This window comes from Zarconia sp., assembly GCF_057467645.1.
The window spans coordinates 1-52,210 of sequence record NZ_JBRJXU010000082.1 but is presented as its reverse complement, the minus strand read 5'-3'; the positions used below and the strand labels follow the sequence as shown (position 1 = coordinate 52,210).

Annotated in this window: 36 protein-coding genes; 15 read left to right on the top strand and 21 right to left on the bottom strand. The window is 49.8% G+C overall.

Features of this window, described 5'->3' with window-relative positions; genetic code table 11:
- Positions 1 to 499, bottom strand: a 499-nt coding sequence (locus tag AC2215_RS12590) for a hypothetical protein (protein ID WP_486810353.1), incomplete at its 3' end; no start/stop codon positions are given.
- A 266-nt stretch (positions 500 to 765) separates the two neighbouring features.
- Between AC2215_RS12590 and AC2215_RS12585 the strand changes: the two genes are divergently transcribed.
- Positions 766 to 1,260 (top strand): ureidoglycolate lyase, encoded by a 495-nt coding sequence (locus AC2215_RS12585; protein ID WP_486810352.1) that lies wholly within the window; start codon positions 766 to 768, stop codon positions 1,258 to 1,260.
- Positions 1,261 to 1,428: 168 nt separating this feature from the next.
- Here the strand turns inward: AC2215_RS12585 and AC2215_RS12580 are convergent, their stop codons facing one another.
- From AC2215_RS12580 to recO, 4 genes are all read right to left on the bottom strand, one after another.
- A complete protein-coding gene (locus AC2215_RS12580; protein ID WP_486810351.1) occupies positions 1,429 to 2,619 on the bottom strand; it encodes a glycosyltransferase family 4 protein in 1,191 nt (396 codons plus the stop codon).
- Positions 2,620 to 3,221: 602 nt separating this feature from the next.
- Positions 3,222 to 3,704, bottom strand: coding sequence for an SET domain-containing protein-lysine N-methyltransferase (locus AC2215_RS12575; RefSeq protein WP_486810350.1), 483 nt, complete (start codon positions 3,702 to 3,704; stop codon positions 3,222 to 3,224).
- 363 nt (positions 3,705 to 4,067) lie between these two features.
- Positions 4,068 to 5,444: an MFS transporter gene (locus tag AC2215_RS12570; protein WP_486810349.1), complete on the bottom strand. Its 1,377-nt coding sequence runs from the start codon at positions 5,442 to 5,444 to the stop codon at positions 4,068 to 4,070.
- Positions 5,441 to 6,379 (bottom strand): DNA repair protein RecO, encoded by a 939-nt coding sequence (gene recO / locus AC2215_RS12565; protein ID WP_486810348.1) that lies wholly within the window; start codon positions 6,377 to 6,379, stop codon positions 5,441 to 5,443. The genes AC2215_RS12570 and recO overlap by 4 nt, the downstream gene beginning before the upstream one ends.
- Before the next feature lie 1,683 nt (positions 6,380 to 8,062).
- Here recO and AC2215_RS12560 point away from each other — a divergent pair.
- The 3 genes from AC2215_RS12560 to AC2215_RS12550 all read left to right on the top strand — a co-directional run bounded on the left by AC2215_RS12560 (position 8,063) and on the right by AC2215_RS12550 (position 13,978).
- The gene (locus tag AC2215_RS12560; RefSeq protein WP_486810347.1) at positions 8,063 to 11,770 is read left to right on the top strand and encodes a GAF domain-containing protein; all 3,708 of its coding nucleotides are present in this window, start codon (positions 8,063 to 8,065) and stop codon (positions 11,768 to 11,770) included.
- Between the two features lie 209 nt (positions 11,771 to 11,979).
- Positions 11,980 to 12,369, top strand: coding sequence for a response regulator (locus AC2215_RS12555; protein ID WP_486810346.1), 390 nt, complete (start codon positions 11,980 to 11,982; stop codon positions 12,367 to 12,369).
- 130 nt (positions 12,370 to 12,499) lie between these two features.
- A complete protein-coding gene (locus AC2215_RS12550; RefSeq protein ID WP_486810345.1) occupies positions 12,500 to 13,978 on the top strand; it encodes an adenylate/guanylate cyclase domain-containing protein in 1,479 nt (492 codons plus the stop codon).
- 95 nt (positions 13,979 to 14,073) lie between these two features.
- Here AC2215_RS12550 and AC2215_RS12545 read toward each other — a convergent pair whose 3' ends face one another.
- The 5 genes from AC2215_RS12545 to AC2215_RS12525 form a co-directional block, all read right to left on the bottom strand.
- Positions 14,074 to 14,295 carry a hypothetical protein gene (locus tag AC2215_RS12545; protein ID WP_486810344.1) on the bottom strand — a complete coding sequence of 74 codons (222 nt, stop codon included), beginning with the start codon at positions 14,293 to 14,295 and terminating at the stop codon, positions 14,074 to 14,076.
- 972 nt (positions 14,296 to 15,267) lie between these two features.
- Positions 15,268 to 16,233: a protochlorophyllide reductase gene (locus tag AC2215_RS12540; protein ID WP_486810343.1), complete on the bottom strand. Its 966-nt coding sequence runs from the start codon at positions 16,231 to 16,233 to the stop codon at positions 15,268 to 15,270.
- Positions 16,234 to 16,758: 525 nt separating this feature from the next.
- Complete coding sequence (locus AC2215_RS12535) at positions 16,759 to 17,154, bottom strand: response regulator (RefSeq protein WP_486810342.1); 396 nt, start codon at positions 17,152 to 17,154, stop codon at positions 16,759 to 16,761.
- 60 nt (positions 17,155 to 17,214) lie between these two features.
- Positions 17,215 to 18,684 carry a hybrid sensor histidine kinase/response regulator gene (locus AC2215_RS12530; RefSeq protein ID WP_486810341.1) on the bottom strand — a complete coding sequence of 490 codons (1,470 nt, stop codon included), beginning with the start codon at positions 18,682 to 18,684 and terminating at the stop codon, positions 17,215 to 17,217.
- 222 nt (positions 18,685 to 18,906) lie between these two features.
- Positions 18,907 to 21,810, bottom strand: a complete 2,904-nt coding sequence (locus AC2215_RS12525; protein WP_486810340.1) for a response regulator — start codon at positions 21,808 to 21,810, stop codon at positions 18,907 to 18,909.
- Positions 21,811 to 23,034: 1,224 nt separating this feature from the next.
- Between AC2215_RS12525 and AC2215_RS12520 the strand changes: the two genes are divergently transcribed.
- The 4 genes from AC2215_RS12520 (at position 23,035) to AC2215_RS12505 (ending at position 26,017) form a co-directional block, all read left to right on the top strand.
- Positions 23,035 to 24,717, top strand: a complete 1,683-nt coding sequence (locus tag AC2215_RS12520; protein WP_486810339.1) for an iron uptake porin — start codon at positions 23,035 to 23,037, stop codon at positions 24,715 to 24,717.
- A gap of 151 nt (positions 24,718 to 24,868) precedes the next feature.
- Positions 24,869 to 25,156 (top strand): helix-turn-helix domain-containing protein, encoded by a 288-nt coding sequence (locus AC2215_RS12515; RefSeq protein WP_486810338.1) that lies wholly within the window; start codon positions 24,869 to 24,871, stop codon positions 25,154 to 25,156.
- A 2-nt stretch (positions 25,157 to 25,158) separates the two neighbouring features.
- Entirely contained in the window at positions 25,159 to 25,494 is a 336-nt protein-coding gene (locus tag AC2215_RS12510) for a hypothetical protein (protein ID WP_486810337.1), read from the top strand.
- Complete coding sequence (locus AC2215_RS12505) at positions 25,436 to 26,017, top strand: hypothetical protein (protein ID WP_486810336.1); 582 nt, start codon at positions 25,436 to 25,438, stop codon at positions 26,015 to 26,017. Before AC2215_RS12510 ends, AC2215_RS12505 begins: the two co-directional genes overlap by 59 nt.
- Before the next feature lie 27 nt (positions 26,018 to 26,044).
- Here AC2215_RS12505 and AC2215_RS12500 read toward each other — a convergent pair whose 3' ends face one another.
- Entirely contained in the window at positions 26,045 to 26,923 is an 879-nt protein-coding gene (locus AC2215_RS12500) for an AlbA family DNA-binding domain-containing protein (protein WP_486810335.1), read from the bottom strand.
- 194 nt (positions 26,924 to 27,117) lie between these two features.
- Here AC2215_RS12500 and rlmN point away from each other — a divergent pair, with 194 nt between their 5' ends.
- A complete protein-coding gene (gene rlmN, locus AC2215_RS12495) occupies positions 27,118 to 28,203 on the top strand; it encodes a dual-specificity RNA methyltransferase RlmN (RefSeq protein ID WP_486810334.1) in 1,086 nt (361 codons plus the stop codon).
- Between the two features lie 347 nt (positions 28,204 to 28,550).
- Here the strand turns inward: rlmN and AC2215_RS12490 are convergent, their stop codons facing one another.
- On the bottom strand, positions 28,551 to 29,675 hold the full coding sequence (locus AC2215_RS12490) for a THUMP domain-containing class I SAM-dependent RNA methyltransferase (protein ID WP_486810354.1): 1,125 nt from the start codon (positions 29,673 to 29,675) through the stop codon (positions 28,551 to 28,553).
- A gap of 196 nt (positions 29,676 to 29,871) precedes the next feature.
- On the opposite strand from AC2215_RS12490, the gene AC2215_RS12485 reads away from it, so the two are divergent.
- On the top strand, positions 29,872 to 30,291 hold the full coding sequence (locus AC2215_RS12485; protein WP_486810333.1) for a peptidylprolyl isomerase: 420 nt from the start codon (positions 29,872 to 29,874) through the stop codon (positions 30,289 to 30,291).
- Positions 30,292 to 30,479: 188 nt separating this feature from the next.
- Here AC2215_RS12485 and AC2215_RS12480 read toward each other — a convergent pair whose 3' ends face one another.
- The gene (locus AC2215_RS12480; protein WP_486810332.1) at positions 30,480 to 30,977 is read right to left on the bottom strand and encodes an SLOG cluster 4 domain-containing protein; all 498 of its coding nucleotides are present in this window, start codon (positions 30,975 to 30,977) and stop codon (positions 30,480 to 30,482) included.
- Between the two features lie 634 nt (positions 30,978 to 31,611).
- Between AC2215_RS12480 and AC2215_RS12475 the strand changes: the two genes are divergently transcribed.
- The 3 genes from AC2215_RS12475 to AC2215_RS12465 all read left to right on the top strand — a co-directional run bounded on the left by AC2215_RS12475 (position 31,612) and on the right by AC2215_RS12465 (position 34,625).
- Positions 31,612 to 33,141: a family 10 glycosylhydrolase gene (locus AC2215_RS12475; protein WP_486810331.1), complete on the top strand. Its 1,530-nt coding sequence runs from the start codon at positions 31,612 to 31,614 to the stop codon at positions 33,139 to 33,141.
- A gap of 563 nt (positions 33,142 to 33,704) precedes the next feature.
- The gene (locus AC2215_RS12470) at positions 33,705 to 34,172 is read left to right on the top strand and encodes a peptidoglycan-binding domain-containing protein (protein ID WP_486810330.1); all 468 of its coding nucleotides are present in this window, start codon (positions 33,705 to 33,707) and stop codon (positions 34,170 to 34,172) included.
- Positions 34,173 to 34,268: 96 nt separating this feature from the next.
- Entirely contained in the window at positions 34,269 to 34,625 is a 357-nt protein-coding gene (locus AC2215_RS12465) for a hypothetical protein (protein ID WP_486810329.1), read from the top strand.
- A gap of 568 nt (positions 34,626 to 35,193) precedes the next feature.
- Here AC2215_RS12465 and AC2215_RS12460 read toward each other — a convergent pair.
- From AC2215_RS12460 to AC2215_RS12450, 3 genes are all read right to left on the bottom strand, one after another.
- Positions 35,194 to 37,659, bottom strand: a complete 2,466-nt coding sequence (locus AC2215_RS12460; protein ID WP_486810328.1) for a HEAT repeat domain-containing protein — start codon at positions 37,657 to 37,659, stop codon at positions 35,194 to 35,196.
- Positions 37,660 to 37,763: 104 nt separating this feature from the next.
- A complete protein-coding gene (locus AC2215_RS12455; RefSeq protein WP_486810327.1) occupies positions 37,764 to 38,231 on the bottom strand; it encodes a late competence development ComFB family protein in 468 nt (155 codons plus the stop codon).
- A gap of 546 nt (positions 38,232 to 38,777) precedes the next feature.
- Positions 38,778 to 39,854 carry an ABC transporter ATP-binding protein gene (locus AC2215_RS12450; protein ID WP_486810326.1) on the bottom strand — a complete coding sequence of 359 codons (1,077 nt, stop codon included), beginning with the start codon at positions 39,852 to 39,854 and terminating at the stop codon, positions 38,778 to 38,780.
- Between the two features lie 1,702 nt (positions 39,855 to 41,556).
- Between AC2215_RS12450 and AC2215_RS12445 the strand changes: the two genes are divergently transcribed.
- Positions 41,557 to 42,222: a DUF928 domain-containing protein gene (locus AC2215_RS12445; RefSeq protein ID WP_486810325.1), complete on the top strand. Its 666-nt coding sequence runs from the start codon at positions 41,557 to 41,559 to the stop codon at positions 42,220 to 42,222.
- 16 nt (positions 42,223 to 42,238) lie between these two features.
- On the opposite strand, the gene AC2215_RS12440 is transcribed toward AC2215_RS12445, so the two are convergent.
- The 5 genes from AC2215_RS12440 to AC2215_RS12420 all read right to left on the bottom strand — a co-directional run bounded on the left by AC2215_RS12440 (position 42,239) and on the right by AC2215_RS12420 (position 50,979).
- Positions 42,239 to 42,910 carry a DUF4230 domain-containing protein gene (locus AC2215_RS12440; protein ID WP_486810324.1) on the bottom strand — a complete coding sequence of 224 codons (672 nt, stop codon included), beginning with the start codon at positions 42,908 to 42,910 and terminating at the stop codon, positions 42,239 to 42,241.
- A 178-nt stretch (positions 42,911 to 43,088) separates the two neighbouring features.
- Positions 43,089 to 43,808 carry a dethiobiotin synthase gene (bioD, locus tag AC2215_RS12435; RefSeq protein ID WP_486810323.1) on the bottom strand — a complete coding sequence of 240 codons (720 nt, stop codon included), beginning with the start codon at positions 43,806 to 43,808 and terminating at the stop codon, positions 43,089 to 43,091.
- 55 nt (positions 43,809 to 43,863) lie between these two features.
- On the bottom strand, positions 43,864 to 45,723 hold the full coding sequence (locus AC2215_RS12430; protein WP_486810322.1) for a protein kinase domain-containing protein: 1,860 nt from the start codon (positions 45,721 to 45,723) through the stop codon (positions 43,864 to 43,866).
- A gap of 228 nt (positions 45,724 to 45,951) precedes the next feature.
- Positions 45,952 to 48,585, bottom strand: a complete 2,634-nt coding sequence (locus AC2215_RS12425) for a GDSL-type esterase/lipase family protein (protein WP_486810321.1) — start codon at positions 48,583 to 48,585, stop codon at positions 45,952 to 45,954.
- A 1,053-nt stretch (positions 48,586 to 49,638) separates the two neighbouring features.
- Positions 49,639 to 50,979, bottom strand: a complete 1,341-nt coding sequence (locus AC2215_RS12420; protein ID WP_486810320.1) for an adenylosuccinate synthase — start codon at positions 50,977 to 50,979, stop codon at positions 49,639 to 49,641.
- Positions 50,980 to 51,156: 177 nt separating this feature from the next.
- Between AC2215_RS12420 and AC2215_RS12415 the strand changes: the two genes are divergently transcribed.
- Entirely contained in the window at positions 51,157 to 52,182 is a 1,026-nt protein-coding gene (locus tag AC2215_RS12415) for an adenosine deaminase (RefSeq protein WP_486810319.1), read from the top strand.
- Positions 52,183 to 52,210: the final 28 nt, after the last annotated feature.

The following is a 52,210-nucleotide window of genomic DNA, read 5'->3' as shown; positions in this document are numbered from 1 at the left end:
GTTGCGGTGTTGGTTGCGGGGTCGGTTCTGGGGGCGGAGTGGGTTGCGGTGTTAGTTCTGGGGTCGGTTCTGGAATTGGTTGCGGTGTCGGTTCTGGAATTGGTTGCGGTGTCGGTTCTGGGGTCGGTTCTGGGATCGGTTCCGATGTGGGAGGGTTGTTCGATAAATTTCCCGAAGGAAAAACAGAGGAGGGATTTGGAGTAGATGGTGTTGGATTGGGTATGGGAGTGGGAGTCGGTGGCGTGGGTGGTGTGGGTGGTGTGGGAGTGGGTTGTATGGGCGTGACTGCGGGATTCTCTAGAGGTAGTTCCACCAAATCGACTGGGACGAGATCGGGATTTGTGGCAGTCGATTCGATCGCCATTCGAGACGTGACCCCCAAAACGAGCAAATGCACGATCGCCGAACCAGAAAATACACTCAACCACAACCCTGGCGGATCGATATGTTTCCACCGACGAACGAGTTGAGAGGAGAGGGAGTTTAGGGGTGAGGTCATTTGACGGAAATGGACAATTGAAATTGACAATTGACAACGAAGACTGGGATTTTTTCGCCCCATCTCCTTGTCTTCTCGGAAGGAGTGCTTCGCAGCTATGCCAGTATGGCATTTGGATACCTTAAATGAGGTGTGATGTCACTGACGATCGATCGTTCCAATGTATCTTCCCTACAGTTTCCCATCTCCCGATCGCCCGAGCTTTCCAAACCGATCGAGGGCTAAAATAGACTCTAGTATCGAGCGTGTAGGGGCAATTGGAGAGAGTGAGTCAAGCGACAACGGTAAGACAACTCAAAGCAAGTTGGGTGACTCCCGAAAACTTTAGTCCCTACGGTCAAGTGATTTTGCCCTCTGCCGATGGCAAACTCTTCGATGAAACCGATGCTCGATTGCGTCTCGATGAGGGTACGCCGCGTTTTTACATTATGCGTTTGACTCATCGGGGTCGCAAGTTCGATCGCATCACCCGCCACGTTCGCTGTACTCAATGTTTGGGTTCCCTCGAAGGTAAAGAGTGGTCGATCGCCGTTGCACCACCGAGTATGGGAAACCAACCGGATCTCGATCGATTAATCGCATTTCGCATTCCGGGGAATTGTTTTATTAAGTTGGAAATGGGAACCTGGCACGCGGGGCCGTATTTCGATGCAGAGTCGATCGACTTTTACAATTTAGAACTCAGCGATACGAATATTACCGACCATTTTACCTATTGTTTTTCCACGCGCGACGATCTCGCATTTGAGATTAATTATTAACGCGGTGTGCAACTTTAAGTCTAAAACCCTCGATATTTCGTACCGATTGACTGGATTGTTTAAATTCCGAGTCGATCGAGCAACGTAAATTCAATACTTCAGAAACAGTTGCACAAGCCGTTATTAATTGTTAATTATTAATTGTTAATTAAATACACCCCACACCCCTTACTTCTTCACCGTCAGGACTCGACGCTGTTGCAACACCCGATCGTACAAGCGTTCGAGTTGGGTAATATTCTTATCGAGGGTATAGCGTTCCAAGACGCGATCGCGGGCTTTATATCCCAGCAAGTTCGTTAACTCGGGATGGTCGCGAAACAGAGGTAACAGCGTCTGTAGCTGGGAGGTGACATGTTGGGGATCGAGCACCACTCCCGCACCATCGGCGACCACTTCCCCATCCGCCCCCACATCCGTTGCCAAACAGGCTAACCCGCAGGCCATTCCTTCGAGCAGAGACAGAGATAAACCTTCCACGGAGGAGGGCAAAATAAACACATCCGACCCTCGGAGAATATTAATTCGTTGCTGTTCGTCGCCGATAAACCCCAGCCAGAGGATGCCGTATTCTCCGCCATAGGACGCCATCAGAGAAGGAGCGAGCGGACCATCTCCGACCACCAGTAATTTGCTCGATTCGCCCATGCGCGAATGCTTCCAAGCCTTGAGTAGGGCTTCGACGTTTTTCTCGATCGCAATCCGACCTTGATAGACGAAAATACGATCGGCATTCAGTTCTGCTTTCAAACTTGATGCGCCGGGGGCATATTTTAGCGCGTCTACTCCGTTGGGAATCACCGCCACGCGACTTTGGGGAACCCCCAAACGAACGAGTAAATCCCGCTGAATTTGCGAAAAGACGATGGTGCGATCGTAGCGAGCCAGACAGGGGGCATGAACCTGATAGGTGAGGTGCTGGGTTCCCGATGTTAGAGAAAGTCGCCGGCGATCGAACGGGGGATGAAACGTGGCCACCAAAGGAATTCCCAGTTCCTCGCAAATTTCCGGCAGGACGAAATCCAACGGCGAGAGGGTTAAAGAAGCGTGGACGACATCAGGTTTGAGGCGGCGCAGAGATTGAGCGAGGACTTTACTTGATTTGAGGGTGGGAATGGTATAAATAGTGGATTTATAGAGACAGGGGAGGGGAACGTCCTGACAGTGCCAGTTTTCCGACTCCAACGTCGGGCTAGCTCTCCACCGTTGCGGAGGTACAAATGTCTCCGATCGCGATTCTTGAGCGAAATGGAAAAAACTAACCTGGTATCCCCGTTCGAGCAAAGCGTTGGTTACTTCCCGAGAGTAAGTCACGTTGCCACAAAAGGGTGATTTTTTTCCCAGCCAAGCAATGTGCATTCAAATTCAGAATTTTAATTTAAGTTGATTTAATAGCCCGCACCGGAAATATACCAGGTTATCTGCCAACTCGCTAGGGAACTGTTTGGGAACCCGGGGCTGTTTTGTCCGTTCGATCTCGTTCGGAGATCGAGCTGGCGCGATCGAATGGTCGTGGAGGTGGTTCTTGAAGTGTCGATCGCGACTGCAAACAAGAGACAAGCGAAGTTCCCTGTTTTTCCTATTCTTTAGATCGTGTCATCACAATCTCTGTCTAATCTGCAATCGACGGGAATAGAATTTGAGTCGCTCTAATTTCTAACCCGTTTTTTCGATCTCGTATTTCACTCGAGTCGCTAGTCGGTCTTCATAGAGCGTTTCATCATCGTGATTATTAATGGAATTTGTTTCCAGATTGGTACCTATCGCCGTTCGCACCCTTTTGGTTACATATTTTTCATCCTGGGGAACACCGGAACGACCGAACGGGAAATGGAGAATGTAAAATATCTGTTTTGTCAATCGTGTCAATAAACTTGCTTCGTGCTGTAAATAGATGCTAAAAATATCTCTAAAATTTATATATCGTTTCCCAAGGAAAAAATAGCGATCGATCTCTTTGGTTATCGATTAGATCTTCTCAACATTCTTTTTATATTTTGAGACAGTTGATATTGGTTCAAAATATTTAAGGGTAAGTGAGCTGCACCTCGAATATTGTGAAGACAGTTTGGACTTGTACAGCGACAGTTGAATGGTTGGTCCATAGACCATTCTGTTGATGGATAAAAGAATGTTAACTCTTCTCCGATTTCAATCTTTCTGAGAGCGGTTACCATCCAGTTTGCAGTATCAAAAAACACGTTGGGATTACAACTATGATTAATATATTGCAAAAACTCAGGATCGAGCATAATATGCCGGCGATCGCTAATTTGGACCGTTAAATAGTTCGGACGAGTGAGAGTTTCTTTGGCTCCAAACCTACGAATAAGTTGTCCGGGTAGAAACTCGATGGTTGCGTGTAGGGATTTATTTCCAGTTCTCTCGCACTCACGGATTTCCGCAATCGATTCAACTTTTGTTCTTTTTTTAGAGAGTTGCATTTTTTTGAATTGGAGAATCATGAGAAATGGTCATCTGATTGGAGTTTAGACAAACTTAACCACTCGAAGCCTTCGACCTTATCCCGATCGGATTTGAGAGTTTGAAGATCTCTCAGAGGATGGAAACACCAAAATGTTTACCCAGTCAGGGTTACAGCCTTTGCAATCGAAACGCGCGTCTAAACTTCAGTTATCTTAGCTCGCTAATCATATCAAAAATGATGTGAAAAATATTTCTGAAAATAGAACCTTTCTCAAATCACCTTGCAAAGTTTGATATATCTTTAAGAATTTACGACTCGAACCGTTTTTTTTACCTGTATTATTAACAAGCCTTCAAGTCGGAGAGGAGATCGACAATCGTCAGTGACGCGCTCTTCCAGAAGAGTCGGTTGAGGTGGGTTTGGAGAGGAACTGGGTAATGAGTCCCCCTGCCAAAACGATCGCCCCTAACCCCAGCAACACCACCGGCAGGCCGAAATAGGTTTCGGCAATTCCCGCAACGGCCAGGGGCAAACTCAAGGCGATATTCACGGCGTTATTTTGCAAGCCAAACACTTTTCCACGCATGGCTTCTGGGGTTTCGGCTTGGATAATGGTTTGCATGGGAATTCCCACCATCGCCGCACAAATTCCCATCAAGGCAATTAGTATCAGTGCCGGTATCAGTTGCCCGGTGACAAAACTCAATCCCACCAAAGCTAACGCCATCCCCACGGAACCCACCACACTCAGTCGGCTGTAGGAAAAGCGAGCGCCGAAGTAACCCACTCCCGCCGCACCAATCCCCATGCCGACTCCAGCCGCAGAAAGGAGAAAGCCAAATTGGTCGGCATCGAGGTTGGGAATCACCTCTGCCAAGCGAACCGCAAGAACCGCCAGGGCCGCGAAGGTGCAGAATAAAATCGTCAGTTGAATCAGGGCGCTGCGAACTCGTGCCTGGGTTTTGAGAAACCCCAAACCATCTCGCAAATCTTGTCCGAATTGGGCGATCGCATTTTCCGTGGGGTGCAGGGTTTCTCGGGCGCGCATCAGCAGCAACAACACCCCGGCCAGGATGTAACTGCCTCCCACCACCAACTCTTTGCCAAATCCCAACCCGGCAAACAAATTATCGGCAACTTCCAGTAGCGGTTCCCCGACGGCAAACCCGACAATAACCGCGGCCATCATCGTCGTCGTGTAGAGGGAGTTCGCCGAGAGTAAGTGCTGGCGTTTGACGATGAGGGGAATGGCGGCTTGTTCGGCTGGGGCGAAAAATTGGGTGAGGGTGGAAACGAGGAAAGTAACCACGAGCAATACTCCAAACCCCACCGGCAAACCGGCGATCGATTGCGTGCCGCACAACCACAGCAGAGGGGGCAGCGTCAACACCAACCCTCCCCGCATCAAGTTCGTAATCGCCAGTACCCCTTTCTTGGGCCATCGATCGACGAAAACCCCTGCCAGGAAGCCAAACAACACGGCGGGAATGGTGAAAGTGATGGTAATTGCAGATACCCAGCCGCTAATACTTTGACCCTCCGGTTGGAACCGGGCGGCAACAATGGCGATGGTGAGGACTAAATAGATTTTATCGGCGAGTTGGGAAAAGACTTGACCGCCCCACAGGGTTAGGAAGTTACGGTTTTTTAAAACCGGACCGAATCCCGTGGTGGCGGTTTCGGATGCAGAGGCTGTCTCGATCGCATCTCGATTGGTGTCAGGGGTCTGGAAATCTTCCTCGGAGAGTTGCTTCATGACGGACGGCTGGGGACGGGTACGGAATTCGATCGAATGTAGCTATCCATTAAGGTAGCAGAACGGATCGATCGACCCAAGTGGTATTCGGCGTACTGGCGCAACACTCGTTCGACGGTTATCCAGGCGGCTTCCATACTTGGGGAATGGGCGATTTCGTCTGGGAGTGTCGGCAGTTGGGGCAGCGACATCCGTTGCAAGATTGTCAGTTCTGTGGCGTTGAGGTCAAATTTAGGCGCGCGGGAACGGGGGGCAATGCGGTATTCGGCTGGGGCTTCTCTGACTTTGGCGGCATTTTCCCCTTTGGGTTTTAACTGGGGTTTGGCTTTGTACGTATCTGAGTACGTATCTGAATTTTGAACGGCTTCACTCACCACCCCACCGGCATCGATGGCAAAGGAAACCGTCCAATTCGATCGAGCGATCTCGGGAATGATGGGACGTTGGGTGATGCAGCAGCCGTGGACTTGCGGCGCAATGCCCCCCCAGGCAAGCAGGTGAAACACGGCGTGGGTGAGGTGGGGTAACACTTCGGTGACTTTCGCCTGTTTTGAGAGGCTTTCTAAGCGGCGCAAATGCTCGTTGAGTAACTCGAACAGTTCTGCTTGGGGTTGTTCGCTTAAGGCTTGTACGAGGACTAACTCGGCGAGGTACTGGCTGGCGGTGAGAATGCCCAGGTTGCGAGTTAAACCGGGATAGGAGGTAATGGTTTCAGCTTGGGTAATGCGATCGAGAGATTTTCCCCTTGCTAAGAATAACTCGTTGACCACAAATAGGGCACTCCGTCCGGCGAGTCGAGATTTGGGCTTGCGCGAACCGGGGGCAACGGCACGCACCAATCCAGACTCTGGGGTCAAAATCGTTAAAAGGCGATCGTTTTCCCCTAAGGGCATACTTTTGAGGTTGATTCCAGTGACGGTGTAGGTGCGGCTCATTTTTGGGGCTTTGGGGGTTTCGGGGGCTTTGGGGGCTTCGGAAGGTAATTATAGTGGGAGCATCTTGCTCCCGGTTCCCCCAATTCTCCCGTTTCCGAATTGCGAATTGCGAATTGCGAATTGCGAATTCATCTAGTCGATCGATTTTACGGTCTGCATGGGGTATTGTGCGAACTCGCTATAATCCAAGCAAAGATAACAGCTATGCTTCGAGGGCGCGATCGATGCTAGCACAAACGAAAGAACGTTTATCTACGCCGGAAAAATATTTAGAGTCGGAAACAGCGGCCGAATCTAAAAGTGAATAGATGGATGGCAAAATCATTCCGATGACTGGTGGAACTCCTAATCATCATGACCTTGCCAGTCACGTCACAATTGGCTGAAAACAGGCGCTACGAAAACAATCCGACCCAGTCTACATGGGTAACGTACGCTTGTAGATTCCGCACCATCAAGTTTATACCCATCCCGATGTGATGGTTGTTGCTGGAGAAGCGATTGTGCTGGAAAATCGCAACGATACCACTAATGCGCGACCGATCGTCGAAGTGTTATCGAAAAGTAGGAAAGATTACGAGCTCGATCGAACTTATCGCCGAGCTCGAACGGTGATTTTCAAGAATATATTTAAATCGATCGATCTCGGTATGAAATCAAACAGTTTTCTTAAACCGATGATGGTAGGTAATTATTTCGTGAATCTGAATTCGCTTCGGATGTAAGCATTCGTGCCCTCAGCGATCGGCGATACTCCAAAGGAGTCGCGCGCGCGAACGGCTGTAGACTCTTCGGGAAAGCCAAAATTTTCGAATTTCCAGCTTGGAACCCGTTAAAGTTATCAACTGCATCAGAGTTTTTAGCTGACGCCTGACGGCTGATATCTGAATACTGACCTTCGAAGATCTTGATGTGGGCATCGGTAGATTTACAAATCGAGCGATCGGAAATTTATGAAGGAATTTCGTTTGATACCGGTGACTATTTCTGACGTTTGAGCGTTGGATGTGAAGCTCGAACTCGATCGAACCTCCTTAGCGGTTTCTATCGGTCGGGGTCTTACCCCCGTTCGATCGTTCTGTATTTTGTCGTTTCCTTGTTTGAGGGTAGGCGCTTCTTGAGAAGATTTTGGCGGCTCGTTTCAGCCACCGCAAAACCTCCGTGTTTTTATTGATTGTTCGTTTTAACTTACTTTTAGAATTCCGTATGTTTGATTATCGATCGTACGAACAATCCGATGTATTTTAAGTGTTTACACGGAAAGGTCTATATTTTGTTGAATTGTTATGGCGATCGCTCGTCAAGTCTTGAAAAAGATGTTACATTTTAAAACGATATTCAATCTACGTAAAAATAACAGTTTAATCCAGATCGACGGATTGCAGGCTCGCTCGATTTTAGTAAACGTTAAAAGCTCAAAATAATTTTAGATCTTTGACTCCGGAAAAAGCCGCACTCGATATTTGAAGCGCTCGAGTTTCCAAATATCGTTTCCAATATCTGTCGAGTACTCGTTTTCATATTTTTAGCGTTAGATCGAATATTTAAAGTGAAACAGTTCGGGTTGCCTCTACCAACCACCCATGCAGAATTTGTAAACTGCAGTATTTTTTTGCCAAATCTGCACATCCTCAATCTGCATCGATGCTTATCCATCAAGTTTAGGACCGATCTGAACCACTTATGTCTGCCCACGAAGCGAGCGTAGAAGCCCAGAACCATGCGGCTCTCCTTCAAGAACTCAATGCTCTGCGCGGGCGCGTTTCCAAACTCGAATCCGCCAGCACCGAATCCGAGCGCGTTGCCCGCCATCAAACCCTGCTGTCCATCGTCAGTAAAATTCGAGAATCTTTAGAACTCGACCGTATTTTTCAATCCACCGCCACGGAAGTGCGGCAGCTATTGAATGCCGATCGCGTCGGGATATTTCGCTTCCATGCCGACTCCAGCTACCAGGTGGGTGAATTCATCGGCGAGGACGTGCGATCGCCCTTCCCCTCTGCCATGGGCGTTGTCATTTGCGATCGCTGTTTTGGCGAAGAATATGCAATTGACTATCAATACGGTCGCATCCAATCCGTGGCCGATATCGCAGCCGCTGGCTTGCAAAACTGCCATCTAGCCGTACTCGAACCCTTCCAAGTACGGGCGAACCTGGTGGTGCCCCTCCTCAAAGGCGAAGAACTCTGGGGTTTGGTGTGCGTTCACCAATGTTCGGAACCCCGCGAGTGGCAGGCCGAAGAAATTGATTTCGTCCGCCAAATTTCCACCCACCTCGGAGTCGCCCTCCAGCAAGCGGAGCAAATCTCGCAACTGCGCCAGCAGTCCATGCGGTTGGCAGCCTCAGTGGAACGGGAACGGGCGGTATCGGGTATCGTCCACAAAATTCGTCAAACCTTCGACCTCGATACCATTTTCACCATTGCCACCGACGAAATCCAGAAATTGCTGGGGGCCGATCGGGTGGGGATTTATCGCTTCAACCCCGACTGGAGTGGCGAATTCGTCTGCGAATCCGTTGCCCCCGGCTGGAAGTCCCTCATTGAAGCCCAGCAAGAATACCCGGAACTACGCCGCAACGTCAGTGAATGCAGCGCCAAATCCCTCGCCATCGCCCCTCCCACGGATGCCAACTCCAGCGAAGCCATCTTAGTCGATACCTACCTCCAGCAAACCCAGGGGGGGCAGTACAGGCAAGGCAAACTTTACCGCACCTGCAACGATATCTACGAAGCGGGATTCTCCCCCTGCTACATTAACCTGCTCGAAGTGTATCAAGCCCGCGCCTACACCATCGTCGCCATTTATCGCGGCAAGATCCTGTGGGGATTGCTCGCGGCCTATCAAAATTCCGGCCCGCGCGAGTGGAACGAATCGGAAGTCAACTTTTTGGTGCAAGTAGGTTCCCAGTTGGGGATTGCCGTCCACCAAGCGGAGTTATTCGCTCAGTCCCAAGAACGATCGATCGAACTCGAAAATACCCTCACCGCCCAATTGCGGCAGCGTGCCGAAGAACTCGAACGGAATGCAGCGCGCGAACGGGCGGTTTCGACGATTATCGAGCGCATTCGGCAAACCCTCGATATCAGTACCATCTTCTCCTCGGCCACCCAAGAACTGCGCCAGTTTCTCCAATGCGATCGGGTCGCCGTCTATCGTTTCAACACCGATTGGAGTGGGGCGTTCGTCTCCGAGTCCGTTGCCCAAGGCTGGATTCCTCTCGTTGGTCCGGATATCAAAACCTTCTGGCCCGATACTTACTTGCAAGAAACTGAAGGAGGGCGGTATCGAAACCACGAAACTTTAGCTGTGGAAGATATTCGCACCGTCGGTTACACCCAGTGTCACGTCGAACTCCTCGAACAGTTTCAGGTCAAAGCCTACGCCATCGCCCCGGTGTTCGTCGGCGATCGCCTCTGGGGACTGCTGGCAGCCTATCAAAACTCGGGCCCCCGCCATTGGGAAGAACGGGAAATGGGTTTGCTCGCTCAGGTGGGCAATCAGTTCGGCGTTGCCCTCCAACAAGCCAAATTATTCCAGAAAACCCAAGCCCAGGCCCGGGAACTCCAAGGCACCCTCGCCAACCTGAGCGCGATCGTCGATAACCTCGCCGATGGATTGCTCGTCACGGATGAAACCGGTCGGATTTCTCGATTTAATCCCGCCCTCAAACAGATGTTCGATTTCGATCGGGGTGTGGATTTGAGCGGCAAACATTTACTCGATTTCTTTCCCCCGCAACTGGCAAAATTGGCAGAGGAGATTCAAGATCGCCCCGAAGAAAACATGACCCTTTCAGAAGTGGCACTCGGGGGCGATCGCATCGGTCAGGCGCTGGCCACCTGCATCCTTAAAAGCGAAACGGAGGACGGCAATTGCTGTTCGGGGACGGTGATTTTGATTCGGGATGTGACGGCAGAGAAAGAAGTCGATCGAATGAAAACCGATTTTCTGGCAACGGTCTCCCACGAATTGCGCACGCCGCTGACTTCGGTGTTGGGGTTTGCCTCAATTATTAAAGAGAAGCTCGACGAAACCATCTTCCCGGCCGTCACCACCGACGATCGCAAGGTGCAAAAAGGGATTCGCAAAGTGGGGGCGAATATCAACATTATCGTCTCCGAGGCCGAACGACTGACGGCGTTGATTAACGACGTGTTGGATATTGCCAAGATGGAAGCCGGTCGGGTGGAGTGGAACCTCGAGGCCACCAATCCCCAGGACATTCTCGAACGGGCGATCTCAGCCACCTTTTCCCTCTTCGAGACCAGCGGTCTGAAGTTGGTGCGCCAATTCGACCCTCAACTGCCAGAAATTGTGGTCGATCGCGATCGCATCATTCAAGTGGTCATTAACTTGATTTCCAATGCAGTCAAATTTACCTCGCAAGGGTCGGTAACCTGTCGGGCAACGGTCAAAGACGGCACACTCGTCGTCAGCGTCGTGGATATGGGCATCGGCATCGCCCCAGAGGACCAAAGCCTGGTATTCGAGCGATTCAAACAAGTGGGCAACATCCTCACCGACAAGCCCAAAGGGACGGGATTGGGGTTACCCATTTGCAAGCAAATCGTCGAATATCACGGGGGCGAAATTTGGGTGGAAAGCCAAGTGGGTACCGGGAGTACCTTTTCTTTTAGCATTCCCCTCACCTCAAACCCGTCAACCCAACACAAAATCATCAACGTCGATGCCTTGGTGCGCCGTCTCAAACAGCAAATCGTTCCCAAACCGGAAGCCACTGCAAAGGAAAATCGAACGGTATTGGTGGTCGACGATGAGGTCAATATCCGCGAACTGTTAAGAGATTCTTTGGAAAAAGAAGGCTACGAAGTTGCCGAAGCGGTGGATGGCATGGATGCGATCGACCGCGCTAAAGCCGTCAAACCCGATCTGATCGTTCTGGACGTGATGATGCCTCAAATTAACGGATTTGATGTGGCGGCTATCCTCAAAAACGATCCCGAGACAATGGATATTCCGATTATTATTCTGTCGCTGATGGAAGATCGGCAGCGTGGATATCGTATCGGTATCGATCGCTACTTAACTAAACCCATTAACCCGGAACAGTTAGTGGGTGAAATCGATCTGCTCATCGAACAAGGCACCTCTGCCAAAAAAGTGTTGGTGGTCGATCGTAACGCTTCTACTCTCAAAACTCTGTCCGAGACTTTAGTTTCTCAAGGGTATAGCGTTGTGGAAGCATCCGATGGCGAAGAAGGGGTGGCCATTGCTCTCTCCACCCGACCCGATACGATTGTCATCGATGCCCTATTATCCCAAGAGGTTAATTTTGTGAAAACCTTGCGATTTGCCAATGGTTTGGAAAATGTCTCTTTAATTTTTACAGGAGATGTACTTGCCGATGAATCTAAATTAATTATTTAATCTGATTCTGATGAAAACCATCCTGATTCTTGCTCCCTTAGAAAGCAGATTGTAAAATGTTATCGATCTCTCCAAATTCACTTCTTCAGAAAGATAAGTCTCGTTGGCATATCGATCGCGAAATAAAAATTGAGGGAGATCGACTTCGTTCTTGAAGTTTACCCATAATCTTCTTCTACTGCTCCAATCTCTGATTCTGTAAAATCATCATGCCGCAAAAAGTTTTAATCGTCGATGACGAACCTAATATCCTCATTCTGATGGAGCAAGCTCTCGAAAAGCTCGAAGATGACGATGATGTAGAATTACTAACGGCCACCAATGGCTTAGAAGCCCTCGAAACCATTCAAGAAGAGAAGCCAGATTTGGTCTTTTTGGATGTGATGATGCCAAAAATGAGCGGTTTAGAAGTTTGTAATACCGTCAAAAACCAACTAAAAATGGATGATATTTATATCATCATGCTCACGGCAAAAGGGCAAGAATACGATAAGCAAAATGGGATTGCGGTGGGGGCAAATCTGTATATGACCAAGCCGTTTCGCCCCAAAGAAGTACTGGCAAAGTCGCGAGAAGTTTTGGGTTTAGTCACGGCCTAATCGCCCCAGGTGCAACTTAATAATCTCAAACCTGACAACGCAGGGAAAAAGGGGAAGGGGGAAGGGGTAAGGGACAATTGGTCTACTCGGTTACGATGTGACTGGGTCTAAAGTTGCACATCACGTTTATATGAATAAAGTCACCATCAAGCTCAAAAAACTGATAGCCAAACAAGATCTGGCAAGTATTATTCGGGAGTTTATCGGCGAGTTCGATACCCCGATCTCCATTACCGATAATCAGGGGAAAATTCTGCTCGGCGATCGAAATCTTGATGGTGTGCAATGCGATCGACATCCGATTGATGCCGGGGAAGATACCATTGGTTGGGTACTCGGGAATGGTCAATCCCGGTTTCTGGCGCAAATGCTCGGTCACATTGCCGGTCGAGAATTGGAGAGTAAAAGTCTGGCGATCGATGCCTTAGATCGCTACGAAGAAATTAACTTTTTATACGACTTTTCGGGTTTGATTTCCACCTGTTTGGATGTCAAAGATGTGACGGAGTTGGTACTCGATGAAGCTCGCAAGCTCATCAACGCCACCAGTGCGTCGGTGATGTTACTCAACGAAGAATCTCAAAAACTGGAAATTCTCGCCGCGCGGGGGACAGAGTATCCCCACAAAGTCACCATCTCGCCGGGATTGGGGATTGCCGGTCACGTTTTCGTCTCCAACAAAGCCGAAATCGTCAACAACGTCCAGAACGACCCCAGGTACGTTCCCGGAGAGAATAACATTCATTCTTTGCTGTGCGCGCCGTTGGTGACTCAGAATGGGGCGATTGGCGCAATTAACCTCGCCAATACCCAACCGGTAAACTATACCGCCCAAGATTTAAAGCTGTTTACGGCCCTAACGTCCCAAGCCGCAGCGGCAATCGAAAATGCCCTCTTACACGAAAATAAGCTCAAGCAAGAGCGAATTAAAAGCCATCTGGAGCGCTATTTATCGCCTTTGGTGGTGCAAGCGGTGATTGAAGCCAAGGAAGAAGTTTCCCTCGAACCCACCAAGCAAAACATTGCCATCTTATTTTCCGATATTCGCAATTTCACCCGCAAATGCGAGGAGTTAGCCCCGGAGCAAATCGTTGCCTATCTCAACGAGTATTTTACCCATATGGTTTCGGTGATTTTCGCTCACCAGGGAACGGTGAATAAATTCGTGGGGGATATGATCGTGGCGATGTTCGGCGCGCCCACTCGATTTGTCGATCGCGAACAACGGGCGATTCAGGCGGCGATTGATATGCAACGGACCATTCAACAAATTCCCAACCCTTGGATTCGCGAAAACTTTTCTACGGGAATCGGTATCTGTTCTGGGGATGTGGTGGTGGGTAACATCGGCTCGCCCCAGCATTTAGACTATACAGCGATCGGAGATAAGGTCAACGTTGCCTCGCGGTTGCAATCCATGGCAAAGGGAGGACAAATTCTCGTCAACTCCAGCGTTTATCAAGCCACGCAAGATTTATTTGAATTTGAAGAACTCGGCTTGGTGCGCGTCAAAGGTCGCCATCAACCGATCGATGCCTTTGAGGTGAAATACGAGCCATTTGCGGGACATCTCGATCGGAGTTTGATGCGCTCGAAGGTAAATCTGTGACCGTTCCAACGTTAGATTTAATCATCCCCGGAAAAATTTTCTCAGGTCGATCGAGAAACTGTCTCAATTAAGTTGCAGTTTCGAAAAATCTCTATCTAAATTTCGAGAGAAGAAATATCATCAGCCAACCTTATCTTTCCTCTGAGTATTGCTCGGAGCAGTCTATTAATGGATCTCTGATCGTCCTCGTTCAAAGACTCTTCTAAAATAGCCGCCATTAAGCCGTAGCGATCGGCGATCGTGATGCTTCCCGTGATTCTTGCCGAGACGAGAATCTCCGACACAGCACCGGGGAGAAGTGCAACAGACGATTTCATGAGCATAATTTTGTCAATTTAGTACATCCTATGATCGCAAATTTTTCCGAGATCTCCACGATCTGTAGTCTCACGAAAAGACGATCTCGATCGCACTTTTATGCGATCTAAAACACAAAATCTCTGTGATTTCAATCGAGCGATCCAAAGATGGTCAAAATAAATAGCGATCTCAACTTTTGACGTAATGTGCGCTCGGTATTCTTCACGAGATATCCCAAGATAATAGTTCAGTAAAAATACGACCGTATCGAGCCGTAACCTCTAGATGCAGCCAGAAAGCACCTGTAAGCCTATTGCGGTGGGTAATTCAGACGAGCCACAACACTCAACGCTTCATCATGCTTTATATCAACTTGTTTTTGGAAGATGACCCGATATCTACATTCGATCGGTCAGGCGAATTTCTACCAATAAAGACTGTTCTTCGAGGCGATTTGCGAATCGATTTACAGTTGCAAGACTCGAACGCCATTCACGCGATATACGTGTCATGGTAAAACATTTCCCCTGTTTTAGCTAGGTGAGGAGAGGGAAGGGGGAATCGTCAATTGTCTATTTACGCCATGTGCAACTTAATTCTCCAAAATCCTCTCCCACGGGGGGAAGGGGGAAGCTCACAGGTGTAGGTTTTTTACAATCTGGCAATTGCTGGTGGTAACGGCAACGAAAATTCAAGGGTTCGGCGATTGCCAGCTCCCCCCACTCAAACCCACACCTTTGTAAAAAACCTACCCTTGTCAGGAAGGGGGAAGGGGGATCAGTCTACTCGCTCACCATATCGCGAGTGCAAAAAGAGCGCACACCGCGTTATTTACAATTGAGAATGTACTGCGATGCAGAATTCAAAATGCATTTTGAAAAGGATTGCCGGCCTGGGAGAGCAAAGCATTTGGAGATGTGAGGTTTCGTTCGAACCACCATCGATCGCCCAAATGCTTGTACCCCTACAGCACTCCCCGATTTCGGGCTTTACGCCAGACCGACTAATTTTTCGCTCAACTCCCACAATCGTTGGGCTTTATTGTTGTCGAGGGCTTCATCGGAAACCTCTTGATCGAAAGATTTGCGCCCTTCTTTCTGGCGATTCCCCCAACTCCAATACACGCCGGACTTGTTATACTCCGGATCGACGGCCACTGCAGCCAATCGCTCGCCAGCCAGCTCCTGAGAGACGTATCCCCCGGTGATATTCTTTTGGAATAAGGGGAAGAGTTTCTGAAACAGGGGATAGTGGTTGCGGAAGAGGGGGGTTTCAGCCACGCATCCGGGATAAAGCGCGCTGAAGATGATTCCCGTGGGGGTGTGATAGCGCCGATGCAGCTCTCGCATGGTGAGCATATTGCACAGCTTGCTATCTTTGTAGGCTTTACCGGATTTGAACTTCTTGCCGTTAATCATGGTAATCGGTTCTTTGAATCCCGCTTCAAAGCCTTCGAGGTTCCCCAAATCCGGCGGTGCGGGAATGGGAATTTTGCCCCCCAACTCCTTCGGATTGGCAGTGACGGTTCCCAAAATAATGAGCCGAGGCGGCAAAGCGCGAGATTGGCGCAAATCCTCGAGCATCAGATTGCACAGGAGGAAGTGCCCCAGGTGGTTGGTGGCCACGCTCAATTCGTATCCGTCGGTACTGCGCTGGGGTTCTTTGAGCAGAGGCAGGTAGACGGCAGCATTGCACACCAAAGTATCGAGGGGTTTGCCACTTTCCCGAAAGGTTTTGACGAACTCGCGCACGCTATCGAGGGAAGCCAAATCTAGTTTCATTACCGTGTAGCTGTCGGGAGCCATACCCACCTCGGCAGCCATTCGTTTGGCCTTCTCGAGATCCCGACAAGCCATTACCACGTGATGCCCTTTCTTGGCGAGGGCTTTGGCCCCATACAAACCAACACCGGAGGATGCACCCGTTACCACAACTGTTTTGCGATTCTGTTCCATTTATCTGATGGTTCTTTTTATCTGAATTGCTAACTCTTGGAAGAGTATTTATTAATATTTTTTAAGCTGGGTTGACATTGGGTCGTTAACACCTCACGGATATAAGATTTCCTTTGGACGATCGAAATGCTCGATCGCTCGATGCTAGCCACAGCTTCTCGCGTAAAATGTTAACAAAATGGAGAATTAATACTCAAACTTTATACCAAAAATTTAACACCTCGCGATCGCCTCTATTTCTCCCCTTCTTCTTTTAGAGGAAAACCCGTCACGATCGGGGGAGGGTGACGGTGAGGTCCAAATCATCTGTGGGTTTGGGGTTCAGACCGTTTGACAGCCGCTCTCTCGAACCGGGCGATCGCGATAGTTATATCGACACGGTTTTATCGCGGTATTGCCGTAAGGGCGCGGACAGTCCGAGCGAACATGAGCGTATCTTCGATCTTTCTCCCCCGGCTTCCCCTGTGAAGTCAGAACCCCCTCTTCGTTCCGCCAGTGCTCTCCTGTAGGAGAGGGTCGGGTCGTTCACGAATTCTCTAGAGCCGCACGAACGATGCGGGTTAACTCTTCTTCCGTCCACGGTTTGCGCAGGCAATGGAATAAGTTTGCTTCTTGTTTCGCTCGCTCGATCGCATCATCATCGGCTTGACCCGTCAGCATAATTGTTGTGATTTCAGGAAATTTTTTGTGAACTTCAATTAAGAATTCATCGCCTTTCATTCCCGGCATCAGCCAATCAGAAACAATCAACAGAGTTTTAATATCGTCGAGGTCAAAGTCTTCAAGAATTTCTAATGCTTCTTCGGGACTTTCGGCGACTTCGTATAAGTAATCCTTCCCAAAACATCGTCTGAGCTGTTCTTTGAGGCTCTCGAGAATAATCGCTTCATCATCAACGCACAAAATTGCTGCTTCGGACATCGTTTTCTTCGTGAATTGTGAATGAGGGTGTAGGGTGTGGGATGTGGGGAGAGAAAACCTTTAACTTGTCATTTCTAATTTTGCATTCTCTTCCCCGGCGGCTTCCGGTTGCAATGTTTCTCCATAAGGCAGCCATACCCAAAAACTGGTTTGTCCCGGTTGGCTTTTCACCTCGATCCGTCCGTCGTGTTTGTCCACGATTTTTTTGACGATATCCAATCCCAAGCCGCTGCCTTCTCCCGCTCGTTTGGTGGTGAAAAACGGCTCGAAAATTTTGCCTTGGACGTCCTCGGGAATCCCGCAGCCAAAGTCCGTCACGCGGACTATCACGTGATTATCCCGCTCGAACACCCCCACTTCCAAGCGACCCTTTCCCTCCATTGCCTGTACCCCATTGTGAATCAAATTGCGCCACACCTGAACCAGTTCGTCGGGATAACAGGAGAGGAAGGGGACTTGTTGGTAATCCCGGATGATTTCCACCCCTTGTTTGAGTTGATTGCGATAGAGATCGAATACCGTTTCGATACTGTCGGTGACGTTGACGCGCTGTTTTTCGCCGCTGCGATCGTAACGGGAGTAAGTCTTGAGGGCAAACACCACTTTGGACGCCAGTTCGACGGCTTTGAGAATATTCTGGGCGTTGCCGGTGAGGCGGGCGAGGTTGTAAGCCAGTTGTATGTTGCGATCGGCCAATTCTCCTTTGAGCAAGGGCACAAATGGTTCGATATCTTCGAGAACCCCCATATCGACCAACGAATCGGCAATGTGTCGGGCATCGTCAATGTCTGCTTCTTGCAACTGACGAACCAGGGTGCGACGAACTTGACGCTGTTCTCGGGAGGTGAGAGAAGTTGTACTTTTCCGGGAACGTTCGATCAGAGCAAAAAAATCGATTTGCCGTTGGGGGTCGAGTTGTAGCAGCAGTTTGGGCAGTTCGTTGAGGGAAGTGTCGATCGCTGCAATGGTGTTGGTGGCAGAAGCACGAATGGCTCCTAACGGCGTATTCACTTCGTGGGCGATACCCGCGACGAGTTTGCCCAACGCCGACATTTTTTCCGATTCGATAAGTTGGGCTTGGGTGGTTTGCAACTGGGCGAGGGTTTGCTCCAATTCTCGATTTTTGGACTGGAGACTTTTTTGCAAGAAACAGTTGGCCAAATGGGTTTCGACGCGGGCGAGAACTTCTTCGACTTGGAAGGGTTTGCTCACGTAGTCGACTCCGCCGACGTTAAAGGCTTTCACCTTATCGAGAACATCATCGAGGGCGCTGATAAAAATCACCGGAATGTCGCGGGTGGACTCGTCGTGTTTGAGGCGTTCGCACACTTCGTAGCCATCCATTTCGGGCATATTAATATCGAGCAAAATCAAATCGATGGGAATGGCTTGGGCGATGGAAATGGCTTGAGGACCATTGCTGACCGGTCGCACGTTGTATCCTTTGTCGGACAGAATACCCAGGAGAAGCCGTAGGTTAGCGGGTGTGTCATCAACAATTAAAATTGTGATGTCTTGGGGGTTAGCCATATTCGATTATCACCAGAGAGTTCTAGGAGTTTAAACGGACAGAGTTGGATCGATCGATACGGGTCTCGATCTCGAAAACATCTCGCAGTGGGCGAGACATCTCGTTATCGATGTTCGGGGGTGGAGAGCGGGAATCGGAAAATTAGGCGATCTTTCATCGATTTGTGAATATATGGGTTTATAAATACGCGATCGCTTTTCGCAATCGTTGATGGATCGTTGTTAAAACTTTCGATCGGCGATGGCCGTGCCAGGTTGCTGCTCGATCGCCTCTTGCATTAACCGGGCAATCTTATCGTAAGCAAAATCTTGAGCCAGGGAGGCCAGGGCATTAGCCATCATGTCGTCGTGTTGGCGAATCTCATCGATATAACCGTCGATTTTGGTAATTTCGGCGAAGCTAGCCGCACTTTCGAGATTCTTCAACAGCGACGATGGGAGTGTGGCTAAATTTCCCGAATCAAGGGCTTTTTGCAAATCACCAGGAGACTGGGACGAACCCGTCTCGGTCGGCTCGTCATAAATGTAACGCACGCCGATATGTTTGTGCATCGCCTCGAAAATATCCGCTTCTTTAAAGGGTTTGCGCATGAAATCGTTACACCCGGCCGAAAGCACCACGGCCCGTTCTTCTTCTAAGACACTGGCGGTGAGGGCAATCACGGCTGTCGCTTGACCTTTGGTCGTCGATTTAATCGCTTGGGTGGCTTCGTATCCATCCATCACCGGCATCCGCATATCCATCCAAATTAGATGGGGCTGAAATTCGTCCCACACTTCGACGGCTTCTCGACCGTTGGTGGCTTCTCGCAGTTCGAAGCCCAAGGGATTGAGCAGTTTCACGAGCAATTGGCGGTTGATGGGTTTGTCGTCGACGATGAGAATCCGATAGCGGGGTTGTCCCGGTTCCAGGGCGAGGACGCGACGCTGGGGTTGGTTCTCCTCGATTTGCGTGGGTTCGACTTCCACGGTTTGAATCTCAAAGGCAAAGGTGGTGCCTTCCCCCACTTCGGAAGTGACATGCATTTCGCCCCCCATCAACCGAACGAACTTACGGCTGATGGGTAGTCCCAATCCCGTGCCTTCTTGGGCTTGTTTCCCGGTTTCCGTCTGCACGAAGGCTTCAAATAGGGTATCCATATCCTCTGGGGGAATTCCCGCCCCGGTATCTTCGATGGCGAAGTGGAGGGTGAGGGGGAGGGAAGAGGACGCGGAGACGCGGGGACGCGGGGAGGCTGAGGAGGTTTCGGGGACTTCGGAAGCAGGGGAGGCTAAATTTTCTCCCGTTTCTCCCCCATTCCCCATTACCCGTTCCCCATTCCCCATTCGCGTAACGCTGAGGCTGACGCCGCCTTGTTCGGTGAATTTGAGACCGTTGTTGATGAGGTTGATGAGGACTTGGCGCAGTTTAACGGCATCGGTGTGGATGTAGCGAGGTAAGTCGGGGGAATACTCGACACTCATTTGCAATCCCTTTTCTTCGGCTTTGAATTGAAACATATCGCCGACGTCGTTGAGGAGGCGGTGGAGGTCGAAGTTTTTCTGGTTGAGGGTGGTGCGTCCGGCTTCGATTTTGGAGAGGTCGAGGACGTTGTTAATCAGGGTGAGAAGGTGTTCGCCGCTACGGCTAATGATGCCGACGTTTTCTTGATGTTCGGCAGGGAGGGATTGGCTGCGGGCCATGACTTGGGAAAAGCCGAGAATGGCGTTGAGGGGCGATCGCAACTCGTGACTCATGTTGGCGATGAAGGTGCTTTTGGCTTGGTTGGCTGCGTCGGCTTTTTCTTTGGCCGTTTCGAGTTGTTGGTTGGATTCGGCGAGTTCTGCGGTGCGTTCGGCAACGCGATGTTCGAGGGTGGCAAAGGACTCTTTGAGTTGACCGGCCATGGTGTTGAAGGATTTGGCCAGTTCCCCCACTTCGTCGGCGCGATCGAATTTGACGGTTTTATCCCACTCCCCTCGGGCAATATCTTTGGCCGATCGATTTAAACTGAGAATCGGACCGGTCACCCAACGGGCGGTGAGAATTCCCACCCCAGTTGCAACCAGTAAAGCGGCGGCGCACAGGATGATGGTGGTGCGGGTGTTGGCGTTAATTTGCCCCATGAAGTCGGATTCGGGGACGACGACGACGATTTGCCAGTCGAGGCCGAAGCGATCGCGAAACGGTTGCACTTGCACGAATTGCCGCCCACCGTCGGTGGTAAATTCGAGTTGTTGTAAATCTTCGGTGGATTGTGCGATCGCCTCTTCGGCTAAGTATCTCGCCGTCGCTTGGGTGAGGGGATTTTGGCTGTCGGCAACGTTCACCCGTTCGGCCCCGTATTCTTTTTGGGTGGTTTTAAAGGGTTTTTCTCCGGTGGAGGTTGCTACCAACATTCCCGATCTCTCGATAATATAAACTTGTCCGGTTTGACCGATTTTAAGACTTTCTAAAAAGTCACCGATTTGCGAGAGATTGATATTGGTGAGCAACACGCCTTGTAACTGCTCTTCTGGGTTATAAAAGGGCCTCGAAGCCCCCAGATAAGCGGTAATTCCCGCTGTATTGGGATAGATTTCGCTCCACACCGGACTTTTGGCAGCAACGGCGGCTTTATACCAGGGTCGGGTACGCGGATCGAAGGGAATGCTACGGAGAACTTCTAATTTTTTTCCAGTTTCGTCAGTGGAATAGGTAGAAAAAATATGCTTGCTCGCAGCAGTCGAAACTCTCAAGGTGAGCTGATTTCCATCGAACCGTTCTGCACCGAGATTATCTTGATTTTCTAAGCCTAAACCGGTAAAAGTCAGGGTCTCGAAAACTTTGAGCTGTCGCCAAAAATATTGCTCTAAGGTGGGAATTTCCGATAACTTGAGTTGCCCGAGATCGAAGGCGGTTGCATTAATTTGATTGACTTGATGGGGAACGCTCAAGTAGGCTTCTAAATTTTCCTCTACCCGAGCATTAATTTCACTTAGAAGTTCTGAGGCAACGTCGTTAACCGACTTCTGACCGGTTTTAAAAGAAAGGTATCCGACCAGTCCCACGGCTGTGAAAATTTGGAGAACAAAGGGAACGATTAAAACAGTTCGTAAAGGAACTTGACCCGAAAGATAGTGAATGCTTCGATTGAGTGAGTTCATCTAGAGATTAGTTATATATAAAAAAGAGGATTGGATATTGCCGATCGAGAATTTAAATCGAAGGTAAGCATTCAGCAATCAGTGATTAGCTGTCAGCTTTTAAAGAAAATGCACGAGAGCATTAGTTGAATCAGAGTTCTCGTTTTCTCGGGCAATTTAGAGTATGCGGTCTGAAAATCCCTGAAAATTCTAGCGTTCGAGACGATCGAACCAACTGAGAGCTGACGGCTGATGGCTGAATGCTTACAATCGAAGACAGAACGCTCTATCTCTTTCAACTGCAATTTTGCAATTGACATTTCTTCTTTAAGATGATTTATGTTCGATTATTTAATTTCTAATTTTTTTGTTTGAATATTATCATTCGTCAACAAGAATGGCAAGCAATTTTTTTCGGAATAATGCTGACATCAGCGGCAACGGAAAATTTCAAGTTTTAACGCTCATTTTACGAATCGATAATATATAGAAAATATTAATTTATTTGAGTTAAAAATTGATTGAATTCATGACGATACAGACTCGTTTGAGTTATCGACAGATTTCAATCTTGATGTCTCAGGCCGAATCATTGAATAATTTGCGATCGAATGCTGAAGCGATTTGCTACCGAATCTTTTTAGCATTCGTGAATGAGATCGCCCAAACCTCAAAAGAGCGTCGATTGATTTCAGCACTCTAGCAAAACTGGTAAATCCCCTGAAGATTACGGAAATTAGAATAGATGATATTCAAAAAATCCGTACTATTTCGGATGACAACTTTTGGATGATGAGCCAATACTAGTTGAGAATCTTCGCTTTCATTGGAGACCCCAACGGCACTGGGAAATTATAACCCTGTTTCCCGATCGCTGCAATCTACCCAATACAGTGTTGTCAAACACTCATTCTCAGGGACTGGAGATGTCGTTGTGATTCAATGATGCGTGCGTCTACTCTCAGTCGAACGAGGGTTCGATCGCTTTTCTCAATTTTCAACTCAATCTAAACTTCAATTCGACCTAGCGAACTTCAGCTAGCTGGGGTAGATTGCTGTGTCAATTTTTTAATTTTCATTTTAATCAACATAAAATTGCATGATTAATAAATTGTTTTTGTTTGTAAAAAACTAAATTAAATAGATTGTATTATTTTTTTTTGACTTTTAAATAAGTATTACAGCAAGTTTGACAGTTTATTTCATTCAGTACTGGTGAGATTAAAAAACTGAATAGATAACAATATGACATCAACAATTTTTACAAATATTATTACTGCTTTCTCTCCTGTCAGTTTAGTATGGATCGTATTTTGCGGAGTGGCGATCGCGGGAGAAATTCATCCATCAACTTCAAAACTTCTACCCTCTCAAACAACCTCAAACCTCCAATCCCAAACCACAGAAATTTCCCAAGTCACCTCCGTTGACGAACTTGCCGATGTGCAACCTACAGACTGGGCATTTAGCGCCCTCGAATCCCTCGTCAAACGCTACGGTTGCATTGCCGGCTTTCCCGATACCACCTATCGCGGTTCCCAAGCGATTACCCGATACGAATTCGCGGCCGGATTGAATGCTTGTTTAGACTATCTCGAGTCTCAAATTAGTGGAAACGGCAATATTTCCGCAACAGATTTAGCGATCGTTCGTCGCTTGCAAGAAGACTTTGCCCCGGAACTTGCCACCCTGCGGGGACGCATCGACTCCTTAGAAAACCGAACCGCCGAACTCGAAGCAAACCAGGTTTCCACCACGACCCAACTCACGGGAGAAACCATCTTCGGACTGACAGCAGCTGGGGGGGAGAATCGCGCGTTGAATCGATTGGAATGGGCTGGTGTGGGGGGACTCGATACCGAAGAATTGCGCCAGAATTTGGAAACAAACCCCACTTTTGCCTATCGCGCCCGTTTGTTCTTTAATACTAGCTTTACCGGACGCGATCGCCTGACAATTCGCTTGCAGGGGGCGAACTTTGCCCATCACGCCACCGGTAGCGATGAAACTCGGCTGGCCTACTCTTCTGGGGGAGATGGTAGCGTCGTTCTCAACAAGTTATTTTACCGAACTCCGATCGGCGATCGCTTCACCTTTTCCACCGGAACGACGGGACTGCTGGTTCTCAATTTCTTCAACCCCACCAATCCCTTCCTCTCCAACGATGCCACCGGGGTGATTTCCCAATTCGGTCGCCACAACCCTGCCATTTTTCGCGCAAAACAGGGGGCTGGGGCGGGTTTGAGCTTCGACGGGGGCGATCGATTCACCCTCTCGGGCTTCTACATGGTTCCCTCTGGGGATGCATCCAACCCCGAAACCGGCTTATTTGATGGGGCATTTACGACTGGAGTGCAAGTCTACGCCGAAGCCACCGACGACATTGATGTATCCCTAGCGTACCTGCATTCTTACACCCCCAGTAATGCGGTGAACTTGTTCGGGGAAGCGGGGACGGATTTCTCTCAAACTCCCTTTCTCAACGTCAGCGACGGTCGAGTTTCCAGCGATGCTACCTCTGCCGATCGCCTCGGCATTCAAACCAGCATCCGGGCAACGGAGTGGATGAATTTCGCCGGTTGGTTCGGGGCGGTATTTGCCCAAAGCCAAAGCGGACGCACCCGAGGGGATGAGGCGACGATTCTCAACTGGGCGGCAAACGTAGCGTTTCCCGATTTGGGGGGAGAAGGGAATTTGCTGGGGTTGGTTGTCGGGCAAACTCCCCACGTTGTGAGTAACGATAACGAGATTGCCGGGATTCCCATTGAAGATCGCGTTGCACCGTGGCATTACGAACTGTTCTATCGGATTGCTTTCTCGGATAAGCTATCTGTCACGCCAGGGGTGTTTTATATCGATAATCCCGAGGGCGATCGCCGCAACGATGGGTTATGGGTGGGGGCAGTCCGGGCGACGTTTAAGTTTTGACCGGTTTTGAGGGGATGAGTCTGCGATCGGATGAGCGTTGCATTCAGATCGAACGCAGAGAAAACAAAAGTTATAAACTTAAGTTGTAAGCTGTAATATAAAATACGAGAAAAAGAGTCATGTAGAGTAATGACCACAAAAACAGATGCGTATGGCAGTGAAAGTTATTCGAGAGATTGTCCGCGAAGCACCGAACTTACATCAAAGAATTAAAGAAGCGAGGCTGGCAGACGGGCGTAACGCGCAGATGCTTGCAACCCTATGTGGCATCAGCACCACTTACTGGTATCAACTCGAGTCGGGCAATCGCCGGAGTGTCAGCGAAACGATTATTAGAAATATGGAAAAGGTTCTGGGGGTTGACCTGGGACTGCCCTCGTTTGACGAAACTCAGGACGATCGCAATAAGGCTTTAGATGGATTAGATGGAGGTGATTGACAATGATGAGCATTCACGAAGCACTCATGCTGATTGACGAGTGGGTCGATTCCCTCGAAGATGATGAGTTACCCGAGAAATGCCGAGAAGCTGGAAACGACTTTTTTAGCTTTCTCCAACGCCGGGGATTCAGCTTTCGAGAGTTTGAAGAACTTGTCGTCAAAATTACCGGGATAAAGCCCCAAAACCTTTGGAGGATTGAAGACGCGGAATCGCTACGGCACTACATTCGCGCCTATCACGGCGAAGAGCAGGAACTTTCACGAGAAGAATATCGAAATGGACGAAACAACCGCAATTGGCTTGAAGATGCCACCCGTCATTTCTTCGGTCGCTGAATACGTTACGGCTCGGGAAATCGGACAGCGCATCGAAGCGACAGCAACCTGTTGGGAAGATATACCCGATGATTCTCGATCGGATGCAACCTTAGCGTGGGAGTTGGTCGAAGCCGGTCAGACGGCTTGGCATCTTCCATGCTTCCACGCTGACATTCGGGTAAAGCTCACGAGTATCTACGATTGGGAGAATCTTGAAATCGCTCGATTTGCCGCAAAGTTTTTGCTCGAAACGCTACCCAACGACCCCATCGATACAGAAACCCAACCGTTTTTAGAGTCAATCCAGGACGGAACGCGAATCCCGGACGGTTACGTGTCCTGGTGTCGGTGGCCCAATTCATCGGAATTCTACCGAAAAACGTTGAACTGGCGAATGGTGGGGTGGGCTGAGGATGCTCAAACCGAACGACGTGCAGAAGATAACACCCACTGGTTCATGCTGCAGACGGGACGCGGGGACGAGTATATGGAACGAAAGCTCGATCGACTTTCAGTAACTGGCGAAAATCTGACTGAGTAATGGGTTTGCGATCGCCCAACATAGTTATTAATAAATTGTTTTGAAGTTATTCATACAATAATTAACTGTTTCGGATACACTAAGCTTGTGAGTGGAATTCCCACTTCGAATCCAGAACTGTTCTTCCTGTGGATTTTTTTGCTTCAAATATATAGGTCTTGGAGACTTATATATACTTACCTTGCAGACTTCATCTTGACCAATTTTATGGAAGCTAAATTTTAGTTCTTTGCTGAGATATAGCCCAAAGTTTTCTCGAAGCAAAAGCTGGGTTAAAAATTGTCCGTAACCATCCCGATTCGGCTTCTTTAGGGTCTGATAATCGTGTTTCAGCCCTATAACATTACCGTCATCCGCAACACCAATTAACAGAGTTCCTCCCTCGGAATTGAGAAAAGCTGCGACAGTTTTTAGAATAATGTTTTCCATCATCTTGTCCTTTTTCTTCTCTCTCAGGTTCCAACGTGCTGAGGACTTAAATTCTAAGGTCGCACTTTCACCCTGTTGAATTAGCTCGACAATTTCGCTATCTTGCTTAGGTAAGGTCGTTTGGGCGCTCGAGAAACTTCTTGAGACCGGACAATTGATAACAGACTGCGGTAATTGAGTTTTTGCTCTTTGAATCTGTCTGTTTAAATATCTAATTTCTTGTTGCAACCTAGTATGATTATTTTCTAAATTTATCTGTTTGCCAAAAATATTTTTTCTGATATCAGATTCTGATTTTTTTACCTGCATGAGCTTACTGCGTAAACTTACAATTTTTTGCTGCATATAAAATTTATTTTGTGGACTTTTGCTTTTGGAGACACTGTACTGCTCAGAGCAAATTGCATTCTGGATGTTGACTTGTTGTTGCACTAATTGACTCGCTTTTTTCTGAAGATTCGCAATTTCTTGCTGCAATCGGTTTGCAGTGTTTCTATAGTTAAACAAATACATACACGCTTCCTCTGAAGAGAAGGGAGAAATTTTTAGAATATAAATAATTGTACAATATTTTTTGTTTGTTTCTATAAGTCACTCGATCTTCCCCCATCATGCTAGTCTAAACATCTGCACTTCCCTCCCATCAAACCGCTGTTTCTCCCCTCACCCCCATGCAACCTGAAATCACCGTTCCCGCCGCCCTCCACGGTCTCAAAACCCCCGATATTCCCCCCTTACTCGGCGCATCCTTAGAACAACTCACCGAATGGATCGTCGCCCAGGGACAACCCGCCTACCGGGGGAAACAGTTGCATCAATGGATTTACAAACAGGGGGCAAAATCCCTCGGCGACATTACCGTATTCCCCAAACAGTGGCGCAACGATCGCGCTGAAATCTCCATCGGACGATCGACCATCGACCATCGTTCCGTTGCCCGCGACGGTACCACCAAGTACCTCCTGCGCCTAGATGACGGTGAAATTATCGAAACCGTCGGTATTCCCACCGCCAATCGCCTCACGGTTTGCGTCTCTTCTCAGGTGGGTTGTGCCATGGCCTGCGATTTCTGCGCCACGGGGAAAGGGGGATTTACCCGCCACCTCGGCCGCCATGAAATCGTCGATCAAGTACTGACGGTACAGGAGGATTTCGATCGCCGCGTCAGTAATATTGTCTTTATGGGGATGGGGGAACCGCTGCTGAATACCGATAACGTCCTGTCGGCGATCGCTGCTTTAAACCAAGATGTGGGAATTGGGGCGCGATCGATTACCCTCTCCACCGTCGGCATTCCCGGACGAATCCGCAAACTCGCCGCCCACAAACTCCAAGCTACCCTCGCCGTCAGCCTCCACGCCTCCAACCAACGACTGCGCGAACAACTCATCCCCAGTGCCCGCCAATACCCCTTAGAGGCCCTCTTCGACGAATGCCGGGAATACGTTCGCCTCACCCATCGCCGCCTCACCTTTGAATACCTGCTACTGTCTGGCTTCAACGACTGGCCCGAACACGCCGCAGAACTGGTCAAACACCTGCGGGGATTCCAAAGTCACGTTAACTTGATTCCCTACAACCCCATCTCCGAAGCCGACTACCAGCGTCCCGAAAGCGATCGCATCGAAGCCTTTTCCAATATCCTCAAACAACACAACATCGCCGTCAGCGTCCGCTACTCCCGAGGTTTAGAAGTCGATGCCGCCTGCGGACAGTTGCGATCGCGCGCCGTAGGGGCAAAGCATTCGATCGATTAATTTTAGCCCAAACGAAACCCAATATATCCAAATGCTTCGCCCTCCGGGGTGTAGGGAAGACACGGGGACGCGACTGTAGGGGCGCGCGCATTTGAGCAATTAATCGCCGCTCAAACGAAACCTCATATATTCAAATGCTATAGCCCTCACGCATGGCTACGAAGCGCGCCCTCCGGAGTGTAGGGGAGACGCGGAGACGTGCTGAGGGGAGATACGGGAGCAAGATGCTCCCACTATGTATTATCGATTCTTCCTCTATTCCCGAAGCCTCCTTCGCCTCCGAAGCCGAAGTCATGAATTTCTTCTCCCTTTCCCCCTTAACCCTTAACCCTTTTCCACCTCCAGGTCTAATACAACTCGTACTTCAGTAACGTACACGGCAGCGCACCGTTATAAACCGGCATCCGACGGGAGGCGCGCAATCCCACTCGTTTGGCGAGTTCTTTATTTCCCGTCAGAATATACCCCGTCCAGCCTTTAAACCGCTGCTTGAACGTATCGCCTAACAGTTTGTACAAATCTCCCAATTCTCGGGCATCGCCCAACCGTTCGCCGTAGGGAGGATTGCAGATGACGATGCCCCCTTCCCCCGGCGCTTCCACTTGATGCAGTTCCTGCTGTATTAATTGCACCTGACCTTTGACGCCGCAGTTTTCGGCGTTGATGCGGGCGCTGGAGACGGCTTCTGGATCGCGATCGCTACCGATAATAGTGGCAGGGAGGGTGTCGAGGCGGTTTCGATCGGCTTCTCGTTGAATCTCCACCCACAAATCTCGATCGAAATCGGGCCATTTCATAAAGGCAAATCGATCGCGAAACGACCCCGGCGCGATGTTGAGGGCTTTTAAGCTGGCCTCGAGGGGGAGGGTTCCGGAGCCGCACAGGGGATCGAAAAGGGGTACACTGGGCGAGTACTCCGCCAGGTCGAGCAAGGCCGCTGCCAGGGTTTCTTTGAGGGGGGCTAACCCCACGGCCGGTCGGTAGCCCCGTCGGTGTAAACTCGGGCCAGAGCTATCGAGGCTGAGAATACCGCGATCGCGATAGATGTGGAGGTTGAGGGCGAAATCCGGATCGTTGGCATCCACGCTCGATCGCCGCCCGAACCGATCGCGCTGCTGGTCGACGATCGCATTTTTCACCTGGAGGGCGCTGTAGTGGCTGTGGTTGAGTTTGCGGTTGCTGCCGGTACAGCGAACGGCAATGGTATTATCCGGAGTTAGGTACTCCCCCCAGTCAATTTGCTGTACCCCTCGGTAAAGCATCCCGGCATCGACGCAGCGAAACTCCGTGAGTGGAACCAGCACCCGGAAAATTGTGCGCGCCCACAGGTTAACGCGATACAGCAGGGCGAGATCTCCTTGGAAATGCACCCCGGCAAAATCTGGAACCACCTCGAGCGCCCCCAATTTTTCCAGTTCTCGGGCGGCGATCGGTTCTAGACTACGAGCAACGGTGGCAAAGTATCGTTTCATCATTTGCGCTGTTTGGATAATCGGATTTTTCGGGTTGAAGCGTTTAGAAAAGACTTAGGTGAAAATAAAAAAAATGTGAGATTTGAATCGAAAGCTTTACCGACGATCGCGACCGTGAAATACTAGAATTAGCTCTGGATAAAAATCATTATCTCAGAAACTGAAGCAATAAACCCTTAAAAAGGAATTTGATACAATGACCCGTGCAATTATGGAAACTGATAAGGGAACAATTCATCTGGAATTGTTTAAGGATGATGCTCCCAATACCGTTCAAAACTTCGTCGATTTATCCAATAAAGGATTTTACGATGGTTTGAATTTTCATCGCGTGATTAATGACTTCGTAGTTCAAGGGGGCTGTCCTCACGGTACGGGAACCGGCGGACCGGGCTACACCATCAAATGCGAAATTAATAAAAACAAGCATATGGCAGGTAGCTTGTCAATGGCTCATGCCGGAAAAGATACTGGCGGCAGTCAGTTTTTTATCTGCCATTCTCCCCAGGCTCATTTAGATGGCGTGCATACCGTTTTTGGCAAAACTGAAGATATGGATGTGGTCAATGCTATTCGTGCCGGAGATAAAATTCTGTCGGTGAAAATCGAGGAATAGTTTCCTAAACGTTGGCAATCATTTTCGATCGCATTTTGAATCTGATTTGAATCTAATTTAATATTCGGGTAGGTCGTGAGGTCGCGAAACAATTCGTTCAATTTTGCCCCAAAACGGTCTACCCCAACGACTGCTTTAATCGATCGCAATAATAGCAAAAATCTCACGTTATATAAAAGAGATTAGATCTAAGAGTTCCGACTCAAGAGATTCCGTAAGATATCGATCGCCTCTTCTACGGTTTCGGCAACCCATAAATTATCTTCAGAGAGATTCTCGAAAAACGATCGAGTGGTGCGATCGCAATTGAGTAAAATGACCGGCTTTTTTGCCTTTAATGCCAGTGCCACTTCCGATGCCGTTCCCGCACCCATTCCGCAAGCGACGATCGCATGACTCGATAGCGCGTTAATATTATTACGGGCACTCCCCAAATCCGTAAAAATAGCGATATCTACCGCCTCGGACATCCCTTCATCCGTAGCAGTCGGGAGAATACCAACGATCAAACCGCCTGCTTGTTTTGCCCCCTGATTGGCGGCCTCCATCACCCCAACATTGCGTCCTCCGGTCAGTAGTATCCATCCCTGAGATGCGATCGCACTTCCTAGTTTTCTGGCAAGGTTGCGATCGATTTCCCGCGCACCAATTCCGGGTCCCATGACCCCAATTATTAGTTTTATCATCGCCTCACAACTTTTGCACTCGATGACGGGTTAAAAGTTAGAATTTTCAAAATCGTCTTCGCTCCATCACAATTTTTATTCACATAGAACTGAGTCAATTTTGATTTTCATCTCAATCGCAAGTATCACCGTTAAATTCTGACATCAAGTACTAAAAAACAGATAAATTATCAATTAAAAATCCAACAAAAAACATGTTTTAGAATTTATGATTACTTGCCGGTTGTCACAAATCAGCTATTTTATCGAGCTAATTCTAGTATCGATTACACTCGAACGTAAATTCTACAATCGAGCGAAAGTCGATCGGGCAAGAAAAGGATTCCTCAATCCGATACTCTCGACCCCCAACCCGAGGGATATCGTTCGCTCGACCCCTCCTCGCTCCATACCTAGATACTTCCACTTACGCATCTTTCCCTTCAACGTTGACGATCGAAAGGATAAAAAATGCGGTATCTCGAACCCAATTCGCCCTCAGTGGTAAGAGCTATCCAACATCTGCTAGCTTATGTCTAGGGACGCATCTAAAAATCGTAACAATTCGAGAGTGGGAGCAATTGCGGCACTCTCTTCGTCCAGATCTGGGGACTTCACGATCGAAGAACGATCTAGGTAAATTATTTGAGATTTCATGGGATTCGCTCAATATCAGTTCTCTCGCTTTAAATTTTCCTTTCAAACACCTCAACGGTGGCTTTCTTTCTCAAACCATTTGGCGCTCTCTATCTTGAGTAGCGGTCTATTCAGTTTCGGTCTCGGCAGTTCGGCAACTCTCGCGCAAACCGGTCCAACCTGTGAGATCGCTCCCGCTGCCGCCGCCCAAAAAGAAGCCCTGCGCCAAGCCGGCATCGTTGAGGGAAATCCCCAAGCCCGAGAACGCTATCAAGAGATGGTGGCAAAGCACGCCGCCGAAGTTCAGGAGTGCCGCCGGCAAACTTGGCCGCAAAATCAAGCACTCTGGTTGCGGGTCTATCCATGCGATGCCAAACCCGGCGTTCTGGAAGGGGTTTTAGATGAAATAACCAATAAAGGTTACAACCAAGTGTACGTTGAGGTATTCTACGACGGTCAGGTGCTCCTCCCAGCGTCCGATAACCCCACCCCTTGGAATCCCGTGGTGCGATCGTCGGGGGCAGAAGATCTCGATTTATTCAGCGATTCGATCGCCTTGGGACGGGAACGGGGACTGAAAGTTTACGCCTGGTTGTTTACCCTCAATTTCGGATACACCTACGGACAGCGATTCGATCGCGCTTCGGTTTTGGCCCGTAACGGTTACGGCGACACAACTTTAACCGTCTACGATCGCGCCTATGCAGAATACGATGGCTCGAATCCGGGCGATCGCAACCAAGCTTTCGTCGATCCCTACGACGAACAGGCCCGGCAAGACTATCGCAAACTCGTGGATGAGGTGGTCGAACGCCAACCCGATGGGGTATTGTTCGACTACGTGCGCTATCCTCGCGGAACCGGATCGCGATCGGTCGTCAGCGAAGTTCAACAGTTATGGATTTATGGGGAAGCCGCCAAACAAGCCCTATTCCAGCGCGCTTTGAACTCCAAAGGACGGGCACTCATCGAGCAATTCTTAAACCAAGGATACGTCAGTAACAGCGATGTCGATACGGTCAACCGACGCTATCCCCAAGAAGAGGCGATGTGGCAGGGACGCAACATCTCGCAACCCGTCCAAGACCAGCTTTGGTATCTCAGCGTCGCCCATGCAGTGCAAGGCGTCCTCGATTTTCTTGCCGAAGCCATCGAACCCGTCGAAGAGGATGGTCTTCCGACGGGGGCGGTCTTTTTCCCCGATGCCAATCAATCCGTGGGAGAAGGGGGATTTGACTCTCGCTTGCAGGCATGGGATCGATTCCCCGCTTCCATGCAATGGCATCCAATGATTTACGGCGTTTGCGGCGAAACAAGTTGTATCGTCAATTTGTTGGAACGGGTTCTCAACTACGCCCCCCTGGAAACTCAGATCGTACCGGCGATCGCTGGTAAATGGGGAGAACCGATTACCAATCGCCCTCCCCTAGAAGAGCAAATGCGAGATATTCAGCGCGCTGCCCCGCAAGTGAATTCCATCAGCCATTTCGCCTATTCTTGGCAAAATCCAGAATCCGATCGCGATCGGAAGTTCTGTTCGTTGGATTAAGGCGCAGATTCGATCGAGTTCGCTGAATTTGGAGATCGGGGAGGCAGGAGGGAGTGAATGGATAATTGACAATGGGTCAGTTGCGACGATCTTCCCCCTCTTGCCAAAAACTGTCCGATCCCAAACTGACGGTTTCTTATCGCTGCATTCAGTTAGTTGAACCTGAGTTTTGGTTAAGAGTTAAATTTTGAATGCTTCAACGACAGAATCAGGTTGAAGCCGATTTTTAGGTCACGGTAGCATCAAGGTTTGAGCTGATCCAAAACTGGCGTTAGTTTAGGACAGCTATACTTCCACCAGAATCCTTCTCCCCCAGCTCACCCTCGCGATGTCCTAACAAGCTTGAATATAGCCATATCGCTCCTTTCCAATTCTCCAAGTGGCATCGTACCCTTTGGGGGTAACAACCCTTGAGAGAAGGGAGTTCTGCGTATAAATATCGATCGCCTTTCCCATCAAATCTTGTCAGAATTGAGAAAGTGGCATCAAACTTCCTCGATCGAAGACGTGGGGTTCGTATGTTGGAAACATCACACACCAACCAACACCACAGGGGATGAACTATGAGTGCTACTCAAACGACCCGTTCGACAATATCCGTGTTGCGTCGCGGCAGTAGGAGCGATGGGGTCAAACACTTGCAGACTCAACTCAACTCCATTCTCAATGCCCAACTCATTATCGATGGTCAATTTGGAGCCTTGACCGAGGCCGCCCTCAAACAGTTCCAAAGCCGTTACGGTTTAGTTGTCGATGGTATTGCCGGAGTGGAAACTCAGACTCTCCTCGAAAATATTTGGTCTGCCCCCCTTTATCCATTGCCCACGCTACGCCTTGGTAGCACTGGTGAAGAAGTGCAGTACCTGCAAGCCTTGCTGCACAATTTCGGATATGCGATCGCGGTAGATGGACGCTTCGGCCGCCACACCGAGGCTGCTGTTCAACAATTCCAAAACCGCTACAGACTGCTAACCGATGGCATTGTCGGGCGCAATACCTGGAGTTTGCTGCAATTTCAATTTCACGATTAATCGACGACAAAACGCAATTAGCCGACCCACGATCGCCAACGGCTGTCGATCGCGCGATTACACCCTCAGTCATTTTCACCCAGTGAGGTATTGATTATGAAATCTCCCCAAACCCCCAATAATTCCCCAGAAAACAACACCATTGTCTCTTTTCCCTCTCACGATTTCATCGAAGATATTACCGCCATGCCCAATTCATCTGTCATCAACTCCACTCCTGCAAACGCCTCGATGGCTGAATCGACTGCGAAATCGAGCGCTACAAACTATCCCAACTACCTCCAGTGGGTGGGGGGACGCAAACAGCTTAACGGCTATATCGGTGCAATTTTACTGACGGGAATGGCAATTTTTCTCAAAGCCGATTTTCCCCACTACGCAACCGCCGTTCTCGTAAGTTTGGGCATCACCAGCTTTTCTGTCGCGACGGAAGATGCCTTCAAAAAACGCTAATCGAGACTGGCGATCGTCCGTTCGAAAAACCCAAAAAAAACCCTGGAACAAGACTAGGTTTAGGTCGTTCCAGGGCTTATTGAAATTGTCTACTGATGTCTCAACTCAAATTCAACCGTACTTTTAGTATCCGCAACCTAAAAGGGGGTTAGTCAAAGGGATGATGAAGAACCGAACCGATAACATCAAGTTCGGATAAATATCGAGCACACGTGCAACTTATCGCAGCTCACAATCCGTCATCAACCCGTGAAAGCGATGTATAGCGTTTCTCGAATGGATGAGGTCCGGAAGATCCCCCGCGCATCCACGGCAGTCGTTCTACTTGGGGAAACCCCTCTGGCGACGCTGCCTCCCCTTCATAAGGGGGACTTGAGATTTAAAATCAGTGAGGGCTGATTTGAGAACCGCTATAGAGTAACGTCAGTTCGGGTTAAGTTTTTTACAACCCTTGTAATTCCTGTTATGACGGCAACGAAAATTCTAGGGTTCGGCGATTGCCAGCTTCCCCCGCTTCCCCAGCTCAAATTCACTCAACAGTTAAAAACCGGCACCAATACCCCAAAGCCTACCCCCCATTCGGCCCCTGAATTAATCGGAGTGCTTCTTGGGCAGCTTCGCGAACGTACTTATCGCGATCGGCACAAGCATTTTCCAAATCGGGAATCGTCGCTTTCGCCTGAGTGCCCATGCGTCCGAGAGCATCGGCAGCGTTGCGGCGGACCAGCCAATCTTCGTGAGCGAGAGCCTGTTGGAGAACGGGAACGGCGGCCGCACCGATCCGTTCGAGGACGAACACCGCACTCGATCGCACTTCTTTATCTCGATCGAGCAATGCCCCTTCAAAAACCGGGACGGCGGCACTGGCTTCTGCCCCCATACTCCCCAGGGCATTGGCAGCATGGCGACGCACCGTTGCATTGCCATTTTGGAATGCCTCGACTAAATCGCCCACCGCTGGCATTCCTATTCGCCCCAAAACGATCGAGGTGAGGACGCGAACGTTATCATCTCCCATTTTCAGGGCTTCGATGAGGGCAGGAATGGCAGCGGTTCCCATGCGTTCCAGGGCAAATACCGTACCCGAGAGAACATCGCTATCTTCGAGTTTGAGTGCTTCGACGAGGAGGGGAATCGCCGCATTTCCCATGCGTTCCAGGGCAAAAGCTGCACCCGATCGCACTTCTTTATTATCCTTTTTGAATGCATTCACTAAAGCGGGCACCGCTTCCACCCCGATATGACCCAATGCCACAGAAGCATGAATGCGCACGCTTTCATCTTCATCTTCGAGGGCACAGACGAGGGTGGGAACCGCAGCTGTTGCCCGCGCCCCCAGTTGCCCTAATCGATCGGCTGCCAGTTGGCGCAGACGGGTATCGGGCAAACCCAGTTGAGAAATGAGCTCCCGAATCCGGTGTTTGAGCTTGGCTTTTCGCAGGAGAACCGGATCTAAACCCGCCCGTTCCCCCAAGCGTTCCGGCAACCACGGAGGAAGGTTGGTTTCCCCTTGGCGGGCGATGGCACAATCGCGCACGGCTAACAGAAAATCGCCGATCTCTTCTGGGGTAGCCGGGGAGTGTTTTGCCCGATCGAGAAATTCCCGCCACGCCCCTTCATCTTCCCCATTGCGCTCGACTAAATACAATCCGGCAAGATATCGGGCCACAGGCGATTGCAGAAAACAGACTTCCCCAGTCGTTGGCACGCTTGCGAGTAGGCCCACATCCCGAATCAGATACTCCAAATCGGTTTTAGCTCGTTCTGGGTTGGGTTTATCGTGCTTTGCCAGGGCGGCAAGCACCTCGCCTTCGGGAATAAAAACCGGTCGATAGTTCTGTTGCAGACATTCCCAAGCCACCACCTGGGCGCGACGATGAAGGGTTAAATCGGGCCAGTGGCGATCGCCTAATCCCCCCTGGTTGAGTCGATCGAGATAATTGAGGATTAAATCGGGGATATTTTCCGGTCCGCGATCGATACTTTGTTTTTCCCGATCGGCGATCGCGCAGTCGGTGTAGAGTTGCGCGTAGAGGGGTGTAATGGAGCGATCGCCCGCAAGGTCGCATAGATGATGGCAAATTTCAAAAAATTCCTCATCGTCAAACAGGTGATGCTTCTGAAGGGATTCGAGATACATCTCGATAAAACGAGCGAGTGGGTAACCGCGCAGGGGCAACAACTCGATGCAAGTGTTGGGATTCTCTACTCCGGCAATGGAAGGCAATGTCACCACCCGCGCCGCAGATCGCGGCAAAATGTTATCTCCCATCGTTGCCATCCCATCGCACACCACTAAAATGCGACCTCGACGCAACAAAAATTCCACCAGTTTGCGAGAAAGGGATTCTCCGATTGCGGCTTCGAGTTGTTCGGCAATGGTATCGATCGGATGGGTTGTTTCTCCATCGAACCAAATCGGTAGCATCCGATGGGAATTCAGGCGAGTGCGATCGTCGCGTTCTGTTGCCCACCGACCGATTTGCGCTGCGAGAACTGTTTTTCCCGTACCGCCTTTACCCACGATCGAGATGGTGCGGGGCGAGCGGTCAAAGAAGGGTCGCAAATCTCGCCCGGTGAATTCGATGTGAGAAGTGCCGTTGAGGGTGACGGGTCTGGGAATGTAGGAAACGGGTCGTTCGAGTCCAAATAAGCTCTCGAATCGAGTCTCGAATTCTTGCCCGATTGCTTGGAGATGAACTTCTACCCAAGCATCTAAGACTCGGGGATGGTAGGCAAAGGGTGCCGCCAGACCGATATCGCGCAACCGGCGATCGAACCCGAGCAGCCATCGGGGACGCAACCAAAAGATAGTTCCATAGCCCAAGCCGCAAAGAAGGGGAAGCCATAGCAAAGGCACATTTCCCATTCCTGCAACCGATCGGGTTTCGGAGATCGTTCGATCGAAAGTCGGTTCGATCGTCTGTTGCGATCTCCCCCGAGTCTCGCTTATTGAGAGCAACAGGAGCGATAGGATCGGACTCAATAGGGCAAGCTTAGCCGCCGAGAAAAATTTTCGATCGATGCAACCCATTCGTATTCAGCGCTGGCGATTCTCTTCCCTCAATCCTAACGCTTCGAGAGTCGGGGATATTCCTGCTTGCCAACACTTTAAATTATGCAGATTGCAATATCTGCTTATCCCCTCCACCTTTCTCCCTCGGCAAGGGAGTAGGACATCACCGAGGGAGTTGCACGACTTTGCAAACGCTGTTCTACAACGGCCACGACGTTATCCCAAGATAAGTTCTCACATCCGAGTATCTCTTTGAGGGTTTGCAGTGCGCTCTCTGCTTCGCTGGCCGGTTGGAGAGGCGTGTTAAATCGTTTATGTTTATACTGGGCTTCCCGGATACCCCAACCGGCAGCCATAGCAATCAAATCGCTCAGGGTTTGTTCGGCCCGTTCTCGTTGCCAGCACCAGCCTTCTTCGGTGGTGGCATACAAGGAGGGCAAGCGGTTGAGGGCATAGGAAATTGCTTCCGCACGATCGATCGTGCGGGCGTTTTCTTCGGGATGTTGCTGTAACTGGCGGTCGATTTCCTCGGCGGCCAGCAATTCCATCACGTTACGATATTTTGAAGTAGGCTGGGATGGTATTGGCATAATTCGCTATTTGAAAATACTGCAATGGCGAACTCGGGAAAGCCTGGGTGGGAGTCTCGAAAAAAACCCAACCTTTTCCATTCGTTCTACAGTAGAAGTACTCGAAGTGCAATCGAGCTCGCCCTGAAGGCCTAACGATCTCACCCCCAATTACTCGACTGAAGGTAGAGGGGTGCGGTAGATGAAAAATTGCTTGCGCTCTCGCAAAATGACTCGGTTGGTGATGAGAGCGAACACTCAGTTGGATCGCACCCACTCACAACATGAGGCAATTGATAAATGTTTCACCCGACTCGACTCGACTCCTAGGAATATTTATTTGCGCTTTGAAACCTTTTTTTGGTTGTTTGGAGAGTGACCTAGGATCGGAGTATTTTTTCTAAGTTTTCCTCGTGCCCCTGTGAATTTCGAGGGGACTTTCGATCGAGTGTCTATTAAGAAATCGCTAGGTTTACAAAGACTTATGCAGCCACTCAACTATTGTAACAAAAATTTACAGTAGATGGATTTATTGCGGATTATTATAACAGACTGTTTTGAAGTATTTTACGCAAGCCGATCGCCAGTTTCCGCATCAAACCAATGAATTCGATCGCTTAACAGCCTCACCACGACTTCATCTCCCTCCCAAGTACGATCTGCCGGCAGCAATGCCCGTAAGGTGATGGCGTTATCGCCAACGCCAGCAATGCGAATGCTGAGTAAGTTCTGCATTCCCAAGTTTTCCACTAAAAACACCCGTCCCGGTAAAGTCAGCTTATCTCCGGCTGTCCCCAGGTGCACGTCCTCCGGGCGAATTCCCAGCACGATGTGAGGGGGAGTCGTGATTTGGGGAGGTAAGGGAACGCGCAAAGATCCCAGTAGGGCGGAATGTCCTTTGCACCGCAGGGTCAGCAGGTTCATTTGGGGACTCCCCACAAATCCAGCGACGAATTGGTTGGCCGGATGGGTATACAGACGTCCGGGGGGGTCGAGTTGTTGCACGTTGCCTTCGTAGAGAACGGCGACTTTCGTCGAAAGGGTCATGGCTTCGACCTGATCGTGGGTAACATACACCACCGGGGCATTTTGTTGCTCGAAAAGCTGTTTGATTTCCGCGCGCACCCGCTCTCGAAGCAAAGCATCAAGGTTTGAGAGGGGTTCGTCGAGCAAAAACACATCGGGATTTCGCACCAGCGCCCGTCCGAGAGCGACTCGCTGCCGCTGTCCCCCAGAAAGCTGACCGGGTTTTTTTTGCATCAAGTCAGCATTGAGATCTAAAAATTCACTGGCGCGGGAAATGCGCTGCCGAATTTCGCTGGCGGAAGTATTGCGCAGTTTGAGGGGAGATGCCATATTCTCGTACACCGTCATGTGGGGATAGAGAGCATAGCTCTGAAAAACCATGGAAATATTGCGATCGCCCGGTCTGAGGGCGGTGACATCGCGATTTCCGATTGTAATTTGCCCTCGGGTGGGTTCTTCGAGTCCCGCAATCAACCTCAGAGTTGTGGATTTTCCACACCCGGAAGGTCCGAGCAGAGTCAGAAACTCGCCATCATCGACGCTCAAACTTACATTTTTGACGGGAATTGTTTTCCGATCGTAGGTTTTGTTAATATTTTTTAATTCTAGTTTGGCCATAATTTAATTTTGGGACGATCGGCGAACTGGTACTCGCTAGATTAGATTTTTTACTATCTTTGTTATCCTAATTGGGTGAGAGCAATCGTGCAAGCTAATTTTACAAGTTTTATATTTTAAAATTCCGATAATTTCTGGAGATTTTGTTTTGCAAACAAGGTTCTGTTGAAACCAGTAAAATATTTAAAATATTAAAACTCGGATCGTATCGAACACGACGGTGCCGAAATAATGGTTGTTTAAAATCCAAACCAGGTTAAGCTAAAAATATTAATTTTGCTAAACAAAAAGAATAAAATAGTTTTCAAATAGCCAGTTTTTTGTAATGCAAAAATTGTGTTACCAATTATTTTTAATCTATTCTTTTTGCGATCTAATCAATTAAATATGCACTTCAATACGATGTAACGATTCAGGTACTGGAGTCGATCGATTGTCGATCTTATGAATAAGTTGCTTTTTTGAAACTAGTACTCCACCAAGGCAAAAATGACTGGTAAAGACTGACGCACCAGGCACGGAGAAACGGGAATGCGGAGAATATTAACACTAGGCAAAGTTGGCTTGGCAGAATACTAGTGCAGCGCGGCAGAAATAAGTACCCAGTTCTCAACCGCCCAAAGCTATGCATAGTATGCATTTTTCATTGTGGATTTTTAATTCTGTGTAGCAGCACTAGCCTACATTATTCATGAGAACCTGCTCCAAATAGCCGGAAGCCTTCAGTCTCAGTTGATTAACGAGTTTTGTCCCAATTACAGTTTGTAATCGAGCGAAAATTCTCGAATTCGACGACTATTCAGGGTTTCAGGCATTTACGATCGGCGTTGTGAAGAATCCAGCCTAGGCAGGGTCATTTAGAGGTTATTTAGTATCCTGAGATACATTTTTGATTTTAAATTCCTAAAACACACAAAACAAATAATAATGCAAACCAAAGATACAAATGCTTACAATAAGATCGACAAGATAAAAATCATTAAGAGATAGAAAAATAACGTAAAGTATCTATTATTTATAGCAATTCTCACCTCTTATGAGGTACACCCAAATTCTATTTCCCATTCCCCATTGCCCATTCCCCGTTCCCTCTTCCCTAAAACCCGAAACTCTGTACCTCATGAGTATGAGAACCGCTATATATAAGAATTTTTTTGTTGATGCTCTACAGCATTTATCCCATGAATGAGTGACAGACGCTTCCTCGCGCATTCTCCTTAAAAAGGGGGACTTGAAATTAAAGCTCAGTCCTCACTGATTTGAGAACCGCTATATTTTTTATACAATCAAGATCTTCAATCGATAAATATACCCAATGTACGGATCTCAAATATGATGTAAGAGTATAGACTTCCGTATATTCAATTATTTTTGATCTCTATATCGGTATAAATGCGTAGTACCTATTTAGCTAAAAAGAAATCGATAAAACGTCAAGAAAAGCGACAGCGATCGTAAATTTATTTTGTTTTAACAGCATCTTTATCAGAACTGATATCTCAGTGACCGTTAGTCGTTTTATCTGACGGAAGAAGCGATTATAATTAACAATAGATTGTATAGCCAAGATGAAATAATCGGCTGTGACTATCGAATGTTGTGGTCTATTAGGCGATCGAATTCGATGGAGAGCGATCGTACAATAAAAACCCCAAGTACGTTTCGTTCGATGTCGATTTTCTTTGAAGGACACCAAAAATCCATGAAGTATCTACCCCTGATCGGAGCACTCGGGACGACGGTTTTGGTCGTTGGCATCGGAATCTCTAACGAGAAAAGCGCAACCGCCATCACCTTTGAAACACCGGAGAATCCAGCTCCCCAACGTTCTCGCGGCGGGGCTTCTCGCGGTGAGAGTAACATTCGAGTTCGGATGGCAACCCCACCATCCGTATTTGCATTGTTGCCCCAGAGCGATCGAGGCACAACCCAATTGGCTCGCCCGACGATCTTACTCTATCTCTCCCAAAGCATTGGGGAAGAAGCGGCATTTCGTCTCTACGATGAAGAAGACAATCTTCATTACCAAATGAGGGTTCCCCTATCGGGACACGAGAGAATTGTCGCGATTCAATTACCCGAAGATGCTCCGGAGCTGGAGGTCGATCAAGCCTACCAATGGTTGTTCGAGATTCAAGACAGCAGCAATGGCTCCCAGGCAAGCGGGTCTAGCGTCCGAGGATGGATTCAGCGCGTCGAATCCGAAAACGCCAACGGTAGAGAAGATTGGTACGATATCGTGGCAGCACTAGCCCGCTCGCTCGCAGCCCAACCGGAGGATACTCACCTCAACCGTCTCTGGGAAGAGCTGCTCGGTTCTATTGGTTTAGAAGACCTAGCGACGGCTCCGATCGTGGAAGTCCGCTAAAAGCGATCGCCAACTTCTACAGCACGGGACAAGTAGTCGTTTCGGGAGATTGAGTTGCTACCTCAATTTCCTCATAACGGGCGGCGATGAGGATGGTTTCGATCAGGTCTCGGGCTTGCTCGTTCGCCATATCTAGCAAACCTTTTTGACAGGCTTGCGCTTGTATTTGTTGCAGGGCTTTTCGCTGGGCAAGATCCTGTAGATTAGTGGATACGTTCGGTCCCAACCAATCCTTACGATGGTCCAAAATACCAGAGCGTTCGATATCCAGACTGGTATGAATCAAATAGGGTGGAGGCAGCACAACTTGAATTGCCCCCCGATCGCGATCGACTTCCACCACTTGGAGTTGGCTCATGTCGATCCCCGCACTGACTTGACCGATTCCCTGGTAAACCACCTTCGTTTCCCCCAAAGTCCAATCACCCAAGGTGCGTTCTTGGTTGGCCACCACTACTGTTTCCAGAGCAACTTGCGCCGTTTGCAGTTCGGTGGAGCCTTCCAAGCGCTCGACCAATAAAGATTTAACGTCTGTTGTCGACGGCTGTACTTGAGGTAAAAAGGCAGCCGGGAACCGAGCGAACCAGCCAGAAATGCCCAAGACCGCAGCTGCAACCACCGCTGATGTAAGTATCAGAGGATGAAACAGAATTTTAACGGGAGCCTTAGCAAGTTTGAGCGCGTTCATTATCCACCTCCTGGGGTGAGTCGATCGACTTGGGAACTGTTCGATGGGTTGAAAATACAATCGATTGCCGAGTCAATCTCGTCGGTCTGCTCCATGGGAGCAGTCCACCTAACTAACTTACCAGCAATTATACGAAGGATATGAGTTTTATGAATGGGAGATTCTACGACCGATCGACTTAACTGTGGGTTAGTACTGGGTTGACGTTCCTCAATAGAAATCGTTCCAAATCCAAATTCGAGGCAGCCATGGCCAGGGCATCCAGGTCAGTGGGATCGGCCAGATGGGGCAGACATCCCAAGATAGGTAAACCCGACAGCCGCTCGATCGACTCCACAGGCGCTAAATCGTCAATTTCTTCTGAGGAACGAGGTTGCGCGCAGTTGAGAACGATACCCACCACAGAAACGTTGGCCTGTCGTGCCAGTGCCGCATTGGCAACGGCTTGGGCGATCGCCCCTAATTTGACCGGAACCACCAAGACAGTAGGCAGTCGCCAGTCGCGAGCCAGATCCGCCACGGTTAATTCATCCGTCACCGGCGAACCCAAACCGCCGAGGGCTTCCACAAACAGCCAGTCGCGTTCTTGGCTTAGGGTCTGAAACTGCCGCCACGCTTGCCCGAGATCGATATCCCTCCCTTCCCGGCGCGCCGCCACGGGGGGAGCCAGGGGAGCTTGAAAGTAAAGGGGAGTTATCTCTTCAGGGGTTTGTCCGCTCTCGAAAAGCCGAGCGTAAAGTTCGCGATCGCCGGTTCCCGATTGGATGGGTTTGAGGATACCGAATCGTCGATCGACGCAGTGACGCTGCCAGTAGGCCAGCAAAGCTGAGGTTAATACGGTTTTCCCGACTTCAGTATCGGTTCCGGTAATTAAAAGCGCGTTGGAGTTCAAAGACATGACACGTTATCGGGGAATAGCAATGGACGATGGAATGGTAACTCGATCGCTCCGATCATTCTGGATTTTCTTCAGTTTCATCGGTGTCGCCAGTTTCGCCAGTTTCTGGATCGGGAGCGGGATCCGGCGTTGGATCGGGAGCGGGATCCGGCGTTGGATCGGGAACTGGATCCGGCGTTGGATCGGGAACTGGATCTGGCGTTGGATCGGGAACTGGATCTGGCGTTGGATCGGGAACTGGATCCGGCGTTGGATCGGGAGTGGGTTCTGGGGTCGGTTCCGGGGTCGGTTCCGGGGTCGGTTCGGGTTCGGGTTCTGGGGTTTCTAGCAGGATTTCCAAATCGTAATTGCTTTGGGCGAGTCCCTGAATCGGTTTGAGTTCGAGGGTATAAGTGCCTCCTGACTCCAGGGAACCGTCCCAGACTGCCACTCGTTCCGAACGGCCGGGCATCGGTTCGCCATTGGGACCGCGCACCGTCATCAACACCCCCTCGCCCCGCAATAGGGCGTTTAACTGTTGTCCGGGTTCGCCCCTGAAAGTATAGTTAATCGTCTCGTTGGATTTTAGGGTTCCTTGAGGTCTCGACGAGCCGGAAAAGAGATTGAGACGCTGTTGGTAAACCACAGGTTGCGCGGGAGTGGGTTCGGGAGTGGGTTCGGGGGTGGGTTCGGGGGTTGGCTCTGGTGTCGGTTCGGGGGTGGGTTCTGGAGTTGGCTCTGGTGTCGGTTCGGGTGTCGGTTCTGGGGAGATCGTCTCGGTGGGAGTGGGAGAAACCGCGGTGTCCGGCGGACTGAGCACCCCTCGAAGCAGGGTCCAGGCACTCAACCCCGCTAAAACTGCTAAGGTTGCCCCAGCGGCGATCGTGGCGATGGGATTATCCCACATGGAGCTGGTTGTGGTGGGGGTGGGAATGACTGGGTCTACTCGATCGGGCGTTCGATTGCTGGTGGTGGACGGTTGGGGTCGGCCCACTGCCACCGTTGCCATTTGGGATGCCGGGTCGGGTTGAGGGTCGGTGGATGGGGGCGCGGGGGATGGCGGTGCGGCCTCAAAGCCATCGAGGGCTGCAAGAACTTCTCGGGCAGACTGGTAGCGATCGCCCGGACGAGCGCTTAACATTCGATCGACCACCCGAGCAAATTCCGGATTGACCGATGTCCACTGCTGCCAGTTCCAGACAAGTTGTTGGTCGTCGAGGAGTTGTTGGGGTTCCCGTCCGGCGAGCAAAACCGCGACGGTGGCACCGAGGGCGTACAAGTCGCTGCTGGGGTAGGCGCGTCCCGTTTGGATTTGTTCGGTGGGCGCATAGCCGAATTTCCCAACCGTCGTTCCCTGGCTGTGCCGCTGCTGTGCCGTTTGCTCCTGAGAGGCGGTTTCTGGGGATTGAATCTGAGTGGCTAAATCTTTGACCACCCCAAAGTCAATTAAAACGGGCAGGCGATCGGCACTGCGTAAAATAATGTTGTCGGGCGAGATATCTCGGTGAATCACCCCTTGGGCGTGGACGTACTCCAGCACCGGCAACAGTTGCCGCATCAGCTCAACGGCTTCCCCTTCTGAGAAGTTCCGACCTTGCGCTTGATATTCTCGCTGCAGGGCGCGGTAAGTTTGCCCCTCAACGTAGTCTTGTACGAGAAAAAATCGCCGATCTTCTTCAAAGTTGGCTCGGAACTGGGGGATTTGCGGGTGGGTGAGCTGGTATAGGATCGCCGCTTCCCGTTGAAAGAGTTCCTGAGATTTGGCAATGGCATACTCGCTGGTACTTGCAGGAATGAGTTCCTTCAAAGCACAGCGTTCGTTAAAGCGTCCTCGATCTTCAGCGAGATAAGTTCGACCGAATCCTCCCTGACCCAAAACCTGAATCAGGCGATATCGATTTTGTAAGACGGTTCCGTTGGCAATTGGTGGTTGCATAGGGGTCGGTGGTGGGTAGATTTCGATCGCGCGTCGGGCAACTTCAACACACCCGATCGATGTTTTATTCTACTCGTTCCTCGGGTGTTCGCAGAACTCCATACCGAAACTCGCGCCACCCCCCAACAGACATCGGGGTTAACAGCTGTTAACCCCGCGTTTCCCATAACCACCGGTCTGGCAGTCGATTCAATTCAGGGGTGTCAACACGATCTCACCCCCATGCCATTAGGCAACCACCGTAAATTGACCGGCATCGAGTGCAGGCGTACCCGTTAGCGTGGCGATCTCTTCGGGGGCGGTTGCTCCGGTTCCATCTACGTCAAAACTGAGAACCCCCAGATCGTAGAGGAAGGTTCCCACCGCAGCTGTGGCAGCCGCACCGTTGACGAAGGTGATTGCATTTCCAGCGACTAAACCACCACCAAAACCTGATGCGGAAATGAGGAAGGAATCGACAGCTTCAAAATCGGTAATGGTATCGCCCCCTTCATTCGGGGCATTGTAAACGAAGGCATCAGCCCCCGTACCTCCAGTTAGCACGTCAGCGCCACCACCACCTGTAATTTCATCATCCCCGGCTCCCCCAGCCAGGTTATTGTCTGCATCATCGCCGACAATGACATCGGCAAATTGCGAACCGATGACTCCATCCACATTAGTCGCATCAACTTCATTCGTGACAATTTCACCGCGCAGCGCGTCGTACCACTCATCGGCAATTTTTTCATAACCGTCGATGGTTGGGTGGAGACCGCTATCGTCTGGAGGAATTGAGATGTCGTCTTGGGTTAATTGGGCGTTGATATCGACCAGGGTAAACTTATCTCCGTGGGAAGCGACGATCGTTGTTTTTATCCCATCATTGAAATTTGCGGTTCGACCTTGCTCGAAATCAACGAGCTTTTGCTCTCGAGTTAGACCGGGCGGATCGTTTTCATCCAGCTCTGGTATGTTGAAGAGTCTGTCGTGGTTCTCTCGTTCGTCGTGAATGGGAGGAATGGTAGAAACAAATAAGTCGCCATCAAAATTGGTAGAGTTATCAATGCGATCGATGAGTTGACCCAATTGAGTTAACGCCGCATTGGCATCTGTATCGTTGGCCCCAGTCATATTATTCGTGCCAATCATCAGTAACACGACATCGGGCTGCACGGCTAAGAAGTTCTCATCAGTATTCTCATCGATCCGATTAGTAATCCAAAAAATCTTCTCGCCGGGATGACCTTCGTGGTCTCGATCGGGAAGCGCGTCCGAACCCGCAGTTTGAGAACCGACAAAATCCGGTCGAAACCCGAGAGTCTGAAGGTCGTTCCACAAAAACCCCCGATATCCTTCCCGTAGCTCTTCGGCAAGATTGTCATCGATTTTGCCTTGAGTAATCGAATCCCCCAAGGGCATAATTTTCGGGGTGATGCCATATTTTGTTTCGTAGGCTTTATCTTGGTCTAGGCGAACGATAACCCCCTGCGTCGCCTCACTGAAATCTTGCTCCAGCATCGGCGCAGCCAATACGTTCACCTCAAAGCTACCGAGTTGTGTCTCAGCCGCAGCATTATTACTCGTGTCGCTGACTTGGTTGTTTTCGAGGAAGACGGTATACGTCCCGGTATCGGCTGGAACCCAACTACCGCCAGGAGCATCAAAAGTGTAGGTGACGGTGCGAGGCGTGCCGTTGGTATTGTTATTAACGTTGAAGGCCGTTGGGGTTAGATTTCCTGCCGGTGACGCAATACGGATATCGCTGACATCTAAGCTGGCAACATCGATACCAATGTCGTCGGTATAGGTAACGGTAACGGTAGATTGAGTTGTTGCGCCCTCCATAAACGGTATGTCTGTGAGAGTCGTCGCAGCTGTCGGTGCAGTGGTATCGGGAGTTGTTGGGTCTGTGGGTGTGCCCGGATCTTGCGGATCGCTGGTGCCGGGGTTCTCTGTGGGCGGATTGATGGGATCGGAACCGTTGCCGCTATTGTTGGGGGTATCGGTTTGCCCGCCGGAAGACTGACCCCCCGAGCCGGTATTGTTGGGTGTCTCGTTCGCTGTGCCGCCTGTCGTATTGCCTGTCGTATTACCTGTCGTATCGTCAGTTTGACCCCCTGTCCCATTGCTAGAGGGGGCAGCGTTCGGGCCATCGATAAAATGGCTTTGGGTGAGTTGCTCGGGGGCAATATCGCGGACGATCGCCACGGTGATACCGGTCGAGCGCTCTTGAATTAGGGTGCTACCGGCGCTATTGCCCGTCCCCGCCACGATTTCGAGGCTCGCGAAGCCCAGATTTCCCCGCAGAGCGATCGAATCTTCTCCCACTTGGAAGTCTTCGATGGTATCCGTAACGATCGGTGCGTTGGGGTTGTCGGAACCGATAAAGAAGCGATCGCGTCCCCCACCACCATTCAGGGTATCGACCCCCAAATCGCCGTAGAGCCAGTCATTTCCATCATCTCCTGAGATGCGATCGTTCCCCTGTCCGCCGTGGATCGTATCGTTTCCACCATCCCCGGAGAGAGTGTCGTTATCTTGGTTCCCGAAGATGCGATCGTTACCTTCGCCGCCAAAAACGACATCTTCTCCTTGCCCGCCGAGAATAATATCGTTGCCTAGATCGCCGTGTAACTCGTCATTTCCCAGATCGCCCATGACGAGATCGTCATCTTGTCCACCCCGGACAGTATCCTCTCCTTTACCGCCTCGAAGAACGTCATTTCCTTGATTTCCATTAAGCTCATCGTTTCCTCCGTTACCGTTGGCATAGTCGTCGCCAGCAAGTCCGAGAACGGTGTCGTCCCCAGAGAGTGCTAATAAATTATCGACTTCGAGAGTTCCGATAAGCGAGTCGTTTCCGAGGGTTCCAATCATCATGGTGTTTTAGCCTTAGTACAAATATCTCAGAAGAGGTAACAGTTGAGTTGCAGAACGTTTTGAATCTAAGCTAAGCGCTCGATAAGTTAGTTAATAACCTGTGCGATTTAGCTTTTCGCGATCTCGAGATTTAATGCTTATTTTTTTTGTTTTTTCTTCCCATATTTTGAGTATTTCTTAGAGTTAGAAAAAATGGGGAAGCTATAGATTCGGAATTGAGGTAAAATCTAGGTTTAGAGATAATTAGGTTATTCTCAAATTGATTCAAATCACAATTATTCAATTCTCTTCTTCTCAAATCAAAGCACTTTAATCAATGCTTGAGAAAATGACTGTGAGTTGCCAAACTAAGATTCATGAGAATTAGAATTGATTCGATTTATTTTGACTCGATCGAACGGTTTGCAAAATCAGTAAACAATACATTAAATCTGAAGGATAACTTGCGCTTCAGATTTAAACCCACACACAAATCCTAGAGATGCTTTGCAACTAGATGCACTTTCGATCGCTTGAACGAACACCCAATTTCCTCAGTCTTTCAATTCACATTCTGAAAGACTCCGAGCTTCGTTTGCGATCTTGGATCGTATTATAGGGGTCTTACCCCAAAAGAGGTTTGTACCTTCCCCTCAACTTTACGGATTCTTTGAAAGAGCAATTGGATTTACGAAAAAATAGTGAAGTCGTCCCGATTTGGCTCGAGAGCGGCAGTAGCCTGAGGATGCGAGTGGTCAGCTTCGAGGAAAACAGGAGTCAGACCGCGTTCGGAGCAGTCGTGAGAATTCAGCGTGATTTCTGAATCTTGTCTCACATTGGTGAAAGGTTAAGGCTGTATTCACTTTGTCAACAGCCGTGGAAACGTATAACTGAAAAGGAATCTAGCTATTCGAGCCTCTCGACTTGACATCGGACCCAATTGCTTAACCTTTCACCAATGCTTGTCTCGAATTGACTCCTCATGCTCCCCCGATCGCTTGACGGTGAATTCAACAGAGATCCGGCGAACCTCACGAAATAGCCAGAGCTGCCGAAGATCGCAACACAAGTCGTCTATACACCCGAAGCCACTGGGGTTCCATTGGCGTGCAGCAGCGCTCGTTTGGGTCCGTGAATGGGATCTTCGACAATGATGGTTTGATCGCGACTGGCTCCTAAGGACACTAAAGCGATGGGTACATCCATCAGTTCGGCGAGGAATTTCAGATAATCTAAGGCTTGGCTGGGCAAATCTTCTAAAGTACGACAATCTGCCGTGGACTGTTGCCAGCCGGGAAGGGTTTCGTAGATGGGTTGGCAGCGCGCAAATTGGCGAGAACTGCTGGGAAAATCTAGAGTGCGCGTTCCATCCACATCGTAAGCGACGCAGACTTTGATTTCCTCTAAGGAATCGAGAACGTCGAGTTTGGTAATCGCCAAACAGTCGAGACCATTGATGCGGACGGCATAGCGACCGATGACCGCATCGAACCAACCGCAACGGCGGCGGCGACCGGTGGTGGTGCCGAATTCCGCGCCGATATCGCACAAGACTTGTCCGATGCCGTCCACCATTTCTGTGGGGAACGGACCTTCTCCGACGCGGGTGGTGTAGGCTTTGGCAACGCCGATAACGCGATCGACGATCGTCGGTCCGACGCCAGCACCAACGCAAGCGCCGCCAGCAATGGGATTGGAGGAGGTGACGTAGGGATAGGTTCCGTGGTCGAGGTCGAGGAGGGTGCCTTGCGCGCCTTCGAAGAGAATGTTGCGACGCTGCCGGACCGCTTCTTCAATTTTTAGGGAAGAATCGACGACGTAAGGTCGCAGGCGATCGGCATAGGTGAGGTATTCCTCAAACACCGCCTGGGGATCGAGGGGGGGAAGATTGTAGAGTTTTTCAAGGACTTCGTTTTTGTAGGGAATCGTCCACTGAAGCAGTTCGAGGAATCCGTCGGGTTCCATCAAATCCAACACTCGAACTCCGGTGCGTTCGGATTTATCGGCGTAGGTCGGACCGATGCCGCGCTTGGTGGTGCCGATTTTGTGGTTTCCCCGTCGCTCTTCGGACGCCCGATCGATGGCTTTATGGTACGGCATCGTTACGTGGGCCGTCTGGGAAATCATCAAGTTTTCCGTGGAGACCCCCAGTTCTTCAATGCGATCGAGTTCTTCGATGAGCACTTGCGGGTCGATGACCGTTCCCGAACCGATAATACATTGAGTATCGGGGTATAAAATGCCCGAGGGAATCAGATGGAGTTTGAACGTTCGGTCTTTAACCACAACCGTGTGACCGGCGTTCACGCCCCCTTGGTAACGTACGACGACATCTGCCGACTTGCTTAACAAATCGGTAATCTTTCCTTTTCCTTCATCGCCCCACTGGGCACCGATAACGACGACGTTAGCCAAGAGTCTTTCACGGGTTAGGTTGACAACAAACCCAGATTATCCTCAGCGGCGGGGACGGATGTCAACATAGAAACGGCGATCGAACCTAGGTTTTGAGCCGGTAAAAACCGCTTCGTGTAATTGGTTGTAGAATTTATTAAGAATTGTATATTTATTGTTTTGAATTGAGGCAAAGCCGTGTCCTTGTACGCTGAGTTACACCGCCATCTGGGTGGTTCGATCGTTCCTCGGATTCTTTGGCGATACTTTCACCGCAGCGACGCTCGCGAACTGGCAGAGCGGTTCCCCGAATATCCGGCTTTCGAGAAATTCTACACACAACCGCGCAATACCCTCGATGAATATTTAGAATTACATACCCTGGTTGAAAATACGCAAACCCTCGAGACGCTGCCCTATTTCATTTACCGCTTAATCCGAGGTGCTTACGTCTTTGAAAATCTGGCGTATTTGGAATTGCGCTACACGCCCTATTTGAGAACGCCTGAAGACCTCAGCCAAACCGAACGAATTGACGCCATGGCTGATATTGTGGATGTGGTGGGTCGGGCGAGTCAGATGCCGGAGTATCCGATCGTCACCAGCCAAATTTTGTGCATGCACTCGCGCCTCCCCGATGACGTAAATCGGGCGATTGTGGATTTGGCGGCGGCAAAACCCGAGTACGTCTGCGCGATTGATGTGGCTGGGGGAGATGCCCATTACGCCGATCGACTCGATAAATTCATTGCTTTGTACGAGTATGCCCGAGAGCGGGGTATCAACACCACCGGACATTTATACGAAACCCCAGAGGGTTGCTACCCCGAATTATTGCCCTATCTGATGCGCGTCGGACATGGTATCCAAATTCCCCTCAAATATCCCGAATTGCTATCTGAGGTGGCACGGCAAGGACAATGTTTGGAAGTGTGTCCGACGACCTATTTCAAAACCGGAACTCTCGACGATATCGAGCAGTTAAAACTGGTGTTCGATCGCTGTTTCGATGCCGGGGTCGATATTGCTATTTGCACCGATAATGCCGGATTGCATAACGTCCGCTTGCCTTTTGAATATGAGAATTTGCTCACTCAAGATATTATCGATTTCCGACAGCTTCAAGCCTGTCAGGAATCGGCATTTCGTCATGCCTTTGCCTGGCCTCACGAACGACCCCCAGCCGAAATGCTGACGGGATTGTTGGAGTTGAATGGGGTGTAGGGTGTGGGGTGTGGGGTGTGGGGTGTAG

Bases quoted from the DNA above. Each gene is read 5' to 3' on its own strand.
- AC2215_RS12530 (WP_486810341.1), bottom strand. From the start codon at position 18,684: ATGGCTAACCCCCAAGACATCACAATTTTAATTGTTGATGACACACCC.
- AC2215_RS12445 (WP_486810325.1), top strand. From the start codon at position 41,557: ATGAAGTATCTACCCCTGATCGGAGCACTCGGGACGACGGTTTTGGTC.
- AC2215_RS12520 (WP_486810339.1), top strand. From the start codon at position 23,035: ATGACATCAACAATTTTTACAAATATTATTACTGCTTTCTCTCCTGTC.
- AC2215_RS12525 (WP_486810340.1), bottom strand. From the start codon at position 21,810: ATGAACTCACTCAATCGAAGCATTCACTATCTTTCGGGTCAAGTTCCT.
- AC2215_RS12515 (WP_486810338.1), top strand. From the start codon at position 24,869: ATGGCAGTGAAAGTTATTCGAGAGATTGTCCGCGAAGCACCGAACTTA.
- AC2215_RS12470 (WP_486810330.1), top strand. From the start codon at position 33,705: ATGAGTGCTACTCAAACGACCCGTTCGACAATATCCGTGTTGCGTCGC.
- AC2215_RS12540 (WP_486810343.1), bottom strand. From the start codon at position 16,233: ATGGAACAGAATCGCAAAACAGTTGTGGTAACGGGTGCATCCTCCGGT.
- AC2215_RS12430 (WP_486810322.1), bottom strand. From the start codon at position 45,723: ATGCAACCACCAATTGCCAACGGAACCGTCTTACAAAATCGATATCGC.
- AC2215_RS12510 (WP_486810337.1), top strand. From the start codon at position 25,159: ATGATGAGCATTCACGAAGCACTCATGCTGATTGACGAGTGGGTCGAT.
- AC2215_RS12550 (WP_486810345.1), top strand. From the start codon at position 12,500: ATGAATAAAGTCACCATCAAGCTCAAAAAACTGATAGCCAAACAAGAT.
- AC2215_RS12475 (WP_486810331.1), top strand. From the start codon at position 31,612: ATGGGATTCGCTCAATATCAGTTCTCTCGCTTTAAATTTTCCTTTCAA.
- AC2215_RS12505 (WP_486810336.1), top strand. From the start codon at position 25,436: ATGGACGAAACAACCGCAATTGGCTTGAAGATGCCACCCGTCATTTCT.
- AC2215_RS12425 (WP_486810321.1), bottom strand. From the start codon at position 48,585: ATGATGATTGGAACCCTCGGAAACGACTCGCTTATCGGAACTCTCGAA.
- AC2215_RS12485 (WP_486810333.1), top strand. From the start codon at position 29,872: ATGACCCGTGCAATTATGGAAACTGATAAGGGAACAATTCATCTGGAA.
- AC2215_RS12575 (WP_486810350.1), bottom strand. From the start codon at position 3,704: ATGCAACTCTCTAAAAAAAGAACAAAAGTTGAATCGATTGCGGAAATC.
- bioD (WP_486810323.1), bottom strand. From the start codon at position 43,808: ATGTCTTTGAACTCCAACGCGCTTTTAATTACCGGAACCGATACTGAA.
- AC2215_RS12465 (WP_486810329.1), top strand. From the start codon at position 34,269: ATGAAATCTCCCCAAACCCCCAATAATTCCCCAGAAAACAACACCATT.
- AC2215_RS12440 (WP_486810324.1), bottom strand. From the start codon at position 42,910: ATGAACGCGCTCAAACTTGCTAAGGCTCCCGTTAAAATTCTGTTTCAT.
- AC2215_RS12460 (WP_486810328.1), bottom strand. From the start codon at position 37,659: ATGGGTTGCATCGATCGAAAATTTTTCTCGGCGGCTAAGCTTGCCCTA.
- AC2215_RS12570 (WP_486810349.1), bottom strand. From the start codon at position 5,444: ATGAAGCAACTCTCCGAGGAAGATTTCCAGACCCCTGACACCAATCGA.
- rlmN (WP_486810334.1), top strand. From the start codon at position 27,118: ATGCAACCTGAAATCACCGTTCCCGCCGCCCTCCACGGTCTCAAAACC.
- AC2215_RS12450 (WP_486810326.1), bottom strand. From the start codon at position 39,854: ATGGCCAAACTAGAATTAAAAAATATTAACAAAACCTACGATCGGAAA.
- AC2215_RS12560 (WP_486810347.1), top strand. From the start codon at position 8,063: ATGTCTGCCCACGAAGCGAGCGTAGAAGCCCAGAACCATGCGGCTCTC.
- AC2215_RS12555 (WP_486810346.1), top strand. From the start codon at position 11,980: ATGCCGCAAAAAGTTTTAATCGTCGATGACGAACCTAATATCCTCATT.
- AC2215_RS12480 (WP_486810332.1), bottom strand. From the start codon at position 30,977: ATGATAAAACTAATAATTGGGGTCATGGGACCCGGAATTGGTGCGCGG.
- AC2215_RS12580 (WP_486810351.1), bottom strand. From the start codon at position 2,619: ATGCACATTGCTTGGCTGGGAAAAAAATCACCCTTTTGTGGCAACGTG.
- AC2215_RS12490 (WP_486810354.1), bottom strand. From the start codon at position 29,675: ATGAAACGATACTTTGCCACCGTTGCTCGTAGTCTAGAACCGATCGCC.
- AC2215_RS12455 (WP_486810327.1), bottom strand. From the start codon at position 38,231: ATGCCAATACCATCCCAGCCTACTTCAAAATATCGTAACGTGATGGAA.
- AC2215_RS12545 (WP_486810344.1), bottom strand. From the start codon at position 14,295: ATGAAATCGTCTGTTGCACTTCTCCCCGGTGCTGTGTCGGAGATTCTC.
- recO (WP_486810348.1), bottom strand. From the start codon at position 6,379: ATGAGCCGCACCTACACCGTCACTGGAATCAACCTCAAAAGTATGCCC.
- AC2215_RS12535 (WP_486810342.1), bottom strand. From the start codon at position 17,154: ATGTCCGAAGCAGCAATTTTGTGCGTTGATGATGAAGCGATTATTCTC.